This is a genomic window from Virgibacillus ihumii, from assembly GCF_902726655.1.
In the GTDB taxonomy this organism is placed as follows: Bacteria; Bacillota; Bacilli; order Bacillales; family Amphibacillaceae; genus Lentibacillus; species Lentibacillus ihumii.
Genome location: NZ_CACVAN010000001.1, coordinates 2,940,612 through 2,998,282, shown reverse-complemented (window position 1 = coordinate 2,998,282; position 57,671 = coordinate 2,940,612). Strand labels below are relative to the sequence as shown.

Annotated in this window: 55 protein-coding genes and 1 pseudogene (2 of these 56 cut by a window edge); 6 read left to right on the top strand and 50 right to left on the bottom strand. The window is 38.5% G+C overall.

From position 1 onward, the window contains the following. From HUX68_RS14645 to HUX68_RS14620, 6 genes are all read right to left on the bottom strand, one after another. Window positions 1–333, bottom strand: the 5' portion of a protein-coding gene (locus tag HUX68_RS14645; protein WP_174615504.1) for a PAS domain S-box protein. The gene continues 1,107 nt to the left of window position 1, outside the view; only the first 333 of its 1,440 coding nucleotides appear in the window; its start codon is at window positions 331–333; its stop codon lies beyond the left edge, outside the window. A gap of 492 nt (window positions 334–825) precedes the next feature. Beyond that, complete coding sequence (locus HUX68_RS14640; RefSeq protein WP_174615503.1) at window positions 826–1,446, bottom strand: TVP38/TMEM64 family protein; 621 nt, start codon at window positions 1,444–1,446, stop codon at window positions 826–828. A 281-nt stretch (window positions 1,447–1,727) separates the two neighbouring features. After that, complete coding sequence (locus HUX68_RS14635; protein WP_174615502.1) at window positions 1,728–2,162, bottom strand: cell wall hydrolase; 435 nt, start codon at window positions 2,160–2,162, stop codon at window positions 1,728–1,730. An 89-nt stretch (window positions 2,163–2,251) separates the two neighbouring features. Continuing rightward, window positions 2,252–3,019: an ABC transporter permease gene (locus HUX68_RS14630; RefSeq protein WP_174615501.1), complete on the bottom strand. Its 768-nt coding sequence runs from the start codon at window positions 3,017–3,019 to the stop codon at window positions 2,252–2,254. After that, complete coding sequence (locus tag HUX68_RS14625; RefSeq protein WP_174615500.1) at window positions 3,016–3,744, bottom strand: ABC transporter ATP-binding protein; 729 nt, start codon at window positions 3,742–3,744, stop codon at window positions 3,016–3,018. Before HUX68_RS14625 ends, HUX68_RS14630 begins: the two co-directional genes overlap by 4 nt. A 252-nt stretch (window positions 3,745–3,996) precedes the next feature. After that, window positions 3,997–4,620: a CGNR zinc finger domain-containing protein gene (locus HUX68_RS14620; protein WP_174615499.1), complete on the bottom strand. Its 624-nt coding sequence runs from the start codon at window positions 4,618–4,620 to the stop codon at window positions 3,997–3,999. A gap of 273 nt (window positions 4,621–4,893) precedes the next feature. On the opposite strand from HUX68_RS14620, the gene HUX68_RS14615 reads away from it, so the two are divergent. After that, the gene (locus HUX68_RS14615) at window positions 4,894–5,355 is read left to right on the top strand and encodes a hypothetical protein (RefSeq protein ID WP_174615498.1); all 462 of its coding nucleotides are present in this window, start codon (window positions 4,894–4,896) and stop codon (window positions 5,353–5,355) included. Window positions 5,356–5,608: 253 nt separating this feature from the next. Next, window positions 5,609–7,456 carry an asparagine synthase (glutamine-hydrolyzing) gene (asnB, locus tag HUX68_RS14610; RefSeq protein ID WP_174615497.1) on the top strand — a complete coding sequence of 616 codons (1,848 nt, stop codon included), beginning with the start codon at window positions 5,609–5,611 and terminating at the stop codon, window positions 7,454–7,456. Window positions 7,457–7,630: 174 nt separating this feature from the next. Here asnB and HUX68_RS14605 read toward each other — a convergent pair whose 3' ends face one another. The 5 genes from HUX68_RS14605 to HUX68_RS14585 all read right to left on the bottom strand — a co-directional run bounded on the left by HUX68_RS14605 (window position 7,631) and on the right by HUX68_RS14585 (window position 11,136). Beyond that, window positions 7,631–7,897, bottom strand: a complete 267-nt coding sequence (locus HUX68_RS14605) for a hypothetical protein (protein WP_174615496.1) — start codon at window positions 7,895–7,897, stop codon at window positions 7,631–7,633. 665 nt (window positions 7,898–8,562) lie between these two features. Next, window positions 8,563–9,165, bottom strand: a complete 603-nt coding sequence (locus HUX68_RS14600) for a GNAT family N-acetyltransferase (protein ID WP_174615495.1) — start codon at window positions 9,163–9,165, stop codon at window positions 8,563–8,565. Window positions 9,166–9,237: 72 nt separating this feature from the next. Beyond that, window positions 9,238–9,834 (bottom strand): TetR/AcrR family transcriptional regulator, encoded by a 597-nt coding sequence (locus HUX68_RS14595; protein ID WP_174615494.1) that lies wholly within the window; start codon window positions 9,832–9,834, stop codon window positions 9,238–9,240. A gap of 106 nt (window positions 9,835–9,940) precedes the next feature. Beyond that, window positions 9,941–10,570 (bottom strand): HAD family hydrolase, encoded by a 630-nt coding sequence (locus HUX68_RS14590; protein ID WP_174615493.1) that lies wholly within the window; start codon window positions 10,568–10,570, stop codon window positions 9,941–9,943. A 194-nt stretch (window positions 10,571–10,764) separates the two neighbouring features. After that, window positions 10,765–11,136 (bottom strand): VOC family protein, encoded by a 372-nt coding sequence (locus tag HUX68_RS14585; protein WP_174615492.1) that lies wholly within the window; start codon window positions 11,134–11,136, stop codon window positions 10,765–10,767. A 407-nt stretch (window positions 11,137–11,543) separates the two neighbouring features. On the opposite strand from HUX68_RS14585, the gene HUX68_RS14580 reads away from it, so the two are divergent. Next, complete coding sequence (locus tag HUX68_RS14580; protein ID WP_246206689.1) at window positions 11,544–13,250, top strand: YncE family protein; 1,707 nt, start codon at window positions 11,544–11,546, stop codon at window positions 13,248–13,250. 72 nt (window positions 13,251–13,322) lie between these two features. Here the strand turns inward: HUX68_RS14580 and HUX68_RS14575 are convergent, their stop codons facing one another. From HUX68_RS14575 to HUX68_RS14460, 24 genes and pseudogenes are all read right to left on the bottom strand, one after another. Next, a complete protein-coding gene (locus HUX68_RS14575) occupies window positions 13,323–14,354 on the bottom strand; it encodes a serine hydrolase domain-containing protein (RefSeq protein WP_425509523.1) in 1,032 nt (343 codons plus the stop codon). Between the two features lie 380 nt (window positions 14,355–14,734). Further along, the gene (locus HUX68_RS14570) at window positions 14,735–15,238 is read right to left on the bottom strand and encodes a hypothetical protein (protein ID WP_174615491.1); all 504 of its coding nucleotides are present in this window, start codon (window positions 15,236–15,238) and stop codon (window positions 14,735–14,737) included. Window positions 15,239–15,419: 181 nt separating this feature from the next. Continuing rightward, the gene (locus HUX68_RS14565) at window positions 15,420–16,106 is read right to left on the bottom strand and encodes a response regulator transcription factor (protein WP_174615490.1); all 687 of its coding nucleotides are present in this window, start codon (window positions 16,104–16,106) and stop codon (window positions 15,420–15,422) included. Then, window positions 16,103–17,191 (bottom strand): sensor histidine kinase, encoded by a 1,089-nt coding sequence (locus HUX68_RS14560; RefSeq protein WP_174615489.1) that lies wholly within the window; start codon window positions 17,189–17,191, stop codon window positions 16,103–16,105. The genes HUX68_RS14565 and HUX68_RS14560 overlap by 4 nt, the downstream gene beginning before the upstream one ends. A 75-nt stretch (window positions 17,192–17,266) precedes the next feature. Next, the gene (locus HUX68_RS14555; protein ID WP_174615488.1) at window positions 17,267–17,467 is read right to left on the bottom strand and encodes a DUF5957 family protein; all 201 of its coding nucleotides are present in this window, start codon (window positions 17,465–17,467) and stop codon (window positions 17,267–17,269) included. 1 nt (window position 17,468) lies between these two features. Next, complete coding sequence (locus HUX68_RS14550) at window positions 17,469–17,888, bottom strand: DUF6220 domain-containing protein (RefSeq protein WP_174615487.1); 420 nt, start codon at window positions 17,886–17,888, stop codon at window positions 17,469–17,471. 446 nt (window positions 17,889–18,334) lie between these two features. Next, window positions 18,335–18,544, bottom strand: a pseudogene (locus tag HUX68_RS14545) (pentapeptide repeat-containing protein); the annotation flags it as partial. 1,103 nt (window positions 18,545–19,647) lie between these two features. Further along, window positions 19,648–20,160, bottom strand: a complete 513-nt coding sequence (locus HUX68_RS14540) for a type 1 glutamine amidotransferase domain-containing protein (protein WP_010530576.1) — start codon at window positions 20,158–20,160, stop codon at window positions 19,648–19,650. Window positions 20,161–20,620: 460 nt separating this feature from the next. Further along, window positions 20,621–21,616, bottom strand: a complete 996-nt coding sequence (locus HUX68_RS14535) for a Gfo/Idh/MocA family protein (RefSeq protein WP_077324739.1) — start codon at window positions 21,614–21,616, stop codon at window positions 20,621–20,623. Window positions 21,617–21,683: 67 nt separating this feature from the next. After that, a complete protein-coding gene (locus HUX68_RS14530) occupies window positions 21,684–22,013 on the bottom strand; it encodes a PTS lactose/cellobiose transporter subunit IIA (RefSeq protein WP_077324738.1) in 330 nt (109 codons plus the stop codon). Window positions 22,014–22,028: 15 nt separating this feature from the next. Then, window positions 22,029–23,336, bottom strand: coding sequence for a PTS sugar transporter subunit IIC (locus HUX68_RS14525; RefSeq protein ID WP_077324737.1), 1,308 nt, complete (start codon window positions 23,334–23,336; stop codon window positions 22,029–22,031). Further along, the gene (locus HUX68_RS14520) at window positions 23,333–23,647 is read right to left on the bottom strand and encodes a PTS sugar transporter subunit IIB (protein WP_077324736.1); all 315 of its coding nucleotides are present in this window, start codon (window positions 23,645–23,647) and stop codon (window positions 23,333–23,335) included. The genes HUX68_RS14525 and HUX68_RS14520 overlap by 4 nt, the downstream gene beginning before the upstream one ends. Before the next feature lie 24 nt (window positions 23,648–23,671). Beyond that, window positions 23,672–23,893 (bottom strand): hypothetical protein, encoded by a 222-nt coding sequence (locus HUX68_RS14515; protein WP_077324735.1) that lies wholly within the window; start codon window positions 23,891–23,893, stop codon window positions 23,672–23,674. A gap of 237 nt (window positions 23,894–24,130) precedes the next feature. After that, window positions 24,131–26,767 (bottom strand): sigma 54-interacting transcriptional regulator, encoded by a 2,637-nt coding sequence (locus HUX68_RS14510; protein WP_174615485.1) that lies wholly within the window; start codon window positions 26,765–26,767, stop codon window positions 24,131–24,133. A gap of 349 nt (window positions 26,768–27,116) precedes the next feature. Further along, entirely contained in the window at window positions 27,117–30,524 is a 3,408-nt protein-coding gene (locus HUX68_RS14505; protein ID WP_217424808.1) for a glycoside hydrolase family 97 N-terminal domain-containing protein, read from the bottom strand. 610 nt (window positions 30,525–31,134) lie between these two features. Next, a complete protein-coding gene (locus HUX68_RS14500) occupies window positions 31,135–31,518 on the bottom strand; it encodes an NUDIX hydrolase (RefSeq protein ID WP_174615484.1) in 384 nt (127 codons plus the stop codon). 1,004 nt (window positions 31,519–32,522) lie between these two features. After that, complete coding sequence (locus HUX68_RS14495) at window positions 32,523–33,317, bottom strand: aminoglycoside adenylyltransferase domain-containing protein (protein WP_174615483.1); 795 nt, start codon at window positions 33,315–33,317, stop codon at window positions 32,523–32,525. Window positions 33,318–33,417: 100 nt separating this feature from the next. After that, complete coding sequence (locus HUX68_RS14490; protein ID WP_174615482.1) at window positions 33,418–33,882, bottom strand: GNAT family N-acetyltransferase; 465 nt, start codon at window positions 33,880–33,882, stop codon at window positions 33,418–33,420. 102 nt (window positions 33,883–33,984) lie between these two features. Continuing rightward, complete coding sequence (locus HUX68_RS14485) at window positions 33,985–34,272, bottom strand: TIGR04104 family putative zinc finger protein (protein ID WP_174615481.1); 288 nt, start codon at window positions 34,270–34,272, stop codon at window positions 33,985–33,987. Between the two features lie 66 nt (window positions 34,273–34,338). Beyond that, window positions 34,339–34,485, bottom strand: coding sequence for a hypothetical protein (locus tag HUX68_RS14480; RefSeq protein WP_174615480.1), 147 nt, complete (start codon window positions 34,483–34,485; stop codon window positions 34,339–34,341). A gap of 199 nt (window positions 34,486–34,684) precedes the next feature. Continuing rightward, on the bottom strand, window positions 34,685–35,794 hold the full coding sequence (locus HUX68_RS14475; RefSeq protein ID WP_174615477.1) for an oxidoreductase: 1,110 nt from the start codon (window positions 35,792–35,794) through the stop codon (window positions 34,685–34,687). 336 nt (window positions 35,795–36,130) lie between these two features. Continuing rightward, on the bottom strand, window positions 36,131–36,643 hold the full coding sequence (locus HUX68_RS14470) for a type 1 glutamine amidotransferase domain-containing protein (RefSeq protein ID WP_174615479.1): 513 nt from the start codon (window positions 36,641–36,643) through the stop codon (window positions 36,131–36,133). Window positions 36,644–36,911: 268 nt separating this feature from the next. Next, entirely contained in the window at window positions 36,912–37,139 is a 228-nt protein-coding gene (locus HUX68_RS14465; RefSeq protein WP_174615478.1) for a hypothetical protein, read from the bottom strand. Between the two features lie 195 nt (window positions 37,140–37,334). Continuing rightward, window positions 37,335–38,444, bottom strand: a complete 1,110-nt coding sequence (locus tag HUX68_RS14460; protein ID WP_174615477.1) for an oxidoreductase — start codon at window positions 38,442–38,444, stop codon at window positions 37,335–37,337. A gap of 274 nt (window positions 38,445–38,718) precedes the next feature. Here HUX68_RS14460 and HUX68_RS14455 point away from each other — a divergent pair. Continuing rightward, window positions 38,719–40,061, top strand: a protein-coding gene (locus HUX68_RS14455) for an IS3 family transposase (protein ID WP_174615476.1) whose coding sequence is annotated in 2 segments (ribosomal slippage) — window positions 38,719–39,157 and window positions 39,157–40,061 — 1,344 coding nt in all. Because the reading frame shifts where the segments join, the coding sequence is not laid out codon by codon here. Window positions 40,062–40,118: 57 nt separating this feature from the next. Here the strand turns inward: HUX68_RS14455 and HUX68_RS14450 are convergent. The 11 genes from HUX68_RS14450 to glmS all read right to left on the bottom strand — a co-directional run bounded on the left by HUX68_RS14450 (window position 40,119) and on the right by glmS (window position 50,912). Next, entirely contained in the window at window positions 40,119–40,643 is a 525-nt protein-coding gene (locus HUX68_RS14450) for a GNAT family N-acetyltransferase (RefSeq protein ID WP_174615475.1), read from the bottom strand. A gap of 125 nt (window positions 40,644–40,768) precedes the next feature. Continuing rightward, window positions 40,769–41,269, bottom strand: a complete 501-nt coding sequence (locus tag HUX68_RS14445) for a GNAT family N-acetyltransferase (protein ID WP_174615474.1) — start codon at window positions 41,267–41,269, stop codon at window positions 40,769–40,771. An 88-nt stretch (window positions 41,270–41,357) separates the two neighbouring features. Beyond that, complete coding sequence (locus tag HUX68_RS14440) at window positions 41,358–41,753, bottom strand: VOC family protein (RefSeq protein ID WP_174615473.1); 396 nt, start codon at window positions 41,751–41,753, stop codon at window positions 41,358–41,360. A gap of 179 nt (window positions 41,754–41,932) precedes the next feature. Beyond that, window positions 41,933–42,841 (bottom strand): S66 peptidase family protein, encoded by a 909-nt coding sequence (locus HUX68_RS14435; protein ID WP_174615472.1) that lies wholly within the window; start codon window positions 42,839–42,841, stop codon window positions 41,933–41,935. Window positions 42,842–43,449: 608 nt separating this feature from the next. After that, complete coding sequence (locus HUX68_RS14430; RefSeq protein ID WP_174615471.1) at window positions 43,450–43,917, bottom strand: hypothetical protein; 468 nt, start codon at window positions 43,915–43,917, stop codon at window positions 43,450–43,452. Between the two features lie 16 nt (window positions 43,918–43,933). Then, on the bottom strand, window positions 43,934–44,200 hold the full coding sequence (locus HUX68_RS14425; protein WP_217424807.1) for an ECs_2282 family putative zinc-binding protein: 267 nt from the start codon (window positions 44,198–44,200) through the stop codon (window positions 43,934–43,936). A gap of 123 nt (window positions 44,201–44,323) precedes the next feature. Next, the gene (locus HUX68_RS14420; protein ID WP_174615470.1) at window positions 44,324–44,797 is read right to left on the bottom strand and encodes an HIT family protein; all 474 of its coding nucleotides are present in this window, start codon (window positions 44,795–44,797) and stop codon (window positions 44,324–44,326) included. 142 nt (window positions 44,798–44,939) lie between these two features. Next, window positions 44,940–46,217 (bottom strand): MFS transporter, encoded by a 1,278-nt coding sequence (locus tag HUX68_RS14415; protein ID WP_281355793.1) that lies wholly within the window; start codon window positions 46,215–46,217, stop codon window positions 44,940–44,942. 248 nt (window positions 46,218–46,465) lie between these two features. After that, a complete protein-coding gene (locus HUX68_RS14410) occupies window positions 46,466–47,698 on the bottom strand; it encodes an MFS transporter (protein ID WP_174615468.1) in 1,233 nt (410 codons plus the stop codon). Between the two features lie 17 nt (window positions 47,699–47,715). Continuing rightward, window positions 47,716–48,762 carry an ArsR/SmtB family transcription factor gene (locus tag HUX68_RS14405; RefSeq protein WP_174615467.1) on the bottom strand — a complete coding sequence of 349 codons (1,047 nt, stop codon included), beginning with the start codon at window positions 48,760–48,762 and terminating at the stop codon, window positions 47,716–47,718. Between the two features lie 347 nt (window positions 48,763–49,109). After that, window positions 49,110–50,912 carry a glutamine--fructose-6-phosphate transaminase (isomerizing) gene (glmS, locus tag HUX68_RS14400; protein ID WP_174615466.1) on the bottom strand — a complete coding sequence of 601 codons (1,803 nt, stop codon included), beginning with the start codon at window positions 50,910–50,912 and terminating at the stop codon, window positions 49,110–49,112. A 501-nt stretch (window positions 50,913–51,413) separates the two neighbouring features. Between glmS and HUX68_RS14395 the strand changes: the two genes are divergently transcribed. Continuing rightward, the gene (locus HUX68_RS14395) at window positions 51,414–51,977 is read left to right on the top strand and encodes a uracil-DNA glycosylase (RefSeq protein ID WP_174615465.1); all 564 of its coding nucleotides are present in this window, start codon (window positions 51,414–51,416) and stop codon (window positions 51,975–51,977) included. Between the two features lie 69 nt (window positions 51,978–52,046). Further along, on the top strand, window positions 52,047–52,607 hold the full coding sequence (locus HUX68_RS14390; protein WP_246206688.1) for a tetratricopeptide repeat protein: 561 nt from the start codon (window positions 52,047–52,049) through the stop codon (window positions 52,605–52,607). A 119-nt stretch (window positions 52,608–52,726) separates the two neighbouring features. Here the strand turns inward: HUX68_RS14390 and HUX68_RS14385 are convergent, their stop codons facing one another. From HUX68_RS14385 to HUX68_RS14370, 4 genes are all read right to left on the bottom strand, one after another. Continuing rightward, window positions 52,727–54,517 (bottom strand): S9 family peptidase, encoded by a 1,791-nt coding sequence (locus HUX68_RS14385; RefSeq protein WP_174615464.1) that lies wholly within the window; start codon window positions 54,515–54,517, stop codon window positions 52,727–52,729. Window positions 54,518–54,617: 100 nt separating this feature from the next. Continuing rightward, window positions 54,618–55,307, bottom strand: a complete 690-nt coding sequence (locus HUX68_RS14380; RefSeq protein ID WP_174615463.1) for an ABC transporter ATP-binding protein — start codon at window positions 55,305–55,307, stop codon at window positions 54,618–54,620. After that, window positions 55,307–56,350: an ABC transporter permease gene (locus HUX68_RS14375; RefSeq protein WP_174615462.1), complete on the bottom strand. Its 1,044-nt coding sequence runs from the start codon at window positions 56,348–56,350 to the stop codon at window positions 55,307–55,309. The genes HUX68_RS14380 and HUX68_RS14375 overlap by 1 nt, the downstream gene beginning before the upstream one ends. Window positions 56,351–56,423: 73 nt before the next feature. Continuing rightward, on the bottom strand, window positions 56,424–57,671 hold the 3' portion of the coding sequence (locus HUX68_RS14370) for a sensor histidine kinase (protein WP_174615461.1). The gene runs 132 nt beyond the window's last position; only the last 1,248 of its 1,380 coding nucleotides appear in the window; its start codon lies off the right edge, out of view; it ends in the stop codon at window positions 56,424–56,426.

Sequence of the window (57,671 nt, the reverse complement as noted above, 5' to 3'; positions counted from 1 at the left end):
ATTATTAGAATCCCTTATCAAAGATACGCTAAGCAGCACCCAAACTTGGTAGCCTTTCTTATGTATTAAACGTTTTTCCATATGGTGGGATTTTCTGCTTCCTTTAAAATCTTCATACATGAAGGATAAATTACTTTCAATGTCATCCGGATGTGTAATGTCTTTAAATTTAACCGAAAGCAATTCTGTTTCATGGTAACCAAGAATATCACATAATGAATGATTCACTTTTAACGGGGTTCCATCGAGTGCTACGATAGCCATGCCAATTGAAGCATGCTCAAAAGCATGAATAAATAATGAAGGGTTCTCCAAATTAAAAGTTGTTTGCATATTCTCTCTTTTCCCCCTTCTCAAAATCCGCCAAATGAAATACACCTGCAAACGGTGACATATAGTCTAACTATTTATTAACAGATATTAATTAGTACTTATTTCCTAATAATAGATTATATTTAACATTTTTTCAATAAATAGAATTTTTCCAAATACTTAGATTTTAGTTGCGTCATAACTATCATCAGCGTGATTTTCTATTAACTTTTTAATGCTCTGTTAAAAGTTTGGTAATATTTTCATGTGATACCTGATCATATTGAAAAGAGGGAGACAAGATGACTTATTTCGATGCTTTTACAACAGCAGCATCCTCAGAAATTGCCAGCGTCAGCTACAGTCCAGAGGCGAAGGTAACAGCTGAACGTAATTCTTCATGAAAACATGGAGATGAAAGCGGCTCCTCTTCAGCAGGAGCCTCATCTTTGTTTATACAACGGTGCAGAAATAAAATAAAATACAGATCTTCCTTTGAATACGCACTTATCGTTAAAATGATTGAAACATATCATATAGATATTGCATGCCATAGATTGGCACTAGCGTGTAGAAAAACAAGGTAACCGGCTTGCAAAGTAAAAAATAAAATATAAACTTTTTCAATGTCATTTTACTAAGACCGGCAATAAGACAAATAAAGTCATCCGGGAACCCAGGAAAAATCATGGAAATCCATAAGAACCGTTCGAATCGTTTTCCTTTGTTCACCCAGCCGATATATTTATTATACGTTTCCTCTTTGACAAAATAACTTGCAAATCCACGGCCAAATCGTCGTGCCAACCAAAAATTTGCCAGTGAACCGATAAAAATACCAAGTATATTCAGAAAGGAGCCCAGTCCAATTCCGAACAGCATCACACCCACCACTGTCGAAACATTTCCGGGAAGGACCGGAATTACAACCTGAACGAATGTCAGTCCCAGAAATGCCAAAGGGGCTATGCTGCCGAATTCTTCAATCCAACCCTGGACACGGTCGGGATTACTGAAAAACCCACTTTTCAAAATAAAAAAAGCGATTCCAATTAACAGGATAACACCTAAAATACTTGTGAATTTTACAATCGGCTTTTGATAATGAATGAGTGTTCTCTTGAGATGAGCCATGCTACCAACACCAGATTCCATTAGCAATTTATCGTTAACATGATAACTTAAGAATATCATAGAAAATACGTATATGAAAAATAGGACTACATATGTCGCTTTGCAGCAACTGCCTATTTATCTTGCTTGAAACTGCCGGTAAATTTCCGACTTAGTTCAATATCAATCAGCGGGGTTCCACTGATTGATATTGAGGAAAAACAGTTCGTTTGTTCACATAACCTTGCTGATCATGGATGGCATCTTAGTCTACGCCTGCATTAATCTTTAATTCGTGAAAATCAGTAGACACTTGGGCATGTTCCGGCTGCCGGTTCATAATAACAATGATTTTTATATTGACCGGAAAAGGGTTCACCGTACCATGTAGGTGGACACGGACCATATGGATTGAAATACCAAAGGGCAAATTTTGCAGGATGCTGCCTCCAAAAATTTAAATTCTTCCTTGCTAATTTCTTTTCATGTGACCTGGCTCTTCGATAAAATAAACTGCCTTTCTGGACAGCTTCAAACGAATAATTTCCTCCTTGAACCTGAAAAATAACTTCCCGAACTGATCTTAAATCAGTAAAATCCAAACAGTCCACTTTAGCACGATTAACAATTACATTTCCGACAAACAACATTCCCAGGTTTCCTTCCCCTACCGCTTCAGCCCTCATCATTCTTGCCATTAAGGCAACGTCAGAACTTGTGTATTTAATGAATGGCATTTTTTCACCTCCAAAATATTGTATGAAAAATCCATATCATTATTTACCCAAATACGCTAAGGATGTAAAAGAAAATAGAACTGTAAAAACTAATCCAAATGCTCCAAACGTTCTTCCAGCAATTGAATACGATCGTTGAACAAAGTAGGGTACGAAAAATAGCCGAGCATGATGCTTGTAATAACCGCTGTAGTTAAAAGCAGAAACAGTATCAGTAATTGAAACATGACAGCCTGAACCGGGTCGGCACCAGCAATAATTTGCCCGCTCATCATCCCTGGAAGTTGCACCAGGCCAATTGTTTTTTGTTTCTCGATAGTCGGAATGGTGCTTGCTTTAATGGATGTAATCAACGGGATATGCACGGCTTGTTTCGCTGTACCACCAAGCGATAAAATAAGTTCCGTTTCCTCCTGGCGTGAAGACATTTCCGCCGTAAACCTGTTAAAAAACAAAATTCCCAGCACCATAGAATTACCAATGACCATTCCACTGATCGGGATAATATATTGGGGGGTGGGCGGCGTTACATTCAAGCCGAGTAAAATAACCTGTGTTAATATCTCTACAAAACAAAAGGTCACGATCAATTTCCATGTGATTCCCGGTATAGTTATGCCTTTCTTCCGGGCATTTTGTGTAGCTGCTCCGATCATTAGTATTATCATTAATAAAATATAAAGAATGTTTTCTGAATCAAAGACAAATTGCAGGAGATATCCCACAGCAAGCAGTTGGATAATGGAGCGCACTGTTGCAATAATCGTATCTTTTTCCAGACCCAGATTTAATGTTTTAGAGAGATTAAGTGGGATAATCACGAAAATTAACGTGATAGCCAATGTTAGAAAACTCAATCCACTTCCCCCTTAACAAAATGTTTTATTCGATCATCTTTTGGGTTCTTTAGTAAGTCACTCTTACCGGCTTCTGCAAGTTGCCCGTCCATCATTACCCACGTATACTCCCCTATAGTCAAAGCCTGTTCCAAATTATGTGTAATCCAAATAACAGTCGCACTGTACTTTTGATTGATTTTTACAATAAGCTCTTCAATATCCTGTTTGGATACACGGTCGAGAGAAGAGGTGATTTCATCAAGCAATAAAATCTTTGGCCGGTTCACAAGAGTACGGGCAATCGATAACTTTTGACGTTGTCCGCCTGATAAATCCTTACTGTTGCGATTTAAATAGCTTTTGTCCAGCCCAACCAGCTCCATCAGTTCAACAGCATCTTCATCAGACAGCATTTTTCCCTGAAGTGTTAATGGAAGTGCCAAATTTTTTCTTACACTTCCATTTACCATGGTTGCACTTTGGAGCGCAATACCTACATCCCGCCGCAGTTTCACCGGATCATAGCTGTTTATGTGTTTTCCATCAACAAAAATCCCCCCTGAACTTGGTGATTTCAGCCCATTGATTAACCGGAATAATGTCGTTTTCCCCGCTCCTGAAGGACCTACCAAAGTGGTGATGTCACCCTTGGAAAATGATCCGGTAATATTTTGAAGAATATGTAAACCACCGGCAGCATAATTTACCTGTTCAAACCGTATGGCGTCATTATGTGTTGTCATAACAGCCACTTCCCTTTTCATCAGTAAAACAGTACAATTCCGTACTGTTAACAACATACTTATGTTACTTTTCACATTTAGTAAGTTCCTTATCCATTGGCAGAAATATTCCTCACCATTGTAACACTTCATTGAATTTTATTTGCATGTGATACTATTAGTAAGTTGAAATGAAGGTTCAATATTAAAAGAGGCGCTGGATCATACGTATTATTGGATTATCAGAAACAAAATAATCTCGTATTAAGACTATTATTTTTTATTATGATAAAATCGTTTTGCTTTTGCACGATTTCCGCAGTCTGCCATCGAGCACCAACGTCTGCTGCGATTGCGGCTGGTATCCAAAAACAGCCAACCACACGGAGCCCCTTCACACTTTTTCACCCTGCTTAGTTCTTTTTCAGAAATAAGAATTTCTATAGCAGATTGAACAATCGGTGGAAGCATCCCGTCTAATGTTTCTTCACAATTCACAAATTCCAATGAAAATTTATTTTCACCAGGCACTACTCGCATCATCCCATAAGCATTGCTTAAGGCTTCATTCAACACAGAAAGATCCTTAGATACTGGTGTTTCATTGCCCGATACTAAACTAAATATTTGGTAAATCGATTCCCTCAGCTCAATAGCTTGTTGGAGAACCACTTTTGCTTTAGAAGGTTGACTTTCTGCTTTTCTTAGTAATAAAAGCGATTGTTGTTCCTTAAGAATATTGGCATGCAAACTCCAGCCTAACAGCTTCTCGTAACTCGTGAGCAATTCCTGTGATTTCTCACGACTATCGTGCCAACTTACTGTATTGGCAAAATCCAGACACAAACGTCCGCCTAGTAAATCATGCTTGTGTACATCTTTATTTATATCAGACATGTGATTTCTCCTTGTCTTACCGTAAGTATTTTAACAGTCCAGTCAATATAACTTTGATTTATTTATAACCATTATAAAAGGTATTGACAGTTATAATCAACCACTTTATAATATAACCACTAAGATAAATATAGAGGGTTATATTCAGTGTTCTGATTTCAGTTGAAAGTCGTTTTACAATGATTCATAGAACAGTCTTTGAAATCAGTTCGTAAAGGATGCAGCCCGCTATGTGCAATTCAATCATGAATTTTTTGAAGGGAGTGGACGAAAATGAATCATCCATTAGTAGTTGCGATTAACGAGCGGATAAAAGAGGGTTTCGAAGGACCAAGAGGTGTTGGAAGTATGTTCACAGATCCAAACACTGCCATATTCGAGACACTTGAGCAGTTGTCCTCAGAAGAGGCCTCAATACCGGTTCATGGCACGACAGTTGCAGCACACACCGACCATACTCGCTTTTACTTATGGGGAACCAATGTAGTCTTAAAAAAAGGGAAACAGCCAGAAATGAATTGGGGAGAGAGCTGGAGGATTACCTCAGTTAATGAAACCCAATGGTATCAAATTCAAGATGAATTAAGAAATGAATACTTAACGCTTATTAAAAACATTGATACCGTTGATTGGAACACCCAAACAATCAATGAAGCGCTTGGATCTCTTGCCCATTCAGCCTATCATCTCGGAGCCATACGCCAGATGATAAAATCCATTAAAGATCCTCAATAAGGCACTTAAATTTATACACACCTCAGAAATATACAATCCCGCCTATATGGTTAACAGGCGGGATCTTCTTACAAAGCTTTGTTCAACAAACTGACTCAATTGAATAGCAGAGTTTACCCCTGAAATGTATAACGTGAAGAAGACTTCAACAAGCTTCCCCTTATCAAAATACCCTCTCTTTTTTGTGCCGCCCATCCTTGATCCTGCATATAATAACCACGAAATTATCATCGTGTGGAGAGGATGACGGATTTTGTGTGGTATCACTGGCATTATTAATTGGAAAAATGATGTTAGAGCGGAGAAAACATCATTAAAAAGAATGACAGAAACACTGACTTCAAGAGGTCCAGATGATTCGCAAGTATGGCTGAATCAACATGTCGCCTTTGGTCACAAAAGACTAATCGTTGTAGATCCTGAAGGCGGAAAACAACCAATGACCAAAGAAAATAATAACGTTACCTATACACTTGTATACAATGGCGAATTATATAATACCAAGGAGTTAAGGAAGGAATTACAAGGAAAGGGATATCAGTTTTCAACTTCCTCCGATACGGAAGTTTTACTTACAGCCTATATCGAGTGGAAAGAAGATTGTGTCCACTTTTTAAATGGTATATATGCATTTGGTGTTTGGGATTCAGATAAAAAGCATCTATTTATGGCACGCGACCGGCTTGGTGTTAAACCATTATTTTTTCTTGAATCTCATGGATCTTTCCTATTTGGATCAGAATTAAAAGCGATTTTAGCACATGATGATGTGCATGCAGAAGTCGATTATTCAGGCTTAGCTGAAATCTTTGGTTTAGGACCATCAAGAACACCGGGTCATGGAATATTTAAAGGGTTTAAGGAACTCAGGCCAGGCCATGCATTAACCTTTTCAAAAGATGGATTAAAAGTTTGGCGTTATTGGAATGTGGAAAGTCATAAACACACTGACACTGTAGATGAAACAGCTGAAAAAGTAAGAAGTTTATTTGTTGATGCTGTTCAACGTCAATTGGTAGCGGATGTTCCAGTATCTACATTTTTATCAGGTGGTTTGGATTCGAGCGCCATCACTGCAATTGCATCAAACAATTTTAAAACGAATGGGAGAGGAATATTATCAACTTTTTCAGTTGATTATGAAGGGAACGATCAATACTTTGAGGCAAGTAAATTTCAACCTTCGAGTGATCAGCCTTGGATTGAAAGAGTTGCAGATTATTTCTCAACTGATCAACATAATGAAGTGATAACTGGATTTGAGCTAGCTGATTTATTAAAAGAATCGGTAGAGCTACGTGATCAACCTGGGATGGCAGATATTGATTCTTCGTTATTATGGTTTTGTCGTAGGATCAAAGAACATACAACCGTTAGTTTGTCGGGAGAGTGTGCAGATGAAATTTTTGGTGGATACCCTTGGTTTCATGACATTTCCAGTAATCAAGAGGAGACTTTCCCTTGGATGAAATCATTAGATTCGAGAATCGATTTACTACTACCTGAATGGCAAAAAAAATTAAATCTAAAATCCTATGTAATGGATCGTTATCAAGAGACCATTAAAGAGACACCCCGTTTGGCCGGGGAAAGTAAAGAAGATGCACGACGAAGAGAGCTGTTTTACTTAAATATGCACTGGTTTATGGCACAATTATTAGATCGTAAGGATCGAATGAGTATGGGAGCCAGTCTTGAGGTTAGAGTTCCATTTGCAGATCATAAACTAGTCGAATATGTATGGAATATTCCATGGGACATGAAAAATTTACATGACAGGGAGAAAGGTATATTACGTAAAGCATTGGAAGGTTTTTTACCGGAAGATGTCTTATATCGAAAGAAAAGCCCTTATCCTAAAACCTTTCAGCCCGAATATACCCGGCAGGTTGTAAACTGGATGAAAGAAATACTGGCAGACTCTGAATCGCCATTATTTCAATTTATGAGGCGGGATCGAATTGAAGCTATTTTAAAAAGTGAAGGAAAAGAATTCACCGACCCATGGTATGGACAATTGATGAAGGGACCACAACTAATTGCTCATTTGTGTCAAATTGATCACTGGCTTAGAACATATGACGTTAAAATTTGTGAATAAATAACTCCCTTCCTGAAACAATTAGGAAGGGGTTATTTTTTTCAAACTGTTTAATTGATGCACCATTTTTAATAAGTGGTTAAATATTTCTCGCGTTCCCAGAGATGTACAGCTGTACAATCATTCCCCCTTGTAAGATTACCTTCTGCAACTAAAGAACCCATGGGTTTGGAATCAATCTAAAGGTATTTTATCAGTAATTTTCCCGTCTTCATTAGTCCAAACTCTAAATCTTTCACCATCAATTACAACCACCAACGAATATTCTAAGAACCATTCACCCCACTGCCCAAGGTTATTTATTGATTCCACGCTTGTTATTTCAGGGTTGTGTTCTTTTACGTTTGACTTCACATTATTGAGTTTAGCGTTTATCGAGGTAAAACCTATAAGTAAAATAATAACAATGCTAAGGAATACAATTAATATAGCTTTTTTCAATAAAACACTCCCTCATAATCTGATTAAACCGCAAACAGTCTGTTCCTATATACAAAGAGCATCATTTACTCCCGAAGCGCGCCCTTTTGCAGTATATTTAATATCATTTGAATACCATGCTATTGCTTTTTCTTCGATTTCCGAGACTGTTAGTTCCTTCCCCTGAATATACGCATTCTTGAATAGTCATTCCAAATGTGTTATAAGATAGCTAACAAAAGCAATCCATATTTTTTGTTTGCAAATCGTTTTTTCGTGTTATAATAAACATATAAATAGAAAAAAGACATAAACTAATAAAGACCGAAGATACGCTAATATCTCCGGTCAGCAATGAATCGCTCCCCTTCAAGAGGGGTCAGCGCGAGTAAGGAATAGACCTCACTAGCCTGGTAAACTAAGGGAGGTCTATTTTTTATGGTCTAAAATCGTCACAATCAGTGTTGCGAAAGCGATCATTAGAACCATTGTGAAAATTATGGACGTGTATCTCCATTCCTCTTCCACCTAAATCGGGACGTATCTCCATAAATTCCAACATTAAATCCTTGTTTGTCTTACTGGACTTAGATAACATCAAACATTTTTTCGCTAACTTTTTCCTTGCCTTCTTCCTTAAACAAATTTGATGCTTTTTTCAATAAATTTCTCGTAGTCTTTCCTGTTTACTTATTGGAGACATACAATTCCATATAAATTCTATGCTTAAAGCCTTTTATCTTTGAAAAACTTTCCTTTATTCGCTCGAACTCTGTAAAACCCAATTTTGTATATATTCCATAAGCAACTTTATTTGTATCCACAACTTCCAGAAAATACCGATGATAATCCTCATTCTCCAAGACGTAACTCACCAGAGCAGTTGAAACACCTTTACCTCTCGATTTAACTGCAGTGGCAACGCATTCAATATAACCTGTGTCATCTTGGCATGACAATTTTTTATTAAACTCATCTTTCATAAAATGATAAGCTATACTCCCTTTAACATAGCCAAAGTAGTCTCTCAAAATTGTCTTATCAATTGTCAATGCTCGATTATGATTATTGGAACAAGCCAAAATCCCAACAATTTCTCCTTCTAAAGTGGCAAAATAAAAAACATCTGGACAAATCATTTTCTGAAACGCTTCAATTAACTTTTCCCGATTGTTTGAGAGAAACGCTAAGTCTTTCTCGTATCCATCAACAAAAACGGCTGCAACCTCATGAGATACAACTCTTTTAAATTCTTTCATTGGTCTTACTCTAATTTCATAGCTTTCCATTTAATTTCCTCCCGGGATTAAACTGAACGTACGGTTTATAAATGTGTGTTTAAAAACCCCTTCAGCAGGGGGTTACTTTTTAGATATCCCATTCAAAAAAACGTCAATCGCATTTTCGTAAAGAAGATAAAACTTTTCCTCATCGTAACCGAGGAATTGTGTAACACTCATACCAGTGAGTGTACTATAAAGAATAAAGGCTAAATCATCAACCGTTTTATTACTTACAAACTCTATATTACGTATGCCTTCCTCGATGATTTGATAAAATACATCATATTCAGGCTGAAGTAGATCGATAATCTTTTCCTTCACCATATCTTTGATGTTCTCCGTGCCCATATACTCTGGAACGGTTTTAGACAGTGGATTTTGCATATCCGAAGCATAGTATTGGGCGAGTAGGTATAATTTCTCTGTAGCAGTCGTAACTTGATTAGCTTGAGCTTCCCATTCTTGCATCCAGGATTTATTAGCTGTTTCAACAGTGTATAAAAATAATTCTTCTTTGCTTTTAAAGTGATAATAAATGCTACCTTTGCTAATTTCTGTGAATTCACGGATTTCTTCCATGGAAGTAGCAGCATAACCCTTTTGTTCAAAAAGAACTTTGGCTTTTTCTGCAATGTGTTTTTTCGTCTTTTCGCCTTGACCAACAGGTCTCGCCATAATGATTACCTCATCATTCTTGTTTTATATTAATAAACTGACCGATCGTTTTATTAATTATAATTTATGAATCTTAAATTTGCAACCTCATTTAAAAATTATCCTTCTAAAACCTCTGTTTGAATTCATCTACTCTACTAATCATTTGATCTGGTTTAACACTAAACTCTGGTGTCTGGTAATTTGGTAACCACTTCACTCCTACCGTGTAAACGTTAGCTCGTTTGCCAGCCAAAATGTCAGCGTTACTATCTCCCAAAAAAACAGTTTCAGTGTTTTTTACGCCAAGGTGTTCCAATGCCTTATTCACTCCCTCAGGATGAGGCTTCGGGTTGTTAACGTCATCTCCCGTAATAATGACGTCAAATAATTCGTTCATATTAAGGTGTTCTAAGGAAATAAATAAACTTCTTTTTGCTTTTCCTGTAACTATCCCTAATTTATAACCTTCACTTTTTAAAAACAGTAGCAATTCGTTTATTTCCTTATTATCAAGAACTAGCTCACGATGTCGTTCATTATATTTCTCATAATATAATTCTATTGCTTTATTATCGTTAGGATTCATAAGATTTTCCCTAATAATTCCAGTTTCAGATGGACCAAACATAGCCTTTACTTCATCTGTAGTAACATCAATATTGTCAAATTCTTTAAATACAGTTTGAAATGCATAAAAGCAAACTGGTAAAGTATCAGCAAGAGTACCATCAAAATCAAAAATGATTGCTTTCATAACCACACATCCTTTAACAAAAATTTCATCTAAGGGGTTCGAGGTCTGTACTGTTAGTCTAATACATTATTCGATTAAATGGCACCACAATGGAAATTTAGACACTGCCCTTTATTCCACAAGTGCGCCCATCGTATAACGGAATAGTAGTTTTCTGTTATTAGCTGATATAATGGCACAAACCAAAAAGGCCATTATTTAACCCATTGAAGAAATTCAAGGCGATTACCAAACGGATCGTTAACATAAAACCGCTTTGCACCTTCTAGTCGTTCATCTTCTTTGACCTTAACTCCCTGATTAATGACCTGTTCACGCAGTCCTTCTAAATTCTCGACATGAAAAGCTGGATGAGCTTTTTTAGCAGGGATAAAGTCCTCTTGAATTCCTATATGAAGTTGGTGGGTTCCGCATTTAAACCAAACGCCGCCACGTTTCGCCAAGTTTTCTGGTTTAGAGATTTCTTCCATGCCAAGAATATTGCTAAAGAAATTACGTGCTTCATCCTCACTACCTTTTGGTGCTGCCAATTGAACATGATCAATTCCAGTGAAAGTATACGACATAATCAAACACACCGTCCTTTTTTCAATTCTTTCCATATATAAGTATAAGGTGAATTTATTATAATTTAAAATACTCGTTTTGTATCAGAATAAATAAGTATTTCTTATCGTATATACTTATCCCCAAAACTGCCTCTATTAGGGATTGAAGACCAGAACAACGGAATGCTTGAAACCGCCCATCATTGTTCAATTCTTGCGCCCTTATATTGAACAACCTTCTTCAACATAAAAGTTCTATTTGAAATTCTTTTAATTTTTTCTTTCTGAACAACATAAAAGAAATTTCCATCCCTTGCCCGATTCAATAAGTTAGATTTTTTTATAGTTGCATGTGTTATAACCACCTACCCAGTTTATTCAGCAGTTCATATACTATATAAACTTTTGGAAATGGGTGATACACTATGGCAAATACCGATTCATTACTTCTTGAATTAATCCTGTCTAAAAACGTTCAAGTGCTATCCGAAGCTACACTGGAAATCCAGGGAAAATTCTGTGAACCACGCAATGACTTTCAATCAAACCGAAAAATGAATGACCCATCGCAACAAATCAAATGCATCCAAACGCAACGGGTGCATGATTGGATATTCTACTGTACCGACCATCAAAAAAGGATATCGATTCCAGAGGATTGTGTTGAACAGATTCGCAATTGCCGTGACACAGGCAACGACGTGACCACAGATTGTGAAGGGATACCTGATTCCAGTAATTTCACCGTATTATCTGAATCAAGAAAATTTCCCGGAATTCCTGGAATACGTATTGTTTCAATACGCTTCACTATACACATACGGGTTCAATTTAAATGTAATGATACGCCATTATGTCATTTTGAAGTTCCTGTAACCACCGTCGATGAAGTTGCTCTTTGTATTCCGAAAGACACCTCCATTGCAGCTACCATTTCAAATGTAGACTGTACGGCTTTTTCCATCTCCATTACTCCTGTATGTACGAATCCAAGTATCACGTTGAATATCCCTGAAGCTGTCACATGTACAGGCGATATTACAGGGACGGTGACGTGCAATGATGCCCCTGTGCCTGGTACTGCCGTGACGTTTAGTCCGAACCCAGTGGTCACTGATGAAAATGGTGAGTTTACAACGGCAGCAACCATACCAGAAGGTACGGCACCTACAGCTGTTAGTATTACCGCGTCAACGACCGTTAACGATATCCCCGCTTTTGAAACTGAATTGACGACTGTAAACTGTCCTTCTTGTGATGTCCTTGCGTATGTCACCAATGCAGGTGAAGGTGAAAACACGGTTTCCTTCATTGATACATCGACCAATACAGTGATTAATACGGTAACGGTGGGCAACACTCCTTTTGGTGTAGCGATCACACCGGATGGGACGCGAGTGTATGTCACCAATCAAGGTGATGACACGGTTTCCGTGATTGATACCGTGACCAATACGGTGGTGGCTACGGTCATGGTGGGGAACGGTCCTATTAGTGTAGCGATTACACCAGACGGGACGCGGGCGTATGTCGCCAATGCAAATGACGACACGGTTTCCGTGATTGATACGGTGACGGTGGGGGCCTTGCCTTTTGGTGTAGCGATTACACCGGATGGGACGCGGGTGTATGTCGCCAATTCCCTTGACGACACGATTTCCGTGATTGATACCGCGACCAATACGGTGATTGATACAATTCCGGTGGGGAACAGTCCTAATAGTGTAGCGATTACACCAGACGGGACGCGGGCTTATGTGACCAATGCAGATGCTGGCACGGTTTCCGTGATTAATACGGCGACCAATATGGTGATTGATACGGTGATGGTGGGAAACGATCCTCGTCGTGTAGCGATTACACCGGATGGGACGCGGGCTTATGTCACCAATCGAGCTAATAACACGGTTTCCGTGATTGATACCGCGAGCAATACGGTAGTTGCTACCGTAACAGTGGGGAACGCTCCTAATAGTGTAGCGATTACACCGGATGGGGCGCGGGCTTATGTCACCAATCTAGGTGATGCCAATGTTTCCGTGATTGATACGGCGACCAATACGGTGATTGATACGGTGACAGTGGGAGACGTTCCTCGTGGTATAGCGATTGGCACGATCTGTCAAGGGTAGTGTAACAGCCCCTTTTGATCACAAAGGGGTTGTTCATAATTAAATAACCCAATGGTGTGAAAATGAACAGAATTACCTTCCTGTAAAGTAATTTTCAATACCTTTAGTTACATCACTCGGTCCTTCCTCCTTGTTTGATGGTATAACAAGTTTAATATCATGATTAGGATAAACAGATGAACGAAAGCTAACACCCGGGTCATATCCCATCAAATGATATTTGAAGATGCTTCCATTCCTTTTGTTAACCCATACTCCATAACCATAGTTCACTTCTTCCTCCACAACTACATGTGGATATAATAGTTTATTGGTATACTCTTCACTCAGCAACCTGTCATTAAATAATGATTCCCAAAGTTTTATCATATCAGGTGCAGTTGTAAATGCTCCACCATCGGATCCACCTCTGACCGGCAGGGAATATATATTCGTGCGCCACGTTCCATCCGGATTATCAATATAGCCAAGCGCCACATTTGAAGGTAGAGAATCAAACGCGATGAATCCGGACCAATCCATCTCCGCTTTTTTAAAAATAAATTCCCCAACATAGTCCTGATATGTCAGCTTACTTACCTGTTCCACAATTAGCCCTAGCAAGATAAAACCGGCATTGTTATAGTGAAACTTTTCCCCTGGCGTGAATTTCATCTGCTCATGTTGGAATAGTGGCAGAAAATCTTTTAATTCACGAAACGTATACATTGGATACTTAACCCAAAGTTCCTCAAAATCATCCATTACTTCCTCATCAAAATAATCCGGGATCCCGGATGTATGTGTTAACAAATGATGGACAGTCACATCATCACTAAAATGTTCAAAATCATAAACCAGAATATCCTGCAACCGGTCATCAAAAGAGAGCCTGCCGTCTTGGACAAGCTGACAAATTGCTATTGCTGTAAAAAGCTTGCATCCGGAAGCAATTCCGAAACGAGTATTAATTGAATTTGATATCTTTTCAGATCTGTTCGCATAACCATAAGCAGCTTTAGAAACCACCTCATCACCCTGTTTCATGTACACTACACCCGATAAACTTACCCCCTTACTAACTTCTTCTATAACTTTATTCAACCCAGCTTTTTTTCCAACCACACTAGAGCCCTCCTGTCTTTAATCACATCACCTTCTAATTTGAATTTTAACATAAGATATTCAACAATAAGACCTGTTCAAAAGGACGCACTATTCGATTAGCGCGCCTGTTGTTGTACTGTCATTTATTGACACTAGATCGGAATTTAGGAAAACAATTTGAAAGGCAACTAATAGACAACAATAAAACCCCTTTCTACTTTCTTCACGTTACTTTGTACAACTAGTACTCATATTCAGATTCAGCTCATACCTTATCTAAACCAGTCATTAAGAGGCCACCACCATACCAATAATACACCCTATCTCTAGCTTTATTTATAACATGAATCGCTTCTCCCTTCAGTTCCATTAATTTAACAGCATTCGCTTAAGAATAACTACTTCTTTAAGGACATAAAACTGTGTTTGTAGTACTTTATAAACCCAACAAACATTAAAATGGAACCGATGATATTACAGGCAACACGGAAGCCGTGAACAAAAAAGAATTCTTTTGCCGTTTGTTTCAGGAATTCAACTGAATGAACGTCTGCACCTTCGATGAACAGAATCTCATTACGTGGCCATTCAAATAAAATAGATGTCGCTCCTTCTAACACAATCATAAGGATACTGAACAAAATCCAATATCGTGCTGGCTTGGTCCTCCAGGCTAGGATTAAGGCTAAAATACCTGTAATAATGCTCGCTGCTCCTAAAGGGGGAAAATAGGTATGCGGGCTTGCCACTGCCATAAATTCCATTCCAAGTTCAAGCGATGCGGGTATGTTATGAAAAATATTCGGATACAACATAAACGTATTCACGAAAATGCTTCCCAACAAAATCCATTGAACCCAGAGATGGGCTAGTACTGTTCCAAACGTAAATTTTTTTAACATAATTAAAACTCCTTTATTTTAGACACAAGGATGTGTCCCTTGTTTATTTTTCTAAAACCATCATAATCAATAAAGGTTAACTCTCTCTTATATAATTCTTAACTAATCCTTAATTCTTTTTTAAGTATAAAAAAACGAAGCTCTCGATGAACTTCGTTCTTATAATTTCATAATTTCCTATCTATTTTTTAAACCGGTATCCTACTCCCCATATTGTTTGAATATACTTTGGATTGGAGGGATATTCCTCTATTTTCTCCCTTAATTTTCTAATATGGACGGTTACGGTTGTAATATCCCCAAATGAGTCGATTCCCCAAATCCTCTCAAATAGTTCTTCTTTCGTAAACACACGATCTGGATTTGATGCGAACAATACTAATAAATCAAATTCTTTGGCACGTAACTCTTTTTCTTTTTCATTGACATAAAGCCTACGTGAATCCAGGTCGATGTGGAGACCTTTTATACGAATTTCATTTATTTCACGATTCTTTCCAATAAGCCGTTCGTATCTGGATAAATGGGCTTTTACCCTTGCAACAAGTTCACTTGGATTAAAGGGCTTCTGGACATAATCATCAGCACCACGATCAAAGCCACGTATTTTATCAATGTCTTCTTTTCGCGCGGTCACCATTAAAATAGGAATATCAAACCTATCGCGCAATTGTCTGCAAATGTCAAATCCATCTACACCCGGCAGCATTAAGTCCAGGATAATAAGGTCATAATTGTTCTCTTTAGCTAGTTTCCATCCTTCTTCACCAGTATTTGCAATGTCAGAGGAATATCCATTTACTTCTAAATAATCTCTTTCCAATTCAGCAATATGCATTTCATCCTCAATGATCAAAATCTTTTTCATGATGACACCTTCTTAAGTGTAAAATAAATGCTTGTACCTTTCCCTAGTTCGCTTTCGGCCCAAACTTTACCACCATGTTTTTCAATTATTTTTTTTATAATGGCCAGCCCAAGTCCACTGCCCCCTGTAGAAGAATTTCTTGAGGTGTCTGTTCGATAAAAACTTTCGAAAATGCGGGGAGTATCTTGCTTGGCGATTCCACTTCCATTATCTTTCATTTCAATTTTGACCTGCTGGGACTCAGATTTTAGAAAGACACCTATCTTCTTACGATCTTTATCCATATATTTCAGGCTGTTTTGAACAATATTGGTCACAACGCGTCTTAATTGGTCACGATCTGCTTTCACGATATAATTATTATTTTTATCAGCCTTCAGAGTAGCCATTCCTTCTTCTGTTTCCAAGTCAAAAGCCAATTCATCAATAAAATCGGTAAAAAAAGAATATAAATCCACTTCTTCAAACTCAAACGGGATATATTCGATATCCAATTTGGAATATCGAAATAAATTATCGATAAGCCCATCCATATCGTTGGCTGTTTTATAAATGATATCCATATACCGTTCCAGTTTCTCCGGTGTATTCGCAACCCCCTCCTGAATTCCTTTTACATAGCCTTTTATCGATGTTAAAGGGGTTGATAAATCGTGCGAAATACTCGCAATCAGCTCTTGGCGGTTGCGTTCATACCTTGATTGATCCTCTTTTGCCTGTTTCAGACTTAACCTCATCGCTTCAAACGTATTGGAAAGCTCACCAAGCTCATCTTTCTTATTAGTTGCCACACTATATTCCAAATCACCTCCACTTATCTTCCTTGCCGAAAGGGTTAGTTGCTTTATCGGTGCAATAATACTCCTGGACACGTAATATGTCAGTAACCCATTTGTAATAACCAAAATGAGTACAATCGCAATCAATCTCATATTAAAAAATAGTTGTAAATCCTGACCTTCCATACTGCCATTAAAAATCACAAACATAACGTATCCTAAAACTATTTCGACTAACAAAAACCCAACAATTGGAAGCACAACCATCCCTATGTTAGACAAAATTAATCGTTGCTTAATGGACATGACCTTCACCTACTCGCATCGGATTGTAACCAGTAGCTGTGAGCTTCAACTAGTTGTTAAGAAAAGTTTAGCATATCACTTATCTGATTTCAGATTCTGTTGGTCAATAATTGGTACAACAACAGCACAAATAATAGCCGTAAAATAAGAAAAATACTTAATTCCCAATGGCTCATTAAATAATATCATTCCCAATACCCCGATAAAACTTGATAACGCAATACCAAGAACAAATCCTCCAATCAAACCAACAAATATTCCTAAAAACATTCTCATATTATGCGTCTCCCTTCTGATTACTTTTATTCTTAAATGTTAATTTCCATGTTTTTGAAACCATTGTGTAGGCAAATACAAATAATAGAACACCAAAAACGGGATGCATTGCGCCAAACCAAGGTAAGTTAGCAGAAATATTCGCGGTGAAATACATTATGAATATCGAAATTAGAATACATAACAATTGCCAGTATGCCCAACGGGGTAATGCACCGATAAATGCAAAGACCAACATGAAAATTGGTATATTAAATCCAAATAAATGGACGAATGTCATATGCTTCATCCAATTCACTGGACTTATAAAGATAGCCATGCCTGCAAAAAAGATCTGAGTGGCTACACTTAATGCAAAAATAATGGCTAATACAAGGTAAATGATTCTTCCTATGCGAATTCTTCGATTTTTTCTTACCAAATTGTTTCCTCCCTTGTGTGAACTCTGCATCTATCATACAAATCAATTATAAAATCACTCTTAGGTAATTCTTAAATAACTCTTAAATAAAATAGGTGGATATATGAGTCACAAAAATTACGGTAGCTCCTAAGGAACTACCGTTGGTTTTCGTTCTATAAAATTAATCTTGTATATTGCGCTTTTCCGTTCTGGACATTCACCCAGATATTCCTATATAAATATTGTTATGAAGGCTTTACATAAACCATTCTTCGTTAACTGACTAACTTAAAGATCGATTACTTATGAATAATTCTTTCTCTTATTAAATAACCTGGCCTATTCAGAAAAATGTTCTCTTATCCGCTAACTGCGCCCGTTTACCTAAGATTGATTCAAATACCTATTAAGCTAAAGTCTTAGAGACATTATTGAACAATTGTTGAAAGCTGCACGAATATATTTTAATTCAACCAATGGTTTGGTTTCTCTAAATAGTCGGGAATTTGGGTGTATTGGTCTCCTTTTGCTGAATTAATTTGGGACTGCGTCAGAAAGAGAGCTTCTTTCAAGTTAGCACCACTTAGTTCTGCATCTCTAAGGTCAGCACCAATAAAATCAGCCTTTCTTAAATCACTTTGACTTAAATTAGCTGCAATCAGTAAGGTTCCCCTAAAGTATGGGGCCATTCCTTATTAGTGAATAGCGCCCTTTTATGGAATACTACACACTGTATTTTATGGTTGTTTGCCATCCTTTTTCCGCTTCATTATGAAAAGAAAAATTATTAAACCCCCTATTATTCCGCCTATCATGCACGATAACCATTGTCTCCAATCAAATTCATCAATCCAAAAACCTCTTATTAGAAATGCGATTGTATAACCAAACAAAACACCAAACATCGATAAACATAACGATTTATAGCCTTTCTTCATCAAACTCACATCCGATTTCAAAAAAAGTTGCTCGATAACCTATTTCCATTACTGGATTTGACGCTAATTCTTATTCCTGATGTCGAGTAGAAGAGAATCTCTCTACCTTTTACGGTAGATTGATTTCTCCCCCCTCTCAGAACCGTGCGTGCGCTATTAACGCACACGGCTCCTCCTAGTTACCATTCACAAAAATTCTGCTATCCTTAGTAGTTTTGTTTCCATTTGTAAGCTACCTCTGTGTGTAGTAAATGTGTCCCTAATAAGGTTGATAACTGGTAGCTAGTCTTTCCTCCACCGGCATTACCCGATTTCATTGGTACTACGCTGCTATCCGACTCCCTGCACGGCATTTGGTTTCCTTGCTTTTTATCGCTTGTACACCATACTCTTCCAAAGAAAAGACCGGCAGGGTCTCCTGAGTTGCCGCATCATATCAATGTATGACGTGCCAAGGTCTATGACTCCAGAGAGGTTTTATCCTTCTTGCCTTTAACGAAAGATAAAATGTAGCTTTCTGCAGCGCTAAAAGCATCAGCCCTCTCGATTTGCAAACATTATGGAGCTCAATCCCTTCAACCAGTTGGCTTTCGGCCCGCCACCTAACTGTCTACGCTTAAAGACTAAAGTTACCTTTAGCCCTCCAAGACTCGCTACGAGTGAATGGCTAGTTCTTACTCGACGGGAATCACACCCGTTATATGATGCGACCTATGCTCAGCCGCACTAGCGCCCGTTTGAGGAAGATCATGGCAGATGGGCATGAGCGCTTTATCTATTATCAAATAAAAAATAAAGAGAGGCTGCATGATTAACAGCCCCCCTATACGATCGACGAATTATTTTTCTAAAAGCTTTAGAGATTCGCGATTGAATGCAGGAAGATCATCAGGTGTTCTGCTTGTTACAAGGTTTCCATCTACGATTACTTCTTCATCTTTTACAGTTGCTCCTGCATTTTCCAAGTCTTTTCTTACGGAAACAAAGCTTGTTAGCTCTCTACCTTTTAGTTGGTCTGTATTAACGAGAAACTGTGGACCATGGCAAATTGAAAATATGGGTTTATTATCTTGGAAAAATGTTTTCGCAAACTCACTATTCTTCGGATTAATACGTAGTAAGTCAGGAGAAAACCCGCCAGGTACGAGTAATGCATCATAATCGTTTGCATTTACTTCATCTATGCCTCTATCTGCTTGTATTTCGTCCCCATTTTTGCCATTGATGGTTTTTTTTGCTTCATTACTGATAATATCTACCGTATGCCCAGCTTCTTTGTAAGCTTTCACAGGATCAGTTAATTCAATTTCTTCTACCATGTCTGTTACAAGGACTGCAATGTGTCGACTCATATAGCACTTCCTCCCTTTATCATTCTCGAATATATTCTAGCAGACTGCCCATAACTTTATTAAGCAGTATGCTCATGAACCGTATTATACACGAACCAAATAACGATGCTCTAACTGACAGGCACTTGTTCCCTTCTACCTTATCGTGTTACATAACCGTGCACTACAATGGCATTTGGGCGCTGGTCTTTATTCCCCAACTGCGCCCGTTTGCCTAAGATTGATTTTCCCCACTTTCCTCCGTGAAAACTCCCTCTGTCGCACCAGCCGGTGAAATTTTAAGAAAAAGTGGAATACGCAAAGCCTATGAGACTGGAAAAGGTTACATTACAATCCGGGCAAAGGTCAACATAGCACCAAACACATTACAGCAATAATTCATTAGTGCATCGTAGCTATAGAAATTATCCATACAAAAATTTTTCAGACATTCATGCATACCGTTTTACCATCAATGTGCTTATTGCATTTCAGTTTTTTCTGTACCAAAAACAATACCGCTTTGTTTGCGCGCTTTTTCTGTAACAGAAAGAACAATGGAACTCTGATTTTTGAGATACTCATAGGTCTGATTATCTTCATTCTTAATGATTTGTGTAAAATGCTCAATCTCGTACACCATATTGTTATCAACCGCAACCGACTTCAATGCCGATTCCTCTTTCGATGGAGTCTTGATTAACCGCAGATTATTTATCTCGCCGGCACCTTCAAACACCAATGTCCCTTCTTCACCGTGAATCTCACAGGAATTGAAAGAGTTGGCTATTTTCGAACAAAAAATTGTGCTTGTGAAACCATCATAAGTCAAAACCAATGTTCCGCTGCCATCCACACCGTTCTCAAACATTACTGGGTAATACGAAACGTTGTTCGGTTCGCCAAACAATCCTACCGCAACGGAAAGTGGGTACACACCCAGGTCAACAAGGGCGCCACCCGAAAATTCCGCTGTGAAAATGTTTGGCCTTTCTCCCTGCAGGTAGTTATCATATCGTGATGAGTACTGCACAAGCTGTAGTGACATGTTACGAACCCGGCCAATACGACCTGTATTTTCCTTCAACCTTGTAAAATTGGGCGAATGAATGTTACGCATTGCTTCAAATAAATAAACCTTATTTTCTTCTGCAGCCCGGTAGGCTTCCTTCCATTCTTTAGTATTTGAAAAAATTGGTTTCTCACAGATTACGTGCTTTTTATGTTTTAAAAGGGTAAGGACATGTTCATAATGGACTGAATTTGGGGATGCAACATATACACAATCAATTCGGCAGCTGCTTGCCATTTCTTCCAAATCTGTAAAATAGTGCTGTGCGCCATGTTTCTTTGCAAAATCGGCGGCCTTCTCTTCCGTCCGGGAGTAAACCGCTGTCAGCATAAATCCATCTATCTCCTTTGCCGCGCCAATAAATGCATCTGTTATCCAGCTTGTTCCAATTGTTCCGAATTTCATTTTTCTAGCCCTCCCATACAAATACTGCCTAACATCCGTGATGTGAGGCAGTATCATTGAAATACTTTTATTGTTCCAGTTTTTCAATCCGCTGTTCAAGTTTCTGTGTCATTTTCAATTGGGTAATCATCCGCTTAACCAATTGCAATTCAGCTTGTGCTGTCATGACGTGATCCTGTGCATGAATCATAAAGAAGTTTGGTGCTTCTTCGTCATCACTTTGAATCAGCTCTGTCTGATATTGATGTCCTTTTAAAAATTCCTCATTCGCTTCTTCAAGCAGTTTTTCAGCTTCTTCAAAATTGTATTCTTCAGCCTCGTTTAATGCTTCATATGCCGCACCACGGGCGTTTCCGCCATGTAAAATAAGCTGCATCATTATTTCTTCATAATTCATTTTGCTGACCCCTCTCTAGCTGTTTGCCGGTTCTGCATCGTTATATGAACTTTCTTCATCAACAAGTTGTTTTTCATACCGCTTAAAAAATGGATAGTAAATAACGGCAGCGATAATCGCGTTCATGATTTGAACAAGTCCCGCTATCACAGATCCGCCAGTTGCGATAAATCCGCCAAAGAAAATAGGCACTGTAAATGGTGGCTGAACAACCACTGGAGGCATTACACCGGTGGCAAACAGAATATAGTTGATGGTTACGATAATGACCGGACCTAATACAAACGGAATAATCAATATCGGGTTCAACACAATTGGTACCCCAAAGATAACCGGTTCGTTTATATTGAACAATGACGGAATAATTGCTGTTCGGCCAACCTGTTTTAGCTGAACAGATGCCGAGAACAGCATGAAAATCACCAGACCAAGTGTTGCACCGGAACCACCAATATGTGTAAACATGTGGAAGAAGGGCTCTGTTACGATACCAGTTGCTTTTTCCCCAGCTTCCACAGCGTCAGCATTTGCAGCAAGCTGTGTCATCCAAAACGGGTATGCCACTGAAGACACAACGTTCATTCCATGAATACCAATGGACCAAAGTACAAGCATTACTAAAATCATACCAAGTGCTGCCCAGTAAGAGTTGGATGCTGCTACTAGCGGACTGAACAGGTCCAATACCAATTGTGGAATTGTTTTTCCAAAGTTTTCCCAAACAATCCAGGCCAATATCCAAACCAACGGCAAAATAATCATGAATGGAACAAGCGCTCTGAAGGTTCGCATCACATACGGCGGTACACCCGCGGGCATTTCAAAAGCCACACCTTTATTGATAAGAAAACGCATGAGTTCGGTAGTGACTATACCTAAAATAATTGCTACAAATAATCCCTGTCCACCAAGATAATTTAAAATTTCTCCAAATGGCACTTGCGTAATATCTGTTACCGGAAATGCAGTCATGAAAAATGCCAACATGGAGAGGATACCTGCCATAACGGCATCCATATCTTCCCGGATTGCCAGACTGTACCCGACACCAAACGCAACAGTCATTGCCATTAACCCAAAAGTCAGATTGAATGGAAATAACAGCTGTGCCTGAATCGGCTTAACCGCATCTTCCCAAGCGTTTATAATCCCCCAGTCCAGTGAGGTTGGCGGGTTCGCGATAATCAGGAAAACCGCCCCGGTAATAATAACCGGTAACGCAAAAATAACGAATGCATCACGAATTGCCTGCAAATATTTGTTTTGCGCTATCTTACCCAATGGTTCCATCAGGTGATCTTCAAGCCATTGTGCTAAATTCATTGTTGATCCCCCTTTATCATGTTCAGTGCTTGATCAAGCACCTTATCGCCGTCCATTAATGCAAATGCACGCTGGTCAACCAGTTCAACCGGAATGCTATGCTGTTCTGCTACCTTGGTTACCTCCTTTTTCAGATGGCGTACTTGTGGCTCCAATAAAGCGACGTCATATTCGCTCGCTTTTTGTTTGAATTCACCTGTACCCCCTGCGAATGCCTCAAGGTCTATCCCTTTTTTTTCTGCTGCTTCCTGTACTTTTTTAGCCAACTGACTTGACGTAGCACCCCAGCTACATAAAATAATTAATTTCATATGGAATCTCTCCTTTTAATTGTATTAGTTTTTGGCAAGAATTCTTTTTGCCATGGCATCAATTTTCTGATAGTGCCCCATCAACCAATAGGAAAACCAAGTTGCGGCACAAATAACGACCGAAAAGGCTATACCGAATCCCAGAATCAGATTAGCGGATGGCTGATTGGTGAATACAGAATACAGTCCATAACCAATCCAAATCATTGAAAATACAAGTCCATATATAAATAAAAACCTTTTCATTTTAATCCCCCCTTTTTAATCCAACGTTTTTACCTTCTATACTTCCGGTTACACATAACAGGAAAGGATAACCATCGCGCAACCATATATATTTATGCAAAAAACATGCCAACATAAATGATGGCTGCACTTACAAGCAGAAAAGTGCCATAAGTTCAGTATTTCGGTGAACAAAATGTTTTTATAAGTTTGTAAAAAAACACAAAAAAATAATGTGTGCAATACTATTTGCACACATTATCGGGAAAGCTTAACTAATTCTTTTTTTATTTCATTTGTAAATTTGACCTGAAACGCTTCTTCGATTTTATGGAAAAGCGGATTCCAAAGCTTATGTTCCTTAGCTATAAGTGCCGTCGTGTTATCAATTGGAAATGAAGAAATATACTGCTCCAAGGTCCCCTTTACACGAACCGAAATAATCCGATCAACTAACACACTGAGATGCATCCACATGCCCAGTTCCCTGTTTGTGTCCCAGTTATAATAGTCACGGATTGGAGGAATGTGGTTATTTAAAATTCCTGCAATGGTTTTCGGGTTAACATAAGTAACAATTTCGCCAAGCCCCTGAACAATCAGATCATAAAGTTCCTCCGTTGAAACACCTTCTTCCACCGAAGGAATTTTTGACTGCCGGGTGATCTCCAGCAGTTTCAGCATCCGGGAAATTCCCTCCTGCTGCAGCAGTTCCCAAGCCGGAATATATGGAATACCATCAATGGAAACCGGTACAGTCCCAATAATTGCAATTACTTCATAGTAGCTTTTTAAATCATCAAGAACTGATGTATCTTTCGTACTGGGATCGATTCGCACCGTGCGGATTAACACATCCTGATCAAATGTGGAAAGCTGGTTTTCAATCCAGGACTCAAGTAATTGCGCCGCACCCTCACCTGTAAAGCATACCGTAGCAATCAGCCGTTTCTTTTTAATATTTGCCGATTCCTGTTCTTTTTCCATAAATGCAAACATGGCTTTTTTTGCTGCATCATACACATCATCCAATGTCTGATCGGAAGTTAATGATTTCCTGCCAGCCTCCAAAATCATAGGCAAATTCACACTTGATAGCGTTTTGATTGGTACATCCAGTTCATGCTTGATTGCATCACCCATCGTAATTAATGAACCAATATCAACGAGTATTAGTGCCCCTTTAGTATGTTTCAGCCCATTTATCTTATGTTTGACCCGTTCGTACGTGTCAGTGGCAGAGATGTTCAGCGGCATATCAACCGCATGGATAACATTACTTCCAAGCAAATAGTTTGTTACCTCTGCCATGGATGATGCCGTTGTTTTCCCATGAGTCACCAGAATGACTGCTATGGATTGTTCACGGGACGCTTCCCGCTGATACTGCTGGTCAGGTGTCAAAAAATGTGCAATCAATTCGACTTCTTCTGTCGGTAACTTCATTCCAATAGATTTCTGTAAGTATTCAGCAAGCTGATTTGCCGCTTGACGATAGGCTGTATTTGGATGAACCATTACCGGTATCGGGGCTTTGGCCACATCCCCCTTCAAATGGTTGCGGTAATTTTGCAAATGCAGCCCAATGACATACAGCTGATTTTCATGAATAGTTACAGACGGATTGTCTTTTAACTGGTTCGCCGCCTTTTTTAAAGCGGATAACAAGTCATCGCCAATTAGTTTTTGCCACCCCTGTTGCGGGCCACCCGGCTGCTGATACTTATCGGTCAGATCCCGAATATAATTCAGTACAACAGTTTGTGAATCTTCATTTTCATTTTCATCTGACCTGTCCAATCGCTGATATATATTCGGAAATGAGAAGGCGGCTTTTCCCCCCGATTTCTTCGCTTCAATCATCTGAACAGCCTGCAGCTCCCCTTTAGCTGATGGAGTACCTTCACCTGGGAAATCTTCCATTTTTATAACAACTTTCTCATCTTCCCCATTGATATACCGTAAGTAAGCACGGGCACAGACAATCTGTATATCACTTTTCAATTGACCAATATTCCCCGGGCAATTATACGTCAAAAATGCATCATGACAATTATCCTCAATGGCCAAGGATGTGTTCATTTTCGCGGCTTCTTCAGCTAGAAAATATTCAACCAGCGCCTCTCGCTCAGCGATGGTTCGTTCCCGGAGTGGCGGAATATTTAACTTAACGGAAAAACGTCGCCATAGTGTTGATAGCAAGTAATCTTGGGAATCCTCCGTAGTGGCACCGATTAAAGCTATGTTAGCAGTGCGTTCCTGTGTCGCCTCACCCAGCCGGCGATAAACACCCTTATCCATAAGATAAAATAACATTTCCTGTCCAGATGGCGGGAGACGATGGATTTCGTCAAGAAAAAGAACCCCGCCATTTGCCTGTTCGACCAACCCTTTTTTATCCCTGGCAGCACCGGTAAATGCACCTTCTTTAATCCCGAAAATCTGTCCAACAAGCAATTCAACATTCTGTGCATAATCAGCACAATTAAAAGCAATAAATGGTGCTTCTTTTTTATCTTTCGACTTTTCGATTGCCATTTCCGACAACGTTTCTGCTAAGTAGGATTTACCTGTGCCTGTTTCACCTGTCAGCAAAATTGGCAGTGGTCTTGACGGATACAAAAAGGCTGCCATACCTGTTTGCAAAATAGGCTGCAGACTATCGCCGGCTCCAATCACATCTGTACCTGCAGATTGATTAGGGACGGATACTTTAAATGCGTACTTTACCGGCTTGCCTGAAATTTTCACGGCTTTATTTGCTTTTACCAGGTCATTTAAATAACGGCTGGCGGTTGAACGGTCGATATCCAGTTGTTCTCCGATGTCACCGGCACTAAGTCCGTTTTCGCCTGCTTTACCGAGCTGTTTATAAATATCCATCATGCGACTCATAGTATGCTGATCCCCGTTCGTTTGTTAGTTATAGTCCACGTTTCATTTTAGCAGAAAAGTCCGAAAATGCATACAAACATATTCGATAAAAACCTTTAAAATCCTTGTGATAACAGGGAATTTTATTTATTCAGCGACCCCTGGTTAGCTAACAATAATCGGGACCGCAAATTACGCTTTTTTAAAAGAAAATGTGCGCAGAAGTTTTACACACATTTTAAAAGCGAAGCTGGCATATTAAAAGGAAGGCATATCTTCGCTGCTTCATCGTCCCGTATTTGTTTGGATTCCCTGTGACAAGACATCGCCTGCCACAGGGAGTTATTACCTTGTATCACCCTTAAGAAATCTATTGCCACTTCTTAATCAGGTAGTCAGCATCAGCCTTGAGAACCTTATAGGCTTTCTCAGAAATCAAATCATTTCCTTTTTGATGGTCCAGCAAACGTTTAAAACCTTTCATGTGTTTAACAACTTTTTCAGCTGAACCATTTTCTTCGTAACGGCTCACTGTAACCAGGTGAATGCGTAAAGAACGGGCAACACGGTCATTTGCGAATTCACCGGTTTCCTTGTAACGCTGAACAAGCATTTTCAAGTTAGTTGCAGTTGTTTCCGAAACTAACTTAATAGATTTAATCGGTCCACTATATATTCCGCCTCCACCTGTACCATCAAATACCCTAATACTAATAACATTATTCTGGCCGTATTTTATAGTATCAGCTGGAATAGTATATTCCCTCATTTGATTCCAAGCCGTTTTCGCTCCGTCCCAACCATCCCCAGTTGGAAACTTTCCAGATTGGCCAATCTTTTGGCCATTAAAATAGGTCGCGTCCATATCATCAATTTTTCCTAAAGTTACCTTCAATGAATGACCTTTCCACTCTTCAGGAATAAAAATCTCCTTCCGGTACCAGCCATAGACATTATTTTCCGTATAGTTAGAGTGTTCTTCCCAACTTGCCGGCAGGTTTACTTTTTGCCACCCGCTATCGTCGTATCCTGGTGCTTTCCAGTCGAGATTGTCCCCTTTGTGGAACAACCAACCACCCGCAAGTTCAATTTTAGGTAACGCTGCCAACTTTGACTCAAGATTACCGATGGCCACTTTATATACACCTATATTGTCAGAAGTTGAATAAGTAAATGTCACATCTTTACTTCCTCCCCCTGCTTGGGCAGGTACCTCAATCCTCTTCCTCTTGACTAATTCTTCATTAATAAAAAGCGGCACTTCTGCCACATCTTTATAGCTGCCAAAGTTAGTGACTTCAGCTGTTGCCGTAATTGTCTGATCTTGAGCTGATACACTAAAGTTACTGTATTCAAATATTGTTTTTTTCTTTTCTACCGTTATCTTTTTAGCAGGTAATCCGTTTACACTGATTCTGTGATCACCGGTTTTAAATAGTTTATTATAGGTGAATCTGATTTCCTCAGTACCTCCAGGAGCAACTCTTACATGCTTTTTTGCGACTGTTTTGCCATCAATTTGCAGTTTTAAATTTTTTCCAACGATGACATTGCCTTTATTTCTAATATTTACCTTTATTTCAAATGAATCATTTGATTGGATAGACTCAGGAACGTGTGTATAAGACAACTTCATTTTCTTTGCTTTATAATTTGGAAGTTTTGCTATTTCTTTTTTACTTGCTGGATAAATTCTGACGGCCTGCCCGCCCCCAGCTGCAAGAGACGCAACGAATGTGTCATTGGACTTCACAATGGCTTTCTTTATTGAAACCGGATTCGGGTTCGTTTTCCAGTCCGCGTTAGGTCCATCCGAGTAAATCTCTGCGACATATTTTTTACCCTTGTCTAAGAAATCGAGATCTATTTCTAAGTCTCTCGCTTGCTTATCCGTGATACTTCCGATATACCATTCTTCTCCTTTTTGGCGGATGATGCTGACATAATCACCAATTTTAGCTTTCGGTACAATGATGTCATCCCACGTAACTGGAACATCTTTGATGAATTCAAAGGCTGGTAAAATATTTCCGTCTTCGTCTTTATAGTTTTTGGGTTCATCCGCGACCATCTGGACCCCGCTGCTGATTGTTACATACAAAGCCAATTGTTTTGCACGGGTTGTAAGGACTCTAGTATTGGGATTGTTTGACGTTTTCACATCAAATATGCCCGGTGTAAAATCTATAGGTCCAGCCATCATTCTTGTAAATGGAAGGATTGTCGAATGCTTAGGTAAATTGTTATCGTCGCCAAAAGCAGCATATTCCATTCCACTAACTCCTTCACGACTCATCCAATTAGGATAAGTACGACGGAGGCCGGTTCCCTTAATTGGTTCATGGGTATCAATCATTATTTGATGCTTAGCTGCCTTTTTCACGGCTTCTAAATAATGATTAACCATATATTGACCATGGTGACTTTGGTCTTCTGGATTATGCATTCCGTTATCGGCTACGTAACCGCTCTTAATAGCATGAATTCCTAATTCTTGATATAAATCATATGCTTCATCCATTTGTTTTTCGTAATTTATGATGTTTCCAGAAGTCTCATTGTGCATAATATAGGACACACCATGATCTTGCGCATACTCGACAACTTCTTTTAAGTTATAGTCAGGATAAGGTTGAGTGAAACTAAATTCATCGCCATTTTCCATCCAATTTCCATCCCATCCTATATTCCATCCTTCAACTAACAGACCAATATTTTGATTTTCAGAATCAAGATATTTATAAGCGAAATCGATGTATTTTTTTGCATTTTCCGTTGTCGCACCGTGCTTTGGCCCTGATTCCCAAGTAGAATCGCCACTTATCATTTCCCACCAAATCCCGATATATTTCATTGGTTCAATCCATGACGTATCCTCTAAAGCACTGGGCTCATTCAGATTTAAAATCATATCAGATTCTACCAAGTCACCGGCATCGTCTCCTATTTGAATGGTTCTCCACGGTGTTTTCACCGGCAAAGCATCCTTCTTAACCTTGACATTACTATTTGGCCATGGGGCTAAATAACTTTTCAGTGTCGTTGATTCCCCATCTACCTTTTTTAAAGCCATGCCAGCATAATCAATAAGTGCCGCTTCATGAACAGTAAGGAAAGTACCTTCAGGTGTTTTCATTGTAAAAGGTGTACTAACTTCTTCTACTTCACTTAACGGTGTATTCTTATAGTTATATTCATAGCTATTCCAGTCATTAGGAATCCACCAGGAGGTATTGTCACTGGAAAATTTGAATTCCGTATTTTCAGCTGTAATCCGGATGTTTTTATCCAAATTTTCCTGTTCGGGCAGGACATACCGAAACCCTACCCCATTATTATAAAGCTTAAATACTAAATTCATTTTTCTATTGGGAGCTTCTTTTTCTTGTAAATAAATCGTTAATTGCTTGTAGTGATTTCTTATTTTTGATTTTTCTCCCCATACGGGTTCCCAAGTATTATTAAACGTTTTCATAGATGTTTTCACAATCTTAAAGCTGCCTTTTAACGCCTTCTGATTTTTAAACTCAAATCCCAGGGAGGAAGGTTCAATAAGTTCTTCCCCTTTATAGGAAAGCTCATAATGTGGTTTACCATTCTCGGACAGTTCAAAATCCAAATGAACTTTTCCATTAGGTGAACTTATTGACGCCTTCTTTTCATGATCATTTTTATTTGGACTCTCCGAAGAACTTGCAAATGCAGTCGATACTGAAAGAGAAACCATCAAACTTAATCCTAAAAATAGTATCAGTGTATAACCCTTTTTATTGAACATATTCTCTCTCCTTCTAATATTTAAATACCAATATGACCTATCCTCTCATCAGTAGTTTTGTCACCATCGACTAATGTATAGAGTTTCCAAATTACCACCCCTAACTGTTTTCTTCTACCCTTCTACTTTATTAGAATGTAGATTTTTCCCTCCTTTGTTTAATAACGTTAAAAATATTAGTGCAAATTTAATGCCAATTGGAAATAATCCTGCTACATCAACAATCAAGAGAACAAGAAAAAATGTGTGCAGAGTTTTCTGCACACATTTTAATGGAATATATTTATAATTTTTTTCATATCTATTTTCCGCTTCCTTTTTCAGTATATCTATTTCTTCCTGAATTATTTACAGATACCTCTTAGATGACCTATTGCTCCTAGTCCTTTTCCTACTTCTACTAAGTATATTAGATCCACACATGGTTTATCTCATTACCTTAGTAAACCTCATTCTTTTTATTCTTTTCTTCCTTAACGTCTTTTCATAAGTACCGATTAATTGGTTTACCGGCTTAACAAGTAGTAAAAACGTCCCACTAATACTGACGGAAAACTCAGTCGCTGTTGTAAAAAGAAAAATTGGAGATCTTGGGACCGCATTATTTGGGTCATAAATGGGGACATATCCTGTAAATCCCTAACGCAAATGCAATGATGGCCAGAATATTAAAACCTTTTGTATACTTGTAAGCATTCTTCCCATCCACAGGGTATAGTGACCGCATCGTAAATTTTTGCTTTCTGATCTGATTAAAGTTCACCAAAAGCAGTGCCGCAGGGCTACCGTTAATTATTTTTGCTTTGAATGTTGTAAACAAAGCGTAGTGATCCCTTTCCTTAAAAAAGGCTTCGTTAACCGAAACAATATGTTCAACTTCTATTGTTAACCCTGCCTCTTCTTTAACCTTGCGAATAACTGCCTGTTCAAACGCCCCCCCCCTTTCAACTGCCTCCGCCAGGAAGAGACCAGCCACACCCCGATTATTAACCATCAGAACCTTTCTGCAAAATGGCTCAATAAGCTAATAACGGGCGTTATCTTATTTCTGATAAGCGCCCGTTATCGGCATAGTACAATGTTTTACGCAACGACCACTTATTGAAATAAAATTCTGCACGGACTTAATTTAGACTGTATTTATTCCTTTATCATCACTTGTGAAACCTATGAAATTGATAATTAAAACATAAAGGGGATAGACCATTAATATACCTATCATAATGAAACCGGCTCCGGGGCTAAGCATATCACCTTCATATGTTATCGGAAACAAAGATGCAATTATATATACAAAAAGAACAAAATATGGAACCCATAGGATTACTGTCCAAAAGTTAGCCTTACGACCTCTCAGTAAATTTCTTGTTAAGAATATGATAAGGAGTGTACCAATTATAAATTCAATAACGATAACAATATAACCTATTGTCTGTACAGTATTAAATTCCCAACCGGTTAGTCTACTGACCCTGTATAATTCGCCCATAAATCGAATCGGAATAAATATGATAAGGGCATATAACATACTAACCAAATTTATTTTATAAAATATTTCATTGAATAGATCTCCTTGCCGCCCTTTTCTGGAATAGTCTCATTTCTGCTATTAGCTAGTAAGGTTTACTTACCCGAGAATAAAGGCACTTCCATTACTTTTTGTTTTTCTGTGATTTTTCAAGGATTCTTATCACTATATAAACTACAGCTGCTAAAATTATTCCTTGCACAAAAAAAGGTGATATTTGCACAAAAGTGTCCACTTATTCACCCCCTCATAATTTTTAAATTGGTTGCATTCAAATTGGCTGCATCATTAGTTATATTAGTATCATTTATACTTCTATACCCTTACAAAAATTCATATTTCTTCAATGATCCTATGTGCTATCTTGATAACAATTATCTCAAATATCTGTAATTTCCACAAAGGTTTACTTTCCCAATCTGGCCCTTATGAGCAAGACGAGCACAGCTCTTATTCGATTACTGCGCCCGTTAATTTAACAGTGCTCGTACATTACTAGCCATATAATTTCTAACCAAATGAAGTTCATTTTTCTCAATATCATAAACTTCAGTGTTTGAATAGTTATAAAGCACTTTTTGAATGGTAGAGTTCATCTCTTTTGGCAAAGATAACAAGCCCCAATTACCTGCTTCTTCTTTCGATGAAATAAAACCTTCTTTTAGATACCAAAACACCCTTATTAAATTCAATGTACAATATATAGGTTTTTTTTCAATATTTTCCAAGCATTCTTCAAAGTCTCCCATAATGGATGATATGTAATGAGAACGTGGAACACAAGGAAACACCTCATCAATAGGTTTTCCTTCTATGCAAATTCCTCTATTTGTGGTTATCTTTATATGTGCAGATAAATCTGGATCTGTTTGTATCTGATTGTTTAAATATTGATATGTTCCCAATTCCAAATCATTTTCATAACATTCCCTCCAAAACTCACTGTAATGAAAATCATATGTAGAGGGGTGCCTCCAATTTTTTAATTGCTGTTCATTCAAAGAACTTATTTCAATAGGAAAGGGATTATTTGAATGATATAAGAATAATTGTGCTAATTTCCTTTTGGTTTCCAGAGTTAATGAATTGTGTGTAACAATCAAGATATCAATATCACTACTGTTAGGATTAAAACCACCCATTGCCAAAGAACCGTGTATATAAAAACCGATAAAATCTTCTTTTATTATTTTTTTGACCTCAGGTAAAAGGTTAAGGATAAAATCTTTTGTATCAGTTGAACAAGTTTGCCAACTATTCGTCATAAAAAATCACACCTATTGCTTTTTCAACTTCTGTTCGATTCAAGAAGAAAAGCCTTTATTCGAGAATGGTACCCCTATCACGGTAGATCGTTCCATAGATCTATATGGCTTTTTCCATCTCCACACATTGCAAGACAGTATCTTCAGCAATTTTATGCGTCTTTTCATTTTTAGGAGTAAACCCTAACTGTTTATAAAATTTAACAGCGTTAAGTGAAGAAATCAGGCTTAATTCTCGAATCCCCTTTTCTTTTGCTATCGTTTCAAGTTTTTGAAACAACTCTTTACCAATGCCTAGCCTGAGGTTACTTGATATAACATAGACAGCTTCAATCTCACCATTAGCAAGGTTGAGTTGGCCAAAACCTACAATTACACTATTTACTTCTGCAACGAACATTATTTTAGTTTCAATACTTTCTATATATGAACTTTGTTTTAACTTCCCTGCCCAAACCTCTAACTGGTTTTGTGTATAATGAGAACTACAGACATTTTTTATTGCATCATAATGAACTTTCCATATAGCTTCACTATCACTTTTAACTGCCTTTCGGATAAGCAAAAGCACTCACTCCTTACCATAAATTCAGAGTATCTTAATCCCAATTAGAAGTATTTTACTATTCGAGAAAGGCGCCCGTTAGTTGAAATGTCAGATGAAACTTTACCAGTAAGGTTCTATCTCATTAGACAACTTTAAAATAAATGGATATAAGCCAAATGTAATTAAAAACAAAGGAGTAGCAAGTAATAACACCGTACCTACTGAGAATTCAAACCAAGCATTAATAGGTAAGAGTACTAACGGAATGAGCATAAATGCACCACTTTTTGTTCTTGATGATGCGGATTCATATTGCTTTTTACCACAATAAGGGCATTTTAACCTGAATATCGTTTTAAACGTTTGTTTCCAACTCCATTTTTCACCGCAGTTTTGACAAATTGGCATTAAAGTACCTCCTCTTCTAAAAATACTTTCAGCTTATTCAAGAATGGCGCCCGATCGTTTTATAAGCTACTTATGTTTCTCTGCTAATAATTTCTCAAATCTATATGCTATAAAAACGAGTGCTCCTGCGCTAACACCAATCATTATACCGTCTGTGAAAAATCCAATTATTCCACCAATCAAAATAAATGTCGTTACTTGCAATTTCATCATAATTGTATTCCCCTTATTTCCAACAATGAAGTTATTTATATCAGACCTTTATGTACGATATGAGCGCTGATCTTTATACCCGATAAGCGCCCTTTAGTTGAATAAACTAAAGGCTTATATATTTTACGGAAATAAGATCAAAATAAGCCGTCTATATCAAGGGCTATCAGGATCTAGACGACTTTCAGACGTTCTCGTTTTATTCGACGATGTCCGCATTCAGCTCATGGTCTTTAACATACGCAATGGGCAGTAACGTACTTTTAAAATCAAAGGCTTTCAACACTTTATCTTTTTTGACTCGGTTTGGCAAGTCAGGGTTTGCAAGCGCACTAGTTCCTAGAGATACGAAGTCGGCTTCATTTTGGTGAAGGGCGTTGTTTGCGGTTTCCGGATCACCAAGCTTACCATTCGCAATAACAGGGAGTTTTCCGTAATCCTTAGCTGCCTTCGCTAATGTCTTAGTACCTTCACCAAACGCTGGGGCTGTTCCATTACCGTCCGTGACGTGAATGTAATCTAAGGATGTCTCACCAAGTTTAGAGAAAATGGTCTCAGCCGATGATTCACCCTCCTGCCACTTATGCTTGGAATCGGATACCTTGATTTGTGAGATGCGAATGCCGACAATATAATCCTCGCCGACAGCTTGGCGTACATCATTTATAACTTCCAGCATCAACCGAAGGCGATTCCCAAGTGAACCGCCGTATTGATCTTCACGATGGTTGAGGTAGTCAGTTAGGAACTGATCTAACAAATATCCATTAGCACCGTGAAGTTCGATGCCGTCAAAACCAGCTTCTTTTGCGTGAAGCGCCCCATTCACAAAAGCCCTTTTAACATCATCAATATTTTGTTTCGTCATTGATTCAGGCGTTGGAAAGGGTCCGGAGCCGCCGTAGAATTCCAATTGTTCTCCTTTTGGTGGAATCTCAGATGGGGCTATGGTTTCATTCACGTAGGCATTTCCTTGAGATTGACCGCCGGCATGCATAAGCTGGGCAATGAATAAGGTGTTATGATTGTGAACGGCATCAACGATAGGTTTCCATGCTTGTACATGTTTGTCATTGGCTAGACCTGGTTGGTTATCATACCCCTGACTGTGACTTTCATCGAAATAAATTCCTTCTGTAATAATGGTGCCAAAACCGCCTTTAGCAAACCGTTCATAGTATTCCTTCATACGGTTATTGGCGAGCCCATCTTCTTCCGCGCTCACACGAGTCATAGGGGAAACAATAAAACGGTTCTTGATATTGGTATTTCCGATATTAAAATCTGAGAATAGGTAATCGTATGCCATGTCTATAACTTCCTTTCTGTGCGATGTCAATCAAATTTTAGGTTTTATGTGTATGAATATCAAACCATGCGCTCACAGTTATTATGTTATAGACGTGTTCACCGTATTCTAAAATAACAGGAACATGTTTATGGTGAGGGTGAACAATGCGCTAGCATTGATCTCTTCACCTATTACACAAAATGACTTAATGAACCAAAAAGAGCGCAGGTCTTATTCGTTTCTTGCGCCCGTTTGAGGAAGATCATGGCAGATGGGCATGAGCGCTTTATCTATTATCAAATAAAAAATAAAGAGAGGCTGCATGATTAACAGCCCCCCTATACGATCGACGAATTATTTTTCTAAAAGCTTTAGAGATTCGCGATTGAATGCAGGAAGATCATCAGGTGTTCTGCTTGTTACAAGGTTTCCATCTACGATTACTTCTTCATCTCTTACAGTTGCTCCTGCATTTTCCAAGTCTTTTCTTACGGAAACAAAGCTTGTTAGCTCTCTACCTTTTAGTTGGTCTGTATTAACGAGAAACTGTGGACCATGGCAAATTGAAAATATGGGTTTATTATCTTGGAAAAATGTTTTCGCAAACTCACTATTCTTCGGATTAATACGTAGTAAGTCAGGAGAAAACCCGCCAGGTACGAGTAATGCATCATAATCGTTTGCATTTACTTCATCTATGCCTCTATCTGCTTGTATTTCGTCCCCATTTTTGCCATTGATGGTTTTTTTTGCTTCATTACTGATAATATCTACCGTATGCCCAGCTTCTTTGTAAGCTTTCACAGGATCAGTTAATTCAATTTCTTCTACCATGTCTGTTACAAGGACTGCAATGTGTCGACTCATATAGCACTTCCTCCCTTTATCATTCTCGAATATATTCTAGCATACTGCCCATAACTTTATTAAGCAGTATGCTCATGAACCGTATTATACACGAACCAAATAACGATGCTCTAACTGACAGGCACTTGTTCCCTTCTACCTTATCGTGTTACATAAACGTGCACTACAATGGCATTTGGGCGCTGGTCTTTATTCCCCAACTGCGCCCGATAGCTTAACATTGATCAAAGGTCTACTTAATAAAAAAGAGTGCGTATTTATGCACTCTCTAGTTATTATATTTGTTTTTTAAACTATAAAGTTCTTTCTCCATTTTATTTACTTTGTCAACAATAAAATCCATTTCATTGATGCTCGATTCGTTTGTTAATTCAAACTGGCTCCCAACACCTTCCAGTTTTGTTTCTATAGTGTCAAATCGACTATGCATTTCTGATTTCATACTTTTCATTTCCTTGTTCATTTCTGTCAGCAAATCAAGAATTTCCTTATCCATTCTTATCACCTCTGTGATAATTATAATATAGATTAATCAAATAATCACTGTTTTTTAAAACTTACTCGTTAATTACGTAATCGCGCCCTTTAGTTGAATAAACTAAAGGCTTATATATTTTACGGAAATAAGATCAAAATAAGCCGTCTATATCAATGGCTATCAGGATCTAGACGACTTTCAGACGTTCTCGTTTTATTCGACGATGTCCGCATTCAGCTCATGGTCTTTAACATACGCAATGGGCAGTAACGTACTTTTAAAATCAAAGGCTTTCAACACTTTATCTTTTTTGACTCGGTTTGGCAAGTCAGGGTTTGCAAGCGCACTAGTTCCTAGAGATACGAAGTCGGCTTCATTTTGGTGAAGGGCGTTGTTTGCGGTTTCCGGATCACCAAGCTTACCATTCGCAATAACAGGGAGTTTTCCGTAATCCTTAGCTGCCTTCGCTAATGTCTTAGTACCTTCACCAAACGCTGGGGCTGTTCCATTACCGTCCGTGACGTGAATGTAATCTAAGGATGTCTCACCAAGTTTAGAGAAAATGGTCTCAGCCGATGATTCACCCTCCTGCCACTTATGCTTGGAATCGGATACCTTGATTTGTGAGATGCGAATGCCGACAATATAATCCTCGCCGACAGCTTGGCGTACATCATTTATAACTTCCAGCATCAACCGAAGGCGATTCCCAAGTGAACCGCCGTATTGATCTTCACGATGGTTGAGGTAGTCAGTTAGGAACTGATCTAACAAATATCCATTAGCACCGTGAAGTTCGATGCCGTCAAAACCAGCTTCTTTTGCGTGAAGCGCCCCATTCACAAAAGCCCTTTTAACATCATCAATATTTTGTTTCGTCATTGATTCAGGCGTTGGAAAGGGTCCGGAGCCGCCGTAGAATTCCAATTGTTCTCCTTTTGGTGGAATCTCAGATGGGGCTATGGTTTCATTCACGTAGGCATTTCCTTGAGATTGACCGCCGGCATGCATAAGCTGGGCAATGAATAAGGTGTTATGATTGTGAACGGCATCAACGATAGGTTTCCATGCTTGTACATGTTTGTCATTGGCTAGACCTGGTTGGTTATCATACCCCTGACTGTGACTTTCATCGAAATAAATTCCTTCTGTAATAATGGTGCCAAAACCGCCTTTAGCAAACCGTTCATAGTATTCCTTCATACGGTTATTGGCGAGCCCATCTTCTTCCGCGCTCACACGAGTCATAGGGGAAACAATAAAACGGTTCTTGATATTGGTATTTCCGATATTAAAATCTGAGAATAGGTAATCGTATGCCATGTCTATAACTTCCTTTCTGTGCGATGTCAATCAAATTTTAGGTTTTATGTGTATGAATATCAAACCATGCGCTCACAGTTATTATGTTATAGACGTGTTCACCGTATTCTAAAATAACAGGAACATGTTTATGGTGAGGGTGAACAATGCGCTAGCATTGATCTCTTCACCTATTACACAAAATGACTTAATGAACCAAAAAGAGCGCAGGTCTTATTCTGAACTGCACCCCAATTGTTAGACACAACTAACAAATTGGAGGTGCAATTTCTTTATGAGAAAATTTTCTCCAGAAGAAAAGATTCAGGCAGTAAAACGGTATCTATATGGAAAAGAAAGCGGAGGTGAAATCACCCAATCGATTGGTGTTCATCATAGTAACTTTCATCGGTGGGTTAAACAATACAAAGCTTTTGGTGACGAGGTTTTTATAAAAAACTATACAACTTACCCTACACAGTTTAAACTAGACGTACTTCATTATATGGATAAACATGGGACGTCTATTCGAGAAACAGCGGCGATGTTTAATATTCCATCACCTGAATCGCTTCGCATATGGAAAATCGCCTATGAATCTGAAGGAGTAGATGCCCTGAAATCGAAGAAAAAGGGGCATTTACCAATGAAAAGAGGCAATAAGTTAGCAGTCGATGGAAAAAAGGAGACGTTACAGGCAGAAAATGAACGTTTACGTATGGAGGTTGAGTATTTAAAAAAGTTGAATGCCTTAGTTCAAAGCAAGGAAAAATCACCAAACAAGACAAAGCGAAAGTCGTCTATGAATTAAGGCGTCAATTTCCAGTGAAAACACTTCTTCAGTTCGCGGGTATTCCGCGCAGTACCTACTATTATTGGGTAAAAATGTTGGATCGTCCTGATCCAGATGCAGATCTGAAAGAATTAATTCAAATGATTTATGATGAACACAAAGGGCGTTATGGGTATCGTCGCATTCGAGATGAATTAGCCAACCGGGGACAACGGGTCAATCATAAAAAGGTTCAACGTATTATGAAAGAATTGGGCTTAAAGTGTCTTGTCCGTATTAAGAAATATCGTTCGTACAAAGGAACGGTTGGTAAGATTGCACCTAATATTTTGGAACGGGACTTTAAGGCTGGTAAGCCGAATGAGAAGTGGGTTACAGATATTACGGAGTTTAAATTGTTTGGGGAAAAATTGTATCTGTCCCCTATGTTAGATTTGTATAATGGGGAGATTATCACATATACAATTGACACGAGACCCGTGTATTCACTCGTTTCTACAATGCTTGACCAGGCATTTGAGAGATTAACAGACAAAGATAAACTTATCATTCACTCTGATCAGGGCTGGCACTATCAGATGAAACAGTATAGACATTCCCTTAAAGAACATGGAATTACTCAAAGTATGTCTCGAAAAGGTAACTGTTACGATAACGCTGTGATTGAAAATTTTTTCGGCATCATGAAGTCTGAGTTTCTATATTTAAAAGAATTTAAGAGTATTCATCATTTTAAGCAAGAGCTTAAAAAGTATATAAATTACTACAACATCAAACGAATCAAGACAAAATTAAAAGGCATGAGTCCGATACAATTCCGAACTCATGCCCAACCAGTTGCTTAACAAAATAACCTGTCTAACTTTATGGGGTCACTTCATTCGTTTCTTGCGCCCGATTGCTTAAACCAATTTATACATAAGAATGTCGTCAAGATATTCATTTTCTCCCATTTTAAATTCATTAATTTTCCGACCTTCCTCAATAAATCCAAGGTTTTTGTATAATTTTATAGCTCTGTGATTTGATGAAAATACACCTAGACTTACCTTTTCAATTAAAGGATTTGTTTCTGCCCAGTATAATAATGCTTCCATAAGCATTTTTCCGATACCTATACCTCTACAATTTTTATCGACCATCATTCCGATGGAACCCTTGTGAGACATTCTCTTCCTAGTTTGTGAAAAAAACACGATATACCCAACTACTTCTCCATTTAACTCTGCGACAAGTATGGTTTCTCTTTCATTTTTTAATATGTTATGTATTGATTCCCTTTGTTCCTCCGGTGTTTTATTATATTCATCGGAGATTGTTATTAAATACTTGCCTTCAGCAATAACGGAGTTCATAATACTTACAATTGCCCCGGCATCCTCTAATTTCACCGTTCGAATAATGCAATTACCATTACTCTCTGCCATCCATATCCCCCCCAAGTAATAAATTTTGATGGACTACAAGCTATATGCTGCATCGGCGCTATTCATTATTAGAAAATAGCGCCCTATTGCGGTATAGTCAAATCAGCTTTTTCAGCTAATTCGCCTTATAAAAGTTTTGACATATCATATTCATCAACAAATTCACCATCAATACATAAAGAGTGTCTTTTTGTCCCTTCAATTTCGAAACCCATTTTCTTATACAGCGATAATGCTGCTTCATTCCGGGTAACTACTGTTAATTCTAAGCGATGTATATTATGGTTTAACGCCCATCGCTCCAACTCTTCAAATAATTTTGTGCCTATTCCTTTTCCCCTGTATTCCTTTAAAATTCCCATAACAATATAGGATGAATGTTTATTTCTCTTGGCATTTCCTCCCACAGACATCAGGAACCCCACCAAATCTTTGTTATCTTTCTCAGCAACAAGTATAGTCGAATTATCTTTTTGTTCAATACCCTCGATCATCTTTAGTTGTTGCTCGATTTGAACGTTTCTTTCCCCAGCTTCCCATAGCATATATTCAGATTCTGCCTCAACTTGTGGGGTAAGGTTGGAGAATTTCTCTGCATCTGATGTCTTTATCTCCCTCATTATCACTACGTTCCCTCCTTGCAAACAATCCTGCCCTTATGAACAATACGAGCGACCGATCTTTATTTCAGAACTGCGTCCTATTGTTGAACTGTTAGGGTGCTACGAGTTCCACTTTCATTCTGTCTGGATCTTCAAAATAAACGGCGTAATGGTCATATCCCCCGGCGAATGGATGCTGCTTTTCATAAAGAATAGTAACTCCCTTATTTTTTAATTTCTTCGTCATATCATCAACGTGTTGACGCGATTCAGCATGGAACGCTAAATGATTTAGACCCACGCGACATCTATGATATGGAACGTCTAAAAACCGTTCTTCAGTTTGAACAAAAACGATGTATGTATCTCCTATTTTCCAACTTTGCCCGCTTTCCCATTTCTGAAACGAGCTGTATCCTAATTCTTCAAGATACCAACTCCAAAAATCAATTGACCTTTTTAAATCAGAGACATAAATCTCAACATGGTGAAGTAATCCCTTTGACAAGAAATGGCCCCCTTTATTCCTTCAATCTATCCTTTTACTTAATACCAATTATTCCAAATTCCAAGAATTAACTCAATCCTTTAATCTATAAAAAAGGCACTTACCTTATTCACGATAAGCGTCCTATTGCGGAAGATTGACTAGCTAAATTAAGATAATTATTTCTGTTGTATAAAGATTTACATCACGCCTGAATCGATTACCAATCGAGGTGGTGATGTTGTGAGTTTCGCATGTGTTCCTAATGGCACCCCATAATTGGGCTGGCAATGGCCGATGTGAAATTTCTCAACAACGGGGAAAGGCGCACAAGCGAAGAAGTCTTGCAGTACTACTTTAATCTTTGCATATTCATCTGGTTCAGTTTGAAGATCACCGATAACCACACCTTCGACCTCATCGAATACCCTGGCCTGTTTGAGATGAGTAAGCATCGCATTAATCAGAAACGAAGGTGCTCCGACTTCCTCAATTAGTAGTATAGCCCCTTTCGTATTCAATTGAAAAGGCGTTCCCACCCCATTGGTTATCAGATCTAGATTCCCACCCACTAAATGTCCTTCTCCTGTTCCATGGGCTAGTGTGATAAGAGGCGATTTACGAGAATCATAGGTCAGAGATTCCTTTGTGAAGAGAGGAAAAAACGAAGATTCCGTCTCTGCTGTTCCTTGTGCATCGTTCAGATCAGTTGCCACCATCGGCCCATGAAAAGTAACCAAATTACTGAACTTTTGAATTGCATTTAGCAGATATGTAATGTCGCTGTAACCCCAGAATATCTTGGGATTGCTCCGTATCTTTGCATAATCAATCATTGGAGCAATTCTTGCTGACCCGAATCCCCCATTAGCGCAAAAAATTGCCCGTATATCAGGATTAAAAAATGCCTCATGCAAATCAGCAAGCCGCTTTTGATCGGCAGTGGCAAGGTCTTCCTCCACATCGAACACATACCGCCCAATGACAACACTAAGCCCCATTTTTTCTAATACCCGTATTCCCTGTTTCAGCAACTCTCTGTCAGATGGTCCGGCTGGGGCAATAACTGCTACCCGATCTCCTTCTTGTAAGGCATATGGCTTTATCATAAACTTTCCTCCCTTTCTTTAATTCCTGGTTATAGAAGAAATGCGCCCAATAATGGAACCAAACGGGCGCGATTTCCCGATTCGCGCCCAATTCCGGAATAATTCATCACATTAATTGTATCAAACTTTTTTATAAACTATCGGACTTTAATTAAAATGATCAATCTTTATTAAAAATCATCAAACTTTATTTCAAAGTCACATTAGGAAAGGTATATGAAATAGTTCCCCTTTATAAACAAAAGAGGTTGCCTTGATGGCAACCCCTAGCCTTTAGACAAATCTCTCAAATGTTTGCATTATTATACTAATACCAAAGGCAATAACTGCAATTGTAAGGATTATGTACATTGTGAATTCAAAAGTTGAAAGGCTTCTTTGCTTTTTTTTATTTGTTAAATCACTTAAATACATAAATGAACTGAAAACTAATATTGCTATAGAACCCGTCCACAATATTTCTGCAAAGCTTAACAAACAAATTCCCCCTTTGTGTTATTCAATATAATGGTCCGAATCCGCAAGGCAGGACGCCAAACCTTACTCCAGATAGGGAAGAATATCAGCTTCAATTTTCAAAGTTATACATCTCTTCCAGATTCATTTAACTACATAGAAACTATTTGCTCTTTATGATGCTGATCTCCACTTTTATCATTCCACATCGTTTTCACATTAAATTTACGAACGGTAAATGCAGCTACCATCACCGACTCCTCAAAATATTTACCTCCCTCCAAAAATTCATAAGGTACTTTTTCTTTAAAGATATTTCCTTCACGTAATCCCGAAACTTCAAAATCGACATTAAAAGCTGTTGCTTTACCTGAATTCCATATTTTTAGCTTGTAATTATTCTTTGAAATCTTTACTACTCTTGCTTCAACACATGCCTTCTGCGCTTCCTCTTTCTCTTCTAACTCATACAATTTCAATTTTTCCTCAAGTTCCTGAACTCTATTAAGCACTTTATTAGCATTTTTAGCATCCATAAAAGATAAAAACGAAATAATAAATGCCAAAATAGCTAACCAATTATTTACAAAATATTCGCTAACAGAATAAAGAGTCTTCATTTAATCCAACACACCTTTACTTAAAACCCTTGAACATATTTTTAAATTCCTTTTTCGCTTCCTTCATAAGATCTTTTTCAAGGTCTTCCATGTTTGCATTTATTACATATTCATTTTCTTCGAATAATTGTTCTTTGGTTACATGCCGACCACAATCGGAACACTTTATTTCTGTGTCATCAGGAGCACTTGATAAATCTTCTACATCTTCTTTCACACCTGAAAATTGATCATTCCCACATACTTCACATTTTAAGTTTACTTGCCTATTTATATCTTTCATATAAGTCCCCTTTCTTTGAAAGCTATATTTGTATATTATTTAGCACTTTATTTGAGCTAATATTCCTACCTGGCTTTTATGTATAGAACGGGAGCCAATTCCGGAATGATGTCTGATGAAATTTTAATACGCAGATTTAGACAACGTAACCAATGTTTCACCTATAGTGTTTTTTAATCCAAGGTGCTTTTCATCCGTATAATGATACTTACCATCAGTCCACTTGTTTTTTGGATATTGCCATACTGGGTTAAATTTTCTCTCCTCCGGTTCCCATGTATATCGGGGGAAAATATGTGCATGTAAAAAAGCGTCTGTATTTCCATAGATGGAATAATTAATTCTTTTTGGGCTGCATACTTCCTGGATGGCATCACCAATTATAGTCATATCAAGGAGGTATTCAGTTCTTTGTTGGTAATCTAAATCATTTAAGCTGTTAACATATCTATAAGGTAACAGAAGGCAATAACCTGGTAGAAATTGAGTATCTCCTATAACTGCAAAACCACTTTTAAGTTTAGTTATCACCATTGGATTTTCACCTCGATATGCTGATGAAATACGGTCACTTTTCCAATCATTGACCTCTCCCATAATCCCTACCTCCAAAATATTTAACATTGTTTCACTTTCTCAACAACATAATCCAATAATAAAAGCTTAGTCCATTATTTAAGAATGGTATCCGTTTGTATTGCAGAAATTCTAAAAAATCCTATGATTTCTCTTAATCCAATCAATCATTCATTTTACCTGTTGAATCGTATGTTAATCCGTATTTTTCTGGATCAATAACACTAGGACGTGGTAAATGTCTTAAGTCTGTTATTAATAACCACAACACTGCAATTAGTAAAAAGACCATACCTGCAAAACCTAAAACATAAGATGCTGTAAAAAACACGGTTACTGTTCCACCTATAAATGATCCTAAGGGCATTGCGACAGCGGAAGCACTTTCTAAAACTGAGAAGGCTCTTGCCAGAAAATACTCAGGTACAATCCGCTGTATTGTGCTTATTAGAACAACACTAGTTACACCAATAGGTAGCCATGCTAGTCCGAAAGCAACTACACTCAGCCAATTAAACGGGATTATAATTGATACTAACCAGAATAATGCAGTAAAGAAATAAGAAAAAGCATATAATTTACCCAACGGAAAGCGGTTAAAAAGTTTACTCAGTAATGAACCGACTAGAGTTCCTGCAGCTAGAGAAGCCATATAAAACCCATACATATAAGCGCCACCCCGTTCCCCTGCATAAACGGGAAGCACGGCAATATTTATACCAATAGAAAAGTTGGTCAGAACAAGTACAAGAACGTACTTAGCAAGAATTGATTGTCTTATGTAATAAATTCCCTCTTTAAGTTTTGCTTTATAGTTCTTGAACGAATGAATTAGGTTTTGTTTTTCGGCAACAGGCTTTACGTCCTTCATTTTTGGTAGCTTTAGTAGATAAAAGAAAAATGCAGCAATTAAAAAAGTGGATGCGTCAACTAAAAAAATAATGGTAGCACCAAAAACGAATACAAGAATACCTGCCAATGCATTAAATACGAGATCCACTCCTTGATAAGCGAAAGCCATATACGTATTACCACTGGTAAGCTGATTATTTTCTAAAATTTTTGGTATAGCAACAGTTTGAGCTGGATAGGCAAATTCTTCGATGAATGTAATAAGAGGCATGATAATTAATAATACGGTAATGGTCAATAGATCAACGTAAAATAGAATTGGAATCAGTAACACAAGAACGAATTGAAGTACTTGTGTAGTTATCAACGTTTTGCGTAAGGACCATTGATCAATTAAAGGTCCAATCATAAATTGTAGTGCTTGTGGCAAGAGAGTGAGTGCACCTACCAGACCAGTATAAAAAGCTGAACCACCTAATTGATAAACCATCCAAATGGCTGCGACTAAATAAATACTGTCACCCGCGTTGGTAATTAACCTTCCCAAAAAGAGATTTCTAAAATTGGAATTGGAAAATAATAAACTGATAAAACCATCCTCAATTTATTGTTTTAGGGATAAACCACCTAACTCTCATTATATCATTTATCCGTTACATAAAGGGGCTTTATCCGGTATTATTTCTTCTTTTTCGTTTATTGATATTAAAAACATAAGACAGCTAACCAGATGATTTAGTCGGTTACAACTTTCATTAACTACCTTTATTCTCTTATTAAATAAATGGCCCTTTTTACAAAGGAGTAGTGCAAATCTTATTCTGGTATGCGCGAGTTTTATGCTTCATTTATGGAAGGATGTAAATAAATAAATGATGCTAATGTTGCAATTACCCCCCCTATTAATAAAGTTACGGTGGTACCGAAGTACTCTCCTACGATTCCGGCAACTAACGCAGAAAAAGGCATTAAAATCCATGTCATAAAACGACTAGTCGCTTGTACACGCCCTAATAAATAATCAGGACTAAGCTTTTGTCTTATGGTTACAACACAAGGACTCATAATGGCAGCACTGCTTGTTCCTAATGCATTCATTATTACTAACCAAATAAAGGAATCGGATAAACCAAAACCTATTATCGATCCTCCCCCTACAACACCGGCAATAAATAAAATACTTCTGTATGAATAATATTTTTTAAGTATATTTGTCATTAGGGCACCAACAATTGCAGCTACACCACCAATAGAAAGTAAGTACCCTATACGGGCAGCATCTAGGCCTACTGCAGATTTTAAATGAATGACTAGCATAGTTAAAAAAAGCGTGGTTCCAAAAATTGAAAAAAGCATAGCTAGATTTGTGTACAATATGGGCTTCTGGTTAATAACAAAAGTAAAACCTTCCTTGATATCAGCAAATACCTTTGAGCCATTAACTTTTTCCTCCTGTATGTTACTATCTATGTTAAGACTCAATATAACAAGATACCCCACAAAGAAAGAAAGGCTGTTTATCATTAAGCCTATTCCAGGATTAAAAACACTAATCAGAATCCCGCCTAACCCGGGAGCAATAAATACAGCTGTTTGAAATATCCCTGTATTAATCGAGTTTACCAATTGTAAATCCTTTTTCTGTACTAATCTAGGTACAGATGCAAATTGGGTAGTATTATACACTTGGGTTAAGATGCCAACAATAAATGCAGCCATATAAATTTCCCATATAAGTAAGTTATCCATTATGTATAATACGCCTAAAGTACCTATTGTTAAAAACCTAGCCAAGTCACACACACATAAAATTTTCTTGCGATTAAAATTATCTGCCAACACACCTGTGAACGGCTGAATTAAAATCGGGAGTCTCTCTAATGCTGCTACAACCCCCATACTTAATGGTGAACCAGTTAAGGCTAACACAATAAGAGGTAAAGCAATTAAGTATATTTGATCTCCAAAAAAAGAAATTAAGTTTCCACCAATAAATCTAAATACGGGATAATTCTTTTTAAATCCTGGAACCTTATTCCTTGAATCACCATGTGCAACTGGAACTCCCATAAAGCTTCCCCCCTTTATTAACTTTCTAGGTAAAGTTTTAGTTCTGCTGGTAGACTCTCTATCGCTTTATCAACGATTCCATATCCATTTGAACTCTGGGAAACTAACCTTGCAGACTTTAAGATTTTTAAATGATGATGAACAGTTGTTTTACCCAACTCCAACTCAGTTGTTAACGCTTGAAGAGTTACATTATTTTCTTTAATTATTTTCAAGATTTTTAAACGAGTCTCATCTCCTAACGCTTTATACCTTTGTACTAAGAGTTTATTAGGAGCAAGTCTGCTTTCACCAGAGATGCTTTCGTTTGCTACAGCATAATAAAAAACTTTTACGCCCTCCAAGTCAGCTTCAACATTCCAGGGGCGATAAATATAATGAGGGATAAGTAAAACCTTATGTACACTTGGCTCTACGGGATATTCCACACCGTCTGTTGCCCATTCAACAAACTGATCTGGTTCGAAATTATTGAGCATCTTTTCTTTCAAAGCTTTATCCCTTAAAAGAATAGGTTCCAATTTTCCTTTATAAGGCTCTATAATTGCTTTAAACCAACCAGACATCACTTCAATCAAGTGAGCCTTCAATTTTTCAATAGGTACTTTATGAATAAATTCTAAGTATGTCGGAAAAAAAGTGTGATCTTTTGTGAGGTATTGTAGTTCTTCAAGTGCTTTTTCTGATCCATTTGACAGCTCATTTTTAAATGCTTCTGCTTCTTCCCCCAGAAAAGGAATTGCAATTCCCTTTAATTCTCTGGAAGATAAACTCTTTACATATTTATTAAACGAAGCTAAATCCTCAAAATCCTTTTGATGTAAAATTTGCAGAAGAGTCTTCCATGTGTTGTGTGTTTGAACATATTCAAGTTGCTCTTTCATGTCTTTAGTTAAAGATTGGTAAATCAATCCTTGATCTTTTTCAGAGAGGTCTAAAGTGCTGGTTAGGGCTTTATTCGTAATAGCCGCTATCCCTAATGCCGATTCCCACAAAAGAGAGCTTTTTATCTCAACGGTATATTTTTCCCTCTTTCGTCTTATCCCTGTCGTTAATAAATCCATGTGATCGCCTCCTGCTTTTATTCTAAATTAATAGAACATATTATTCAATGTATTTTGAATAAAAGTATATTAAAAAGACATTCTTTTTAGGAATGTCTACGGTCCTTCTATTTAAATACTGTCCATTTATTTAGTAAAATCATTTCAGAACTGCACAAGAAGTTATTCAATTAACTGGCCCGATTGCTGAAGATTCAATCACCTTATTTTTACCATAAAAAACCCCTTTGGGCAATAATTATCCAAAGGGGCGAAACAATATAACTTTATTTTAAACGGTACATCTTTTTTACAAACGGTACGACTTTATTTCAAAGCCACAAAATCCGATTTCTTATATGCTGTCCTTACTCAACCGTCACGCTCTTGGCCAGGTTTCTTGGCTTATCAACGTCACAGTCACGGTGCAGTGCGGCGTAATATGCGAGCAGCTGCATCGGTACAACACTTACAAGTGGTGTCAGCAGTTCATGTACTTGTGGTACAACGAATGCATCAGTATCCTGTTCAAGACCGCGCATGCTGATGACCATTGCATTTGCACCGCGCGCTTCGACTTCCTGCACATTGCTGCGAATTCCGTAATTCACTTCTGACTGAGTTGCCAGTGCAATTACCGGTGTTCCGTCTTCGATTAATGCAATCGTTCCGTGCTTCAGTTCCCCGCCGGCAAAGCCTTCAGCCTGAATATAGGAAATCTCCTTCAATTTCAGTGCGCCTTCCAGACAGACATAGTAGTCTGTGCTCCGACCAATGAAGAATGCATTGCGCGAAACGGACAGGTAGTCTCTCGCTAAGTCCTCCACCGCTTCTTTCTGATCCGTTAATACTTCCATTGCATTTGCAACGATTGCAAGCTCCTGCATTGGGTCAAAGTCAAGTTCGATTCCTTTTGCTCTGGCTGAATCAACTGCCAATACTGCTAAAACAGCAATTTGTGCAGTGTATGCCTTTGTTGATGCTACAGCTATTTCCGGTCCTGCATAGAGATTTAATGTGTAATTTGCTTCACGAGAAAGGGTTGATCCCGGCACATTGGTAATTGTCAGTGCCGGATGACCCAATTCTTTAATTTTTACCAGAACGGCACGGCTGTCGGCGGTTTCACCGCTTTGTGAGATGAAAATAAACAATGGTTTTTCCGACAGCAGTGGCATATTATATGAGAATTCACTTGCCACATGGACTTCAACTGGAATTTTTGCCAGTTTTTCAATAAACTGTTTACCGACCAATCCTGCATGATAACTTGTTCCTGCAGCGATGATATAGACACGGTCACATTCTTTCATTGCTTTGCGCACATTCTGATCAAGCTTCAAATCATTATTTTCATCCTGGTATTCCTGGATAATTTTGCGCATAACAAACGGCTGTTCATCAATTTCCTTCAGCATAAAGTGAGGATAGGTCCCTTTTTCCGTATCACTCACATCGATTTGCGCTGTGAATGGTTTACGATCTACAACCTTACCATCAAGCTTTTGCACTTCGACAAAATTACGGCTTACCAGCACAATTTCCTGATCAAAGATTTCCAGATACTGATCTGTCTCTTTAAGTGTTGCCATCGCATCACTTGCAATAACATTGAACCCATCGCCTAAACCAATCAGCAAAGGACTTTTATTTTTCGCAACATAAATCGTCTCACTGTCTTCGTTATCAATCAGACCAATTGCATAAGATCCTTTTAAAAGGCTGATTGTTTTACGAAAAGCTTCAGCAGTATTCTGGTATTTTTCAAAATTTTTTTCAACCAGCTGCACAATGACTTCCGTATCCGTTTCACTTGCAAAAACAGCTTCACTAAGATAGTCACTTTTTAAGTCCTGGTAATTTTCGATAACGCCATTGTGAACAAGTGTAAATCTTCCTGATGTGCTTTGATGAGGGTGTGCATTTTCTGCGCTCGGTGCGCCATGCGTTGCCCAGCGTGTATGACCAATTCCCATCGTTGATTGGACATCGTGATCCACTTTATCCCGCAATGCCGCAATTCTGCCTTTTACCTTAAAAAGGTTCATTCGGTCGTCATTTAACATAGCAATTCCGGCAGAGTCATAACCTCGATATTCCAATTTTTCCAGTCCGTTCAATAATATTTCTTTTGTATCATTTCGTCCGATATATCCTACAATTCCACACATATCGTTGTTCCTCCTTGTATAAAAGGGGCAACAAACGACCTTCCATATTTATTTGTATAGGGCGTTTCGCTGCCCCTTTCTCGTGATTGTATATCTGTTCCTCATCCTGCTTTACTCCGTTGTACAACAAGTCACCTTGCTGTTTTAGGAAAATAAAGCCTATCGATTGGGATCTGCAATCGGGAGGTACCCGCCGAGTTATCGAATGTCCTCCACCTCGTCAACTATTCCATTTTCAACGGTCCAAGAATAGTTCAGGCGCTTTAAAAGTTTAAATAAACACTATCCACCTTTCTGTTTTTGAATGAATGATTCGCTTTTGCAATTAAGCGTACACCAAATTTTAACCGAAAATGTCTATCAAGGTCAACCATTTTTTAGGAAGGTCACTATTATGTGTATGAAATTCAGTCATATAGCGTGCCGGAAAAAATTTTACTGAAAGTTTTGGATGATATTGCGGAAAGCTATGAATACATAAAAATGGACTGGAGGTATTATATGTCGACTGAATTTTGTCCGGTGACATGGCCGGAAATACCAACTCCTGAGAATGTCAGAATGTGCTGTGAATGCGGACTTTATGAGCATGGTTCGAGAATGGTCTGGGGAGAAGGCAACCCCAATGCTTCGATAATGATTATCCTGGATAATCCAGGACTCCGTGAAGACCGCAATGGTAATCCGTTTGTTTGCGGTACAAGACAGACACTTCAGAAAGCTGCCCACCATATTGGTCTTGATAGTAATGATTTTTACGTTACCTACATTTTAAAGCGAAAGCCAACGCGAAAATACGATAAAGAAGCTGTGCGTAAAATTTGTATGAATCATTTGAAAGAACAACTTCAAAACAGCCAGCCGGAACACATTTTATGTCTTGGAAACGTTGCAGTGCAATCCTTTTTTCAGGATGATACGGTTGATGTGAAATCATTGCGGCTCAACGTGCATCATGTACACGGTTATTCGACCACTGTTTCCTATCATCCGCTTGCTGTGAGAAGGCGACCAAACCTTTGGAAAAAATTTATTGAGGACTGGGAATTTCTTGCAAACTTATGAAGGCCTGCCTTCTTAGCAGAATCCCATCTGCCGTGGTAATATATAAGCAGATGGGAGTGGTGATTGTCTATGAACATTTCAGATATTCCGTACAACATGAAATTCACATTCGGACCAAACCTGCGGGAAGTACCGATTTCTAAAATTCAAATGCTTAGCGGAATGATCTATATCAGAGAACGGCTTAATGAATTCGGTGAACGCGAGCAAGGGAAATGGTATGGATTACTGGGTTCCTATTTAAGAATTGTTGGCGAATTGGAAGAAAGCGAAAAACATCTAAAAACAGCAATCAACATCTGCCAAAATACTGATAACAAGCATGGGGTTTTCGCTAATAGGATACGGCTGGCACATACATACCAATGGTGGACTAAGTTCGACCTTTCCAATAAAATGTTTACTGACTTGCTGGAAACCGCTGAATCCGACAGTAATTATAGCGATTTCCTCGATTTTGTTTACGAACATTATGGCAAGAACCTGTTTGATCAAGCCGAATTCAAAGGGGCTTTAGAATACTTTAAAAAAGCACTTGAACTTCGATTGGGGAAGGATGATAAAGAATTGATCCTCTCAAGCGAATCGGCTGTTGAAGCCTGTGAGTACAGGATTGAAAATAATTACTAGAAATACTCTGGGAGATAAAAATTTTAAGGCAGCATGGGATTTTAAAACCATGCTGCTTTTTTGTTTCAGATGCGATTGTACTTAAAAAACTATTTAAACTGTATCACTTTTAAACAATTCTAATCCTGATGCTTTTCCAAAAAATCCAACATACCGGAGTACACTTTAATTTCGTTTTCCTTTTTGGAGAAACCATGCCCTTCATCATCGAGCACAAGATACTCAACATCACGACCTTCATCTTTCAACTTGGCAACGATATTGTCGGATTCCTCTTTAACAACACGTGGATCTTTTGCACCTTGAATAACAAGCATTGGCTTGGTCATACCATCCAAGTACGTAACTGGTGAATCTTTGATAAAGCGTTCCTTATCACGCTCCGGGTCACCTAACCATCGATCCATAATTGGTTTCCAGTGTGGTGGTACTGAATTAACAAATGTGAATAAATCAGATGGACCGAAAATATCCACACACGCTTTGAAATATTCAGGATGACGACCGTGAAGCAGCAGTGTCATATAACCGCCATAACTGCCGCCAACCAGAAATAATTTTTCACGGTTTGAAACATTATTTTCAAATAGCCATTCAATTCCTGCCACACAGTCTAAACGGGGTCCTTCTCCCCAATCCTGCTCGACTAATTTTACAAATGAAGACCCATATCCTGTACTTCCACGAAAGTTTGGGGCAAAAATGGTATACCCGCGGTTGAGAAAACATTGGAACATTGATCGGAATGATTTTCGTTCGGAAGCTTGCGGTCCACCGTGTGGCCAAAAAATCGTATAGCCGTTACTATTTTCCGGTTTCGCTTTAAACAACAATGCTTCGATTTCCATACCGTCAAATGACTTGTAGGAAACAACATCCGGTTCAACCATATCCTTGCTGCTTAATCCAAGTACACGGTTATCTGTCAGCTGACGCCATACCTTGCCATCTTCTGATTTAAAAATATTGTGCGGAACAGTAGCGCTTCTGCCAAGCAAATAAACATTACCAGACTTTGCAACATGTATCTGTTCCATCGCATCAACCGGTGCGTTTAGCTTTGTCAGCTTTTCCAATTTTAAATCATAAACATATACCAAATCACTCACACCATTTTCCGTAACAAGGTATAAAGCATTTTGGTCTTTATTCCATTTCAGCATTTCCACACTCTCATTATCGATGGTTACAACTGTCGAAAATTCCTTTGAATCAAGGTCAAATTGTGCAACATAGTTATATTCGCTCTCATAATTCGTGACAAAATGGATGGTTTTGTCATTAATAAAAATAGGATCAAATGTAACGTGTACCTTTTCAGGATCAGGGGTAAGGTTGTGTGTTTCCCCACCCGCTTTGACAAATCCGGTCACGAACGTGTTTGCAAAAGCGCGTAAGTAAACAAACGCCTGTTCATCATTGGAAATAGCTGCTAACTCAGTTGGGGATACTTCGCCAACATTCAGAAGTGTATCGGAATTGTTTTTTAAATCGCGAACTCTTGCATTTAAAAAAGTTTGGTTTTCCTCCGAAGTAATGTAATATACACGTTCACCATCCTCACTTACATCCGCCAAAAAATACTTCTCTTCCGCATTACCTGTAACCAGCGGCTGCGGCAAGCCGCCCTCACCAGGTATAGCATATATATGATGGTTTTCATCGCCGTCCTTGTCAAACCCAGCCAGAACATAGCGGTTTTTTGGATCAAATTTGATGCTGCTGCATGATTCATCCTGATGCGCAAACAGATATGGAAAAGTTTCCGGTAAATCCATCGCCCACAGGTTCATTTTGCCATTCAGATTTGAACTGAAAATGAGCCGTTCCTCATCACTGCTTACGTCAAAGTTTGAAATGACATACGTTCGAAAAAATTGCTCAACAGTTGGTTTTGGAAATTGTATCATCGGGTCCTCCCTAAGGTTTTAGAATTGTTTTACTTATAAAATAATTATATCCTATTTTAAAAAAGAGAGATAGTTTTCTTACAATAAAAAACTTGGCTTTTCACCAAGTTTTTTGAAAAACGGTTGCTGCTTCAACTAGTTGCCCGTCTTTCATCATCAACACGCGGTCACACAAATCAAGCACCCGTTCATCATGTGTCACCATGATACCGGACTTACCACGCTCACGAACCTCAGCTGCCAGCATTTCCACGACTTCACGGCCCCGCTTCGAATCTAAACTTGCCGTTGGCTCGTCTGCCAGGATTAGTTTAGGATCATTGATTAATGCGCGGGCAATTGCAACCCGTTGCCTCTCTCCGCCGGATAAGGCACTCGGAAAGTTTTTAAGCCGGTCGCCTAATCCGAAATGGCGCAGCAATTCCGCTTCTGTCTCATAACGCTGTTTATTTTTGGCCAGCACGTTTACCACACGCAGCTGATCCTTAACGGTTAAATAAGGGATCAGATTGGCAGACTGGAAGACGAAGCCTATCTTTTCCAGCCGCAGCATGGTTTTCTTTTTTGCTGAAAGTTTTTCGATGTTTGCTCCATCCACCATAATAGTTCCGCTTGTTGGTGACAATAAGGCACCGGCAGTTGATAAAAAAGTGCTTTTACCAGAACCGGATGGACCGATTACAGCGATAAATTCCCCTTCTTTAACCTCGAGCGTTACATTATCCAAAGCCTTGAATTCATTTGGTCCATCGCGAAAGATCTTTGATACCTTTTCCATTCTGAGTGTCATCACTCTGCCCCCTCAATTGCTTCTTTTGGATCAACTTTAACGACCTGTGACAAGGAAACCAATGATCCGATAACAGAAACGGCCAGCAGCAATGCCGCAGACAGCAGCATCCGATCTGAACTTAATACAAATGGCATAGCTTCCGGCAGTAATTTCCCAACCCCGAACGTCATTGCCGCAGCCGCTCCGATACAAATAACAGATAAAATTATTACTTGGACAAGAAGATTGCGCATCAGGTAGGATGTTTTAGCACCCAACGCTTTTAACACACCGAATTGTGCTTTCTTTTGTAACGTAATCACATAGAAAAAGACGGCTAACACAAATGCTGCGATCACGTACAGAAAGATGATCATCATATTGAGCGATGCCTGTTCCTGTGAGTAGCTTGGCAATGCAGCCAAAATTTCGTCTTTCGTCAATACATCATAGTGTTGCTCCAATTTCTTATTAGCGTTTCCTTTAATCGCAACGGCATTATAGTGCTCCGTTTTATTTTCCGCATATACAACAGAGGTATGGCTGTAACGCTGATTTTCTGCAAAGCCAGTGACCGTATACTCCTGTTTACTGCCTTTAAACGTGATGGTATCACCAGTGGAAATACCTTCTTTTTTCAGTTGATCATCGACAAGCACTTCATTCGATTCAGTCGGCATTTCCCCTTCGGAAACATGTGGCACCAACATACTGTCCATATCTGTCATGAATAATGTCGCATCAATCGTTTTGTCGTTTCCCTTTTTTGAAAAAGCACTCATTTTCACAGCTAATGGAACGGCTTTTTGGACGCCATCCGCAGATGAAACTTTCTGCACAGCAGATTCGCTGAGCGAGGATTGGGTAAGCTGATTCTCCACACCTTCCTCAATCGCCAGGTAATCTGCATCCATCGTTATAATCGACGATGCGTTATCATATGAAAGTCCCTTTGCCAAACCGGAAATGATAAAAATCAATCCAGCCACTAAAACCATAATGACTCCAATTAATATATAACGAAATTTTGCATGCAGTAATTCTCTGATTCCTAAAAACATAAAAATCGTTCACTCCTTTCATCTCCATATCTTTAGTATAGATATCGAATATGAACAGAGAATGAACGATTGATTACGTTTTTGGCAGGGAAACAGTGAATGCGGTTCCTTTCCCGGGTTCACTTTCAACCATAATAATTCCACCGTGAAGCTCAATTATTTTTTTTACGATGGACAAGCCCAGACCCGTGCTGTTTTCCGTTCTGGTTCTGGCTTTATCCACTTTATAAAAACGGTCAAAAAGATGTGGGATATCCTTTTCTGCAATACCGATACCATTATCCTCAACCGTTACATCAACTGTTTGATTATGCTCCTTTGTATGTATTTGGACTGTACCACCAGATTCTGTATACCGGATAGCATTAGTCAGCAAATTCATCCAAACCTGATAAAGCAGTTTTGAGTCGCCAACAATCTGAAATGGCGCATCCTCCAGCTCAACCGTTATACCCTTTTCGCTCCACAGCCATTGTACAGCTGATACGACCTCTCTCAACTGTTCCCCCAGCATGATGGTGTGTTGTTCACGTTCATCGAGATCGTTATCCAGAAATGATAGCGTTAAAAGCTGTTTGCTCAGTTGTGAAAGTCGCCTGCTTTCTTTCTCAATAATTGTTAAATAATACGTACGTTCTTCGTCCGTCATATCTTCCTCTCGTAGCAGCTGAGAAAATCCCTGAATCGATGAAAGCGGGGACTGAATTTCATGCGAGACGTTCGATACAAATTCCTGTCTTTTTTCCTCGGTTTTTTGCAGATTATTGCTCATTTGGCTGAAATCGCTGGCAAGCCTACCAATTTCATCGCGACGGTTTACATTCAGCTTCACATGATAATTACCCGCTGCAATTTTCCTGGTTGCATCGGTCAGCCGCTCGACCGGCTTCACAATAAAACGAGTACTAATCAAGATCAGCAGAAAACTGAACAGGAGAACCAGCACAAGCAAGACAGCAAGAAAAATACGCATTTCCCCGAACTGCTGGGTCGTAAACGGCCGCACAAACAATGCATATTGGGTCCCATTGGCTTTGACCGGTAATCCGATGGTGTTTTTTAATTTGTTGTCAAAAAATCCAGTCACAAAAGGTTTCCACGGATAATTGGCAATCCCGTGGTAAACTTTACCGTTTAATACTCGTTCAATTTCTGATTGAGGCAAATCAGTCGAATCAAACGGACTGCCGAACGTTTCGGTTTTGCCGTTTTCACTCACCAGATAAAATTTGTACCCTAAATCTGTAATGTCCGCTAAGTATTTTTGCAGCGGCTGTCCGTTATTCCGTTTGTAAATGGAAACAATATCCCTTGCGATTCT

Excerpts from the sequence above, each read along its gene's own strand:
- HUX68_RS14475 (WP_174615477.1), bottom strand. The coding sequence starts at position 35,794 with ATGGCATACGATTACCTATTCTCAGATTTTAATATCGGAAATACCAAT.
- HUX68_RS14585 (WP_174615492.1), bottom strand. The coding sequence starts at position 11,136 with ATGTCGTATACTTTCACTGGAATTGATCATGTTCAATTGGCAGCACCA.
- HUX68_RS14580 (WP_246206689.1), top strand. The coding sequence starts at position 11,544 with ATGGCAAATACCGATTCATTACTTCTTGAATTAATCCTGTCTAAAAAC.
- HUX68_RS14640 (WP_174615503.1), bottom strand. The coding sequence starts at position 1,446 with ATGGCTCATCTCAAGAGAACACTCATTCATTATCAAAAGCCGATTGTA.
- HUX68_RS14530 (WP_077324738.1), bottom strand. The coding sequence starts at position 22,013 with ATGAATTATGAAGAAATAATGATGCAGCTTATTTTACATGGCGGAAAC.
- HUX68_RS14380 (WP_174615463.1), bottom strand. The coding sequence starts at position 55,307 with ATGACACTCAGAATGGAAAAGGTATCAAAGATCTTTCGCGATGGACCA.
- HUX68_RS14410 (WP_174615468.1), bottom strand. The coding sequence starts at position 47,698 with ATGGGAGTTCCAGTTGCACATGGTGATTCAAGGAATAAGGTTCCAGGA.
- HUX68_RS14600 (WP_174615495.1), bottom strand. The coding sequence starts at position 9,165 with ATGGAAAGCTATGAAATTAGAGTAAGACCAATGAAAGAATTTAAAAGA.
- HUX68_RS14425 (WP_217424807.1), bottom strand. The coding sequence starts at position 44,200 with ATGAAAGATATAAATAGGCAAGTAAACTTAAAATGTGAAGTATGTGGG.
- HUX68_RS14375 (WP_174615462.1), bottom strand. The coding sequence starts at position 56,350 with ATGTTTTTAGGAATCAGAGAATTACTGCATGCAAAATTTCGTTATATA.
- HUX68_RS14385 (WP_174615464.1), bottom strand. The coding sequence starts at position 54,517 with ATGATACAATTTCCAAAACCAACTGTTGAGCAATTTTTTCGAACGTAT.
- HUX68_RS14570 (WP_174615491.1), bottom strand. The coding sequence starts at position 15,238 with ATGTTAAAAAAATTTACGTTTGGAACAGTACTAGCCCATCTCTGGGTT.
- HUX68_RS14485 (WP_174615481.1), bottom strand. The coding sequence starts at position 34,272 with ATGCCAATTTGTCAAAACTGCGGTGAAAAATGGAGTTGGAAACAAACG.
- HUX68_RS14395 (WP_174615465.1), top strand. The coding sequence starts at position 51,414 with ATGTCGACTGAATTTTGTCCGGTGACATGGCCGGAAATACCAACTCCT.
- HUX68_RS14525 (WP_077324737.1), bottom strand. The coding sequence starts at position 23,336 with ATGAATTTAGCACAATGGCTTGAAGATCACCTGATGGAACCATTGGGT.
- HUX68_RS14510 (WP_174615485.1), bottom strand. The coding sequence starts at position 26,767 with ATGAGTCGCATGATGGATATTTATAAACAGCTCGGTAAAGCAGGCGAA.
- HUX68_RS14515 (WP_077324735.1), bottom strand. The coding sequence starts at position 23,893 with ATGAAAAGGTTTTTATTTATATATGGACTTGTATTTTCAATGATTTGG.
- HUX68_RS14450 (WP_174615475.1), bottom strand. The coding sequence starts at position 40,643 with ATGGCAGAGAGTAATGGTAATTGCATTATTCGAACGGTGAAATTAGAG.
- HUX68_RS14625 (WP_174615500.1), bottom strand. The coding sequence starts at position 3,744 with ATGACAACACATAATGACGCCATACGGTTTGAACAGGTAAATTATGCT.
- HUX68_RS14555 (WP_174615488.1), bottom strand. The coding sequence starts at position 17,467 with ATGAGAATGTTTTTAGGAATATTTGTTGGTTTGATTGGAGGATTTGTT.
- HUX68_RS14635 (WP_174615502.1), bottom strand. The coding sequence starts at position 2,162 with ATGCCATTCATTAAATACACAAGTTCTGACGTTGCCTTAATGGCAAGA.
- HUX68_RS14540 (WP_010530576.1), bottom strand. The coding sequence starts at position 20,160 with ATGAGTCGACACATTGCAGTCCTTGTAACAGACATGGTAGAAGAAATT.
- HUX68_RS14595 (WP_174615494.1), bottom strand. The coding sequence starts at position 9,834 with ATGGCGAGACCTGTTGGTCAAGGCGAAAAGACGAAAAAACACATTGCA.
- HUX68_RS14460 (WP_174615477.1), bottom strand. The coding sequence starts at position 38,444 with ATGGCATACGATTACCTATTCTCAGATTTTAATATCGGAAATACCAAT.
- HUX68_RS14620 (WP_174615499.1), bottom strand. The coding sequence starts at position 4,620 with ATGTCTGATATAAATAAAGATGTACACAAGCATGATTTACTAGGCGGA.
- HUX68_RS14390 (WP_246206688.1), top strand. The coding sequence starts at position 52,047 with ATGAACATTTCAGATATTCCGTACAACATGAAATTCACATTCGGACCA.
- HUX68_RS14505 (WP_217424808.1), bottom strand. The coding sequence starts at position 30,524 with ATGTTCAATAAAAAGGGTTATACACTGATACTATTTTTAGGATTAAGT.
- HUX68_RS14470 (WP_174615479.1), bottom strand. The coding sequence starts at position 36,643 with ATGAGTCGACACATTGCAGTCCTTGTAACAGACATGGTAGAAGAAATT.
- HUX68_RS14565 (WP_174615490.1), bottom strand. The coding sequence starts at position 16,106 with ATGAAAAAGATTTTGATCATTGAGGATGAAATGCATATTGCTGAATTG.
- HUX68_RS14495 (WP_174615483.1), bottom strand. The coding sequence starts at position 33,317 with ATGACGAATAGTTGGCAAACTTGTTCAACTGATACAAAAGATTTTATC.
- HUX68_RS14435 (WP_174615472.1), bottom strand. The coding sequence starts at position 42,841 with ATGATAAAGCCATATGCCTTACAAGAAGGAGATCGGGTAGCAGTTATT.
- HUX68_RS14535 (WP_077324739.1), bottom strand. The coding sequence starts at position 21,616 with ATGAAATTCGGAACAATTGGAACAAGCTGGATAACAGATGCATTTATT.
- HUX68_RS14465 (WP_174615478.1), bottom strand. The coding sequence starts at position 37,139 with ATGGATAAGGAAATTCTTGATTTGCTGACAGAAATGAACAAGGAAATG.
- HUX68_RS14560 (WP_174615489.1), bottom strand. The coding sequence starts at position 17,191 with ATGTCCATTAAGCAACGATTAATTTTGTCTAACATAGGGATGGTTGTG.
- HUX68_RS14615 (WP_174615498.1), top strand. The coding sequence starts at position 4,894 with ATGAATCATCCATTAGTAGTTGCGATTAACGAGCGGATAAAAGAGGGT.
- HUX68_RS14430 (WP_174615471.1), bottom strand. The coding sequence starts at position 43,917 with ATGAAGACTCTTTATTCTGTTAGCGAATATTTTGTAAATAATTGGTTA.
- HUX68_RS14420 (WP_174615470.1), bottom strand. The coding sequence starts at position 44,797 with ATGGGAGAGGTCAATGATTGGAAAAGTGACCGTATTTCATCAGCATAT.
- HUX68_RS14590 (WP_174615493.1), bottom strand. The coding sequence starts at position 10,570 with ATGAAAGCAATCATTTTTGATTTTGATGGTACTCTTGCTGATACTTTA.
- HUX68_RS14520 (WP_077324736.1), bottom strand. The coding sequence starts at position 23,647 with ATGAAATTAATTATTTTATGTAGCTGGGGTGCTACGTCAAGTCAGTTG.
- HUX68_RS14480 (WP_174615480.1), bottom strand. The coding sequence starts at position 34,485 with ATGATGAAATTGCAAGTAACGACATTTATTTTGATTGGTGGAATAATT.
- glmS (WP_174615466.1), bottom strand. The coding sequence starts at position 50,912 with ATGTGTGGAATTGTAGGATATATCGGACGAAATGATACAAAAGAAATA.
- HUX68_RS14405 (WP_174615467.1), bottom strand. The coding sequence starts at position 48,762 with ATGGATTTATTAACGACAGGGATAAGACGAAAGAGGGAAAAATATACC.
- HUX68_RS14500 (WP_174615484.1), bottom strand. The coding sequence starts at position 31,518 with ATGGTTAATAATCGGGGTGTGGCTGGTCTCTTCCTGGCGGAGGCAGTT.